Raw genomic sequence first — 57671 nt, 5'->3', positions numbered from 1 at the left:
CGCGCTAAGGGCTTCTTTTATCTCTGCCTTGGTTTGCCACTTTTTTTGACTGTCGGTCAGGTGAAGTGTCCCGGTGGGGTTAAGGTGTTGTAAGATTGCTTCTTTCATTGTTATTCTGATTTTGGTTGTTGGTTTTGCGGGGTAATTAAAGCGGCGTTATGGTTTTCCCATTCGGCAATACGCGTGCTTAATTCAAAGTGTATTGCCTTAGCCGCCTCAATAGAATGTATTTGAAGTTCAAACAGCCTGGTTTGTGCATTAAATGAACACGAGGGGGGTAGTAAGTTTAACCTTATGCCTATTGTGCCTTTACCGCTTTCAAAGTCTGAAGGAAAAAAGTATGATTTCTCTGTCATTTCTTTACGGTTTTAAGTTTTTCGTATTCGGTCAGGTAATGAATGATTGATTTGGCTTTGTTGCACTCTCGCTCCATCGCTTCGCGCTCTTCGCCTTCAAGGTGATACACGCCGACCGGTTGTCCCAAATCAGACACTTGCGGTATTCCGTGTTCTAAGTAGTGCTTTAAGAGGTCTGCCGCGTTGTGCGTTTCGTTGATAAGTACATCTAATGCTATCGGGGTAGTTAATTCTGCCATTCGCTTAAAGTTTTTTGTATATGGAAAGGGCTTTTGCAACTCGATAAATGAAGCCCGAAAGAATTAATAGTGAAGCCATAAGCCAAAATATTTCCCCCATTGCAGCGAAATAAAGAACAACCAAACCGCTGGCCAGCATTTGACAATAGCCTAAAATAGCTAACAGGTAAAGTTTTACAGTTGGATTCTTTGCCGCTTGGCCTGCCTTATAGACTCTTTTGGCTTCTTTGTACTCTTCAGTGATTAACCCATCTGGTATTTTTTCATACGAGATAGCCTGCATCGTTTTGCAGTTAGGGTCGTTAAAATCCGCTATTCTAACCTCCACTATCATTTGCGTATCGTAACAAATAACGGTGCCGTAATTCTCACCTGTTCTCATCATGTGTGAGGGCACTACTTCGTGTTGCGTATTACAGCACGGGCAATCAAGTGTATATTTTTTGTACGCCGGTATCATGCTACTAAGTCTTTAGCTGGTTCAAAAACTAAGTCCGCAATTCCGGTGTATTCCCTAATTGCCTTCTTTTCGAGTTCCGAAAACTCCACTTCGCCGCGCTTGCGCGCCATGAAACGCTGATAGTTGTTGTCAGTTTCCTCCCACAAAATCAATTCAAAGATTTCTTTTCGGGTTTTTGCGACTTTGTTGCGGGGCAAACTGTCCCACCAATCGCTAAAGGTTACTTTTTCCATAATTGCTAATTGTTGCTTTTCGTTTTGATATGTTGTTTTAAATAACATATCTTTGTTTTGAAATCAAAAACATAATTTCAAAACAAAAATCAAATTTGATATAAAAAACGAATTTCAACAACATTTTTTTTATACTATTATGCAATCATCTGATTATAAAATGATTAATTTGATTTTAGAGCAACTCAAATTAAACCAAACGGATTTGGCAAGGTTTTTAGGGCTTTCGCCAACTTATTTTACTGGAATCAAGAATGGCGCGACTTTGAGCAACAAAACAAAGGCTCTTATTGTCGAAAAGCTGAATGTTAGCCCGACTTGGTTAGAAACCGGTGAGGGTGAAATTTTTATTGGCGGGATAATGCCCAACGTTCAGCAACAAACTGCAACAAACAGCAACTTGGCTGCTGTTAAATCATTATCTGATGATGCGGGTTATTGGAAAAGGAGAGCGATGGAGCTTGAAAAGCAAGTTGCCGACCTCACGCAAGCTGTTTTAAACCTGTCGCAAGCCATACCGGGCGGTTTACGAAAGTTGACGGCTAATTGCTTTCCTTACGCTGTACTTAACCCAAATTGGGCACAAAAACGGGTACAGTTGCAATTAGCCGCCCGCTAACATAGCGGTTGAGTAAGACACTTGACAAGTGGTTCGAATCCCTTCGGTCCGCAAAAAATAAAAGCCGCAGTTCGCGGCTTTTTTGTTTTATACGCATTCTGCATCTACGCTCGCATTTCTGCAATTACTCATTCAAAAGCCTTGTTTAATCATTGGTGATTGCTCCGGTACCGAATGATTGTTTACTTGTGTCTACACATCTTTAAAATCTATCATTTATGAAAAAAAACCTTTTACTTTTTCTGCTAACGGTTGCCATGCAATGGACTGTGGTATGGGCACAGCCTGAGCAGCAACCTGTAACCCTATCGCCGGGGAAAACCTTTGAGAAGGTTTTTGACCGGTTTGGCAACAGCTATGAGTTGAACGATATCCGTATCAGAACTCAAGTGGTAGCACCTAACCAAAACGGCAACGAAACCAGACTTGAAAGCACAATTACCCCTGCTACCCTACTGTGTACGGCAGGGTATTTTGATTTGTATTTTGAGTTGGGCAGCGGTTTTGAGCAAAGCTCTTCTACTGATATTGCCCGCCGCAATGTGCTGTGCCAGTTGTTTACCGACTTATCAAATTTTATTACTCCTGTAAACCCAAGTACCAAGGTAAATATTTGGGTGAGGGACATTAACAACATTATACCCGGGGCATACTCCACTGGGGTGCTTGGGGTAGCCAGCTCATTTTATGTTCCGCCTTCTATTAGCCCGTCATCATCGGGTATTATTGATGGCGAAATATGGAAAACTATTAACACAGGGTACGATAGCTACACCAATGTAACCTCGCCTCTAATTTCACAAAGCTCGCAGCCTACCTCGACTGGCTCGGGGGTGTTTTATCATGGTTTACTGGGCTTTAACTTTAATAATTGGTCTATCAACTGGCATACCGACCTTAACAACCCTACCTCATCAGGTTTGTACGACCTTTATACCGTAGCATTGCACGAGGCCACGCACGCATTGGGTTTTGCCTCGCTGATTGATTACAACGGTGATTCTAAATTCGGTACTGCGTTTAACTATTACTCTCGCTATGATTTGTATTTGCAAGACCAATCAGCCAATCCCCTTGTTACCACCACTTCGGGTTGCAGCTTGTATGATTATAGCTTTAATCCCTCACTTACTGCAAGCACACTTCTTTCACCCAATCCTGCTACTTGCGGCAGCTCAATACCTTACAGCGGCAGTCTAGACAACACTACCTGCAGCACTGCGGTAGTTTTTGCGGGAGCTGTGAACCAAGCGGTATACACCCCCGATTGTTTTGAACCGCCATCAAGCCTAAGTCACTTAGAAGACCAATGCTGCTCTCCATCACCTCACCCTAATAATGAATACTACTGTATGTCGAACGCAACAGGCTCAGGGGTTACATTTATGAAACGCTACCTGAAGCCCGAAGAAAGGGGTGTTTTATGTGATATCGGCTACAAAGTAGGCACTTACTACGGTAATACTATGTACACTGCCAATAATTACAGCTATGGCGGTAGTGCTTGCGCAGGGCTAGATGTTGCCGGTGTAAATGACGGTATTACAACCGGTGGTACGTTTACCTTTTTTGTAGCTACCAGTGGTACAGTAAACATAAACGGTATTGATTTATTGGGAAATGATTACAATGCTGATGAATTTGAATGCCTTGAGGTAATGAACGGCTTGGGCACTGTGAGTCTTACCAACGGTAACAGCTCAGCAACTGTAACGTTTACCGCAGGCGGCTCAACAGGGATTGCGTTATTGCGTTACATCCCTGTAAATACCACTACCGGCAACAGGGGCAATATTACCTACGCATATGTTTATATACACAATGGTATCTGTATGGCAACCTCATGCAATATGGTAATGAACGGCGGCTTTGAAAGCGGCGTCAATTGTGGGCAACAATATTCGTGCTGTCCGAACGATTTTATAACACTTGATTGTTGGGACGGAATCGATTGGTCTCCTGATTATTTTGCAAGGGGGTGTGTACCACCATCAAATTTTCATATTACCGTTCCAACTGGAAGTATGTTTGGACCTATTCCAGCTGATACTTGGGACAATGGAACTCTAGGAAACCATAAATTTGTTGGAATGTGGGCAGGTGCTGGCTTTTCAGGATATGCGTTTGAGTCGCATCAAACTTTGCTTTCCACTCCTATTGTACCCAATACAACCTACACATTGAGTTTTTGGGCAAGAGCAGTGTCAAGCAACACAATAGTAACATGGGACGGAAATGCTACATTGATGTTCAGAGGCGATGTAGGGCCCGTTGTTGGAGTAGGTTTCTTGCCTTCATTCAACTACGGCGATTACCTTACAGAGGCACTTGTAATTGACGACGACCAATGGCATTTCTTTTCATTACAATTTACGTATACTGGCACCCAAACTCTACAGAGTCTTTTAGTTGCAAACGCTTCCCTTCACCCTTCAATTGATACGTATGTGTTTTTAGATGATGTAGTATTAACCCCAACAACTACAGCAGCCGTATTTCAACCACCATCGGGAGATTTGTGTAGCAAAATATCAAAAATTGATAACCTTGCTGATTATGTATTCCCCACGCCTCCTCCGGGTGCTACCTTCTCAGGTCCCGGTGTCAGCTTCAGCGGCGGTGTATATTCATTTACTGCTCCAAGCGATGGCTTATTTACCCTCCTTTACACGTATACCAACAGTTTAGGTTGTGTAATTACCATTCCGGCTCAAATTTATGCCTCTACCAACCCTCCCCCTGTAATTTCAATGTACTCTACCATTGCTTTGGGCGAGTTATTTACCTACGATTCTCGCATAGGCAACGGTATCGAAGGATACTACGGCGGTTCGGGGCATATTATGGCAGGTGTTAAATACAACACCCCGTCCAGCGGCATCACAGTTCCGTCTCCATTGGTTATTAAAGAACAATATAACGGTATGGGAGGCAGTCCTACTTCATTTAACCGGGCTTATCAATACATCGACCCTATAAGCGGCAATCCGTTAGAAATAAACGACAGCAGGATTGTAGAGATAAAAGACGGTTCAGGCTATGTGTGCGTATCATCATTTAAAGTTAGACGTACTACTGTGCCTTGGCTAAACAGCTTTGTATGTGGTGTTTTGTATATGGAGCTTGATAAATACGGTAACGTAGTATTTACCCAAAAATACACCATTGCACCTTTAGTGGGCGGCGTACCGTTGGGCGTAACTGATTTAACCGTTACGGCAGTAAAGCAATTAACAGCTACAAAACCGGCAATTGATGAGTTTGTAATAACAGGGCAAGTGAAAGAGGGCGAAGAAACCCAAATATTTGTATTGCCTGTAGACCGCATGGGTAATATGAAATGGGGAGGCGGTATGCTGTACGATATGCCCGGTACACCACCAAGTACCCAAGAAATGCCTACTGATATTATTGAAAATCCGTTTGGCATGGTAGGACCATTAACTAGGCTGCACATAGTGGGTCATGTTGAAATATTGGGAAGCGGAAGCAGCCGCGATGCTTTTGTGCTTACGGTTGACGAAGCTGCCGGAGGAACAATGAATTTTCAGGTGTATGATTTTAGCGGCAAGTTTGATGCCTTTACCAACATTATCCCGCTTGATTACCGTAACAAACCCGGGTTTGCAGTTAGCGGCTACTCGCATACTAACGCATTTAACATTGGTGAAATGCTGGCCATGAAGTTTGACGTGAACATGGTGCCCGAATGGAGCTATACCTACGACGATGCTGATGTGCCCGGTAATGTGCAAGAAGCCTATGGTATTACTGACATTATGGATTGCAAAACGGGCGATTACCGTTTGGCGATAGCCGGAAGCCGCAACGGCTTTGGTGTAAGGGATGCTGTTCAGTTATCTCTTGATAATGACGGTACACCTTTAAACGGTTTTAACATTTCTGACTTGGGTGGTGATGAATACGCTGTGAGCGTTGATAACATTCCTACAGGCCGTGTTACCTTGTTTAACCACCACGCAGATATTTTTCCTGTTGAGAATCATTACCTGTTATTCGGTTGCTTCTCCGCACATCACGAGGTGGTACAAAACCCTGCTCCTTATACCGTTTCTCATCCTGCTATAAACTTTACACCTCCGTTTGTGCAAGAGACCTCTTGGTTAACCAGTGTAAAAGACTTTACCCAAACCTTGCTTTGCTTGGCACTACCGGCAATTGGTAACAATAACAACAAGGGCAACGAAATAGAAGCCTTTAATTACCCTGCGTTTAAAGCAATGCCTGATATTGGCGGCAGCACAACAAAAACAGGCATTAGCGTATCGCCTAACCCTGTTAGCAAAACGCTGACTATACAAGTGGATAATATAGCCAATGCCACTGTTTTAATACGAAGTGTACAAGGCGTTTTGGTGGGCCGTGCTCAACCCATGGGCAACAACCAATTTACCTTTGATACTACCCCGCTTGCTTCGGGAATGTACTTTGTAGAAGTGGTGAATGAAAACACCCGAAAAACGGTGAAGTTTATCAAACAATAACCTTACGTGCTTACTAACAAAAAAGCCCGCTGATTAATTTCAGCGGGCTTTTTTTATGGTTATCTGTAAGATTTAATTTACTGCAAAACGAAGCAGTTTTTCATCCTTACCGGCTTTTACTTTCAGCAGGTACATACCTTTTGATAATTGCGATACATCCACAGGCAATACCTGGTTATTTCCAGCCATAACAGGGTTTAACTGCATAAACTCCCTGCCAGCAATATCCATTATGGTTAAACTGATTTCAGTAGCCTGTAAAAGATTCAAATCAATCGTTAACATACCATTTGTAGGGTTGGGATAAACAGACACCTTACCACCGTTGGCAAACTCTTCAACACCCACAAAAATAGTAAGCGGTGCCGCTGATGACATTGTGCTGCAACCGTTCAACTCAACCAAGCAACGGTATTGGTAACCGGTAAGCGTTGGTGTGGTGTTGGTAATGGTTAATGTGTTGGTTTGTACACCTGAATAAGGGGCTGTATTACTTAGTGCAGCAAATGAAGTTGTGCCTGCGTCACCCTCCCATTGGTAGCTTACGCCTGTTTCGGGCGATACAACGCTAAATACGGCATCCTTACCACTGTGTACACCCACTGCTAAAGGTTGTGTAGTAACAGTAGGTAATGGCTTCATAAGAATGCTTACGGGTGTAGAGGTTTCTTTACAATTATCGGTATTGGTTACAAGCACACGGTAGTTTCCGGTGTTTTTCACCACCAATTGGTTAGCTTGGGCACTTGTTAAAGCCACACTATCCTTATACCACAAGTAAGTTAGCCCCGTACCTGTATTAGCGGTAAGGGTAGCACTATCTCCGTTGCAAAAATCAGTTTTATTAGCGATGGCTGTAGCGGCAGGCTTAGTATTAATAACTATTGAAACCGAATCATCGGTAGACGTACAACTGCCTATTATCACAAAGGCTTTGTAAACACCTGCTTTTGCAGTTGTAATGCCTGAAAGTATAGGGTTTGTTGTTGATGATGTAAACCCGTCAGGGCCTTGCCATGCAAACACTGCACCGGCCACTGAATTACCGATTAGATACAGCGAATCGCCTTCACACAGCACATTACCTGCTGCTGAACTAACTGAAGGAGGGGTTGGCGGCGGGTAAATGTACAACTGCGCCGTATCATACCCCGATTTGCAAAAGGCATCCTCAACGTAAACTGTATAATTACCGCGGTAGTTAGTATCAAGGTTTGTGAGCTTAAACGATTTAGAATTTCTGCTAAATCCGTTTTCACCTGTCCACACATAAGAAATACCGGGCGAAGAAGAGTTTGCATCAAAGTCAACACTATCACCCACACATTTAGAGCTTACAGCGTCAGCAACCGGGGTTTCAGGTGTTTTATACACCTTAACTATAGTGTTTGATGCTGATGATACACAACCGCCAATTCCTGCGCTCACCATATACATACCGTTTATCAGGGTATCGGCATTGCTAAAAATAGTATCGGGTTTTGTAGCCAAATACCCGTTAGGGCCGGCCCAAAAATAGGTTTGTCCGGGTACGGTATCAATCCACATTCGTAGGGGATTTCCGCTACAAACAGGACCATCGTTATATACTTTGGGTGCATCGGGCACTGCATACAATTTTTTAGTAGTGCTGTGCGAGCAGCCTTTAGTCCAGCCGTAAATGGTGTCTTTCAAAGTCACATCATACGCAATACGATTGAAGTAGGAATGGTTACCGTTTACGCTATAAAACAATCCTGTGGTATCACCATAGTTCCACATAGAACAAAACTGCGGAATATTAAAGTACGCATAGCGGTTGTAAAACGGGCTTGCAAGCGCACCCGATGATGTATTTATAAAATCAATAGGGTTGCTGCCCCTGTTACACTCAGATATTGTGAAATCAGCCTTTAAGTTATAGCTCACATGGGGCTGCAAAATAAAATCAGCATCAAAAGCTATACCGCCCACGTTTATATTGTATGAACGCAGGTAATTAGCACCAATACGCACTGAACTTAACCATTCTTTACGTCCGTTCGGGGTTGTTGCCGCATAATCATTGGCCAACACCGAAACGTTGGTAGAACCTGTGTTTTCAACCGTTAGTACATAAGGTACAGTAATGGTAATGGGTGTAGCAAACGTAACTGTTTTTTTAAGTGCTGCTAACTGCCCGTTTCCAAAAGTTGAATCCACATTAATGGTAATGGTGCGCAGGGGTGCGCCTGTTGGTAACGAATCGGATGCTGATGCCCTGTAAATATTACAAGTAAGCGTAACTACCGCATTTGTTCCGGTACTTTGCCAAGCATAAAAATCAAACCCGGCAACGGTAATGGGTTGCGGTGCAGGATACCACTGTGCAAAGGCATTTCCGCTGTTTACAGAGTTTAGCGATACCGGTCTGAACTGAGTGGTTTTGTAATACGTATAGTTAATAGTATCAACCCCGCATGATGTTTGGGAGTATAAACGAGAACTAATACAAGTGAACAAAAACGTGAGTAAAAGTGATGCGCGTATAATTTTTTCCATAAGCCCTATTGTTATAATACCAAAACTACAATGTAAAGCCCATATTTACAATGCGTAAATAGTGCTTTCGTCTAAAAACCAATACAAAGCGCCTTCATTTACACAATTGCGCGTTTTTTTACATACCCGTTACCCACTTTAAACCCTTGCTGTATGTTTGCTTTTGGTTATCAACAGATTAATTTTCATTATTGGGTAAAATATTTTAAAAATTTTTACGTTTTTTAAACTTCGTTCTTATACATTTGTATACACATCAAACAAAAAACTACCTTGAAAAAGATTACCGGTACCCCATTTGAAAACGTCTTGCTTATAGACGATGAAGAGATTGATAACCTCATTAACGAACGCCTAATGCAGGTTGCCTACTTTGCTGAAAAAGTGCATGTTAGAACCAGTGTTCCTTCAGCATTAAACTTTCTTTACACCGTTTTGAACAAAGGAGAAGGAATACCTGAAGTAATTTTTCTGGATCTGCATTTACCCCAACACGATGGGTTTCACTTTTTGCTTGAGTTTAAACAAATGCTTTTGAAGTATGACGAGTTAAAAAACACTCGCATTGTGATTTTATCGGCATTTATTAATAAATACCCCGATCACTTGCTTGATGCTCATAACTTTATTATGGATAAAGTGAACAAACCCTTGCGCGAAGAGGTTCTTGAAGACCTTAAACGCAAGCACACCTTGCAAGCAATAGCCAGCTAATTCCGGTTTATCCGGACTTTTTTAAATTTAGATTTCTATAAGGGAGAGGCGGATAAAGTTCAGTAACTTTCCGTTGTTCTTCTCTTTAAACTTGCGCCAATACTTCACTACTTTGTCCTTTTCGTTGCCATCGTGAATATGCTTTATCAGCAGCGAAAGGGTTTTGCTGAATAGTTTCACAACAGGCTTCAATTCATCCTCGTCACTCACCTGTCTCTTCACGCTTGCCACCAAGCGTTCGGCCAGTTCGGCTTCATTTTCAAGGGCGTATTGAAACGCTTGAAAAAGTTTAATTTCAATCTCGGCAAATGAGAAATTCTTTAACGAGATTTCATTACGCAAATCGTTTATAATTTTCGCCCCGGTACTGTACTGTCCTTTGTAAAAGGCTACCATCGACCTAAACCTTGCATAACAAATGTAATGCGGAGCTTCTTCAGGGCTCGGAAAATAACACTGTTGCAGCTTTTCGTGCAGGTTGTAAATAATGTTTGTATCGCCCTCTGTTACAAATTTCGAAACAATTGAGTTAATCATCTGGGTGATGAAAAATGGCCACAACTGTCTGTGTGCCACTTTACTAATCACCATATTTATTTTAGTTAGGTAGTGATTTGCTTTTACACTATTGCCCACGCGTACGTAATACTCAAAAAACAAAAACGGAACAATGTATTGCAAGTTTTGGTAAAACGCATCCTGTCCGTATTTGGTAAATATTGCCGTAAACTGTTGCAGTGTTTCTTCGGTTTCAATCTCTTTAAGGGCAAGCTCCTCAGGCTTTAAAAAACTGCAATCGTGGTATATTTTGGCAATATTATAAATTACAAATAAGCGGTGCGATTTATACAGCTTTGCATAACTCTCAAGCTCCTGTAATTGTGCTGTAATATTCCGCTGGTCTTCGCTTAAATGATTAAGGTGATAGTGTGATAAATAGAAAATATAATCGTACAGTTGATCCTCGGCCTTGGTTACGGTAAGCGAAAAAGCCACGTACTTTTTATACTGCATTTCATAATGCTCAAACTCAGGATAAAAACGGTGCAACCTTGCCAAAAATTTGTAAATAATTGCCAACTCGCTTGATAAATCGTACTCAATCAACTTCTTCTCCAAATCTCGCAATATCCGTATCGATACTTCACGCTCGTTTTGCAAAGCAAGCTGGTTCATACGCGCCGTTTCTTCTTTCAGTTGGCTAATCGTATTCTCCTCAAGGTGACCCAATTGGGCACTCACCTTTTTAAGCAACCGCGATTTAAACGTGTTAAATGCCCCCTTGCTCATTTTCAGCTCGGCGGCAAGTGTTTCAGCAGCTTTTTGCCCCTTGCGCAAACCCTGCAAGGTGATATAGTTGTTGTGGTATTCATTCACTCCTACATTGTCAAGCAGCTTTTCATACTGCTCATCAGACAACGTTTGGATTATTTTAGTTAACAAATCCATTGCTACTTATTAAACTATTTGGCTTACAAAAGTGATTAAAAAATTTAAATTTTTTAAAACTTTTTGCATAAAATTTACAATCTAAAACAGGGTGAAAACACCCTTCCAAATAATCAAACAACTAAATATCAATTGATTGAATAGTGAAAAAAACATTAAACACTAAAAATCTGCGGCTGTTACTTACAGGTGAAAAGGTGCACGCATGATTGAAAATTCGCTATGGCAGGCCCCAAATACCTTTGTACCAGAAATTTTAATACACACAATACATATGAAAAAGGTACTACTCACTTTGGCAATTATTGCATCTGCAGTATTTTATGCAAACGCACAAAACGACACTGTTTGCGCCGGTGCTACCGGTATTAGCTATTGGCTGCCCGGAAACGCAGGCTCATCCTATGCTTGGACTGTTGGCGGGGGCACACAGGCTTCAGGCGGTTCTACAGACAGTATCACTATTGATTTTTTAACTACTACAGGTATTGACACACTAACTGTTATCGAAACCGATTCTAACGGTTGCGTTGGCGATCCTGTTAAGTTAGCTATTGTTCGTATGCCATTGCCGAATGCTTCAATTACGGGCACAACCGCACTGTGTTATCAAGACTCTACAAGTGTATCTATCACACTTACGGGTACATCACCTTGGGATTTGACGTATAACGACGGCTCAGGTAACACCACCGTTAACCTTACTTCATCTCCGTTTGTAATTAACACCAGTTCATTAACTGCTACAAAAACCTACACACTGGTACAAGTGGTTGACAGGTTAACCTGCTCTACTACACTTTCAGGCGCAGGTACATCAGCAGTGGTTACCGTGTATCCACAAGTGGTTACCCCATCCATTCAGCACAACTAAGCCTATCAGCATTTAGTTAGTTTACCTTCATATATATACGCACACATATCCAATGAAATCCATAGGTTTGTATTTCGGGGTGATGCTCTTGCTGGCAGTTTCTGCCGGCAAGGCATTTTCCCAGTATATAGACACGGCTTGCATTGGTGAAATACATGCGATGTACCGAACCGGCGAAAGAGTGGGTTCGGTATTTTTTTGGACCGTAGAAGGGGGCACTATCGACAGCACCTCTACCGATGGGTCTAAAATATGGGTAAACTGGGGCATGACAGGGGGAGTTAAAAAAATTACCGTAAGAGAACGTACAAAAGAAGGTTGCCCGGGCAGCCCCGTTGACGCACTTGTTTTATTATGGCCTACAGGACCGGTAAATATCTTTGGGCCTGAGCAAGTGTGCAAAGGAAATGATGTGATTTTGGAAGCTAAGGGCGACGCTGACATGTACGTTTGGAATACAGGTGATACAGGAGACCGGATAACGGTGAAGCCTGATTTTGACACCTCGTTTGTGGTAACAGGATTTTTTGGGGAGTGCGGACACAATTCTTCTCTTCACGATTTACGGGTGAAATACAGGCCACAGGCCGATTTTGCCTTCTCTCCCACACAGCCGGTTATTTATGAAGATGTAGACTTTACCTACACCGGAACCAACAACGTTGATTTTTGGGATTGGGAGTTTATGGAAAACGATAAAACTACCGGGTCTTCGCAATTAACAAACCCTACACACACATTTACGAAAGCAGGGGTTAAAGCTGTGCGGCTTACTGTTAAAAACAGCTTTGGCTGTACCGACAGTATTACCAAATACATTATTGTTGAATCAGGCATTAATGTGTTTATCCCAACCGGGTTTACCCCGAATGACGATGGGATGAACAACGTGTTTAAGCCTGTTTATGAAAATGTACTAAGAACTGAGTTTTCCGTTCTTGACCGCTGGGGCGAAGTAGTGTTTAAAACAACCTCACTGGACGAAGGATGGGACGGTAAGTACAAAGGGGCTCCCGTGCCCGACGGTATATTTGTTTACTTTGTACAAGTAACCGGAAAAGACAACAAAAATTATGTATTTAATGGTACGGTAACCGTACTGCGCTAATCATGAAAGCAGCTTCAAAAGCCATATTAATACTCTTTATCCTGCTGGCATTGCCTATGGGTAAAAAGCTATTGGCCCAAAGCTGCCAAGGCACAGTACCCCACTATACCATAAACATGACCGGAAAGGCTGATAGTGTTTGGTCTAGCACATCCGTTGCAAGAAACGGCCGCTGTTGCGGTCTTTCATCATCATACCGATGTATCCACTTCACTGTTACGCTTGATGCCAATGCAATGGGTATCAGCATTGTGGTTTCAGGTACATCAACAGGATACACCTTCGAGTCTAGTTGCGGTAGTTCAACAGCAGTGGGTGATACCTTATGTTTAACAGGTGGAGGCACGCACGAACTTACTATTTGTCGCTCAGGCACTTCATCCAACCAAACGTATACGGTTCGCTCTATCAAAAAACCAACAGTTTATGCAGGAGCAGATACTACTATTTGCTCGGCAGCCAACTCAGTACATCTTAACGGAACTGTAGCCAGCAATATTGAGAGCTATCAATGGACAGGTCAAGGAGGTTCGTTTATAGGTTCAACCACCAGCCTCAACCCTGTTTATATACCAACTCTTACTGAAATTGCCGCAGGCAGCACTTATTTAGTATTAAGCGGTACCGACTATACCGGCTGCACTACGGTGCGCGATACCATGAGGGTTACAATATACTCTGCTCCATTACCAATAATATCAGGACCCACCCAAGTGTGCGAATATGCCATTAACCAAGCCTACTCTGTAACAGCATCTACGGGGCATAGTTACGATTGGCATTTAGTGGGCGGAAGAATCACATCAGGGCAGGGTACAAATTCAGTAAATGTGACTTGGGACACAGCAGGCCCCGGCTATATTTATATGGTGCAAACCGATACCAACGGTTGCCAAGGGGTGGGCGCAATAAACACACTCTCAAGGTTTGATTTTAATGCCGGACCAATTACCACAGCCACCATCGGTCCCAACGCAATATCTTCTGATTCAGATGCCTATACCAACGGGTTTGGATTTGTAATTACCAATAATTGCGGAGGAAACAAGGGGATTGATTTGGTAGTACCCGGAAGCATTTTTAACATGGGCAAGCTATGTATGACGTATAGCTGGCAACGCGATGAAAACCAAGCTACCTTTTTTACTCGTGGAGGCCTCACCTTCCGCGTTGCGGGCGGTATGCTTGAAATTGGTATGCGTATTTCTGACGGAGCAGGCGGCTATACTGATGTTGGCCCCTTATCAACCGGCTATACCTTACCTGCCGATGATGTGCACAGGTATTTTACCTTCTGTTACGATTCCGCATCGGGCATGGCAAGAGTAATGGTGCACGACTCCTTAGTGTGGTCGTACAACGGTACTCCTGGCAGGGAACTGTATTGGACGGGTGCGGGCGATGCCACTATTGGTACTTTAATGGATGGCAGCTGTAGCGGAAACACGCTGATAGACTGGTCAAACATTTCAATACCAATATCGGTTGTTGCTAAACCCGATGCCTCAATCAGCGGACCTACGCCGGTATGCCAGCACAAACAAGCCACTTACACCACTGTAGGAAACTCTAAATACAGCTACAGTTGGAGTGCTAACGGCGGCACAATTGTAAGCGGGCAAGGAAACGATACTGTAACTGTTTTATGGACTACTTCAGGAAATAGAAATTTATACCTAACACAAACCGACACCGTTACCGGTTGTGATAGTACTGCAACCCTATCAGTTGTTGTTAATGCAGCTCCTAATGCTGCTATTACAGGCCCCGACACAATATGCTCGGGCGTTCAAAATTTGTTTACAGCTCCCAACTTAGGAGGAGTTACCTATTTATGGAGCAGTGCCACCGGAAGCTTTGCAGGCGGCACTGCTAACGATTCGGCGCAAATTACCTTTACCCAGTACGGCTTTCATACCGTTAGCCTAAAAATAACCAATAACACAACAGGCTGCGACTCTACGGTTACGCTTACGTTGTTTACAGATAGCATCCCTATGGCGGATATCAGCGGTGATAACCCTGTTTGTGAGGACAATGCTATTACAAGCTATCAAACAGTAAACAATGCTAAATATACCTACCTGTGGTCGGCTACAAACGGCACTATTGCCAGCGGGCAAGGTACAAATGCCATAACAGCCACATGGCCTACACCCGGTGCAGGCAGTGTAAGGGTGCAGGTTACCAAGCAACCGGGCAGCTGTGTCAATCAAGATACGATGGCCGTAACCATTTACGCCAAGCCCATCACGGGCGCCATTCAGCATTAAACTATAGTAACGCTTTACTCGGTTTTTGTGTATCTTACCAGTGTGCTATTTAACAACTAAAACTATGATATACTTTGATGCCGATTACATAACCTTTTTTAGCGGGTTAGAAGCCAACAATACCAAAGAGTGGTTTGATGCTAATAAGAAAACCTATGAAAACAAAGTAAAGAAGCCGTTTGCAGCATTTATTGAAGAGCTGATAGCCGCTTATAACTCCTTGGGGTATAACATCCCTATGACTGCCAAAGATGCCGTAATGCGCATTAACCGCGATGTGCGGTTTAGCAACGATAAATCGCCCTATAAAATGCACATGAGTGCTATGGTCACTCCACACGGAAAGAAAGACACCACAAAGCCGGGTATGTATATAGAGGCTAATCACAAGCACCTTCGATTATATACAGGTAGCCATACACTTGAAAAGCAAGACTTGTACAACGTTAGAAAGCATATTGCCGATAACATTGACGAGTTTAACAAACTGACAACAAACAAAGCTTTTAAAGAGGTTTTTGGCGAAATACTGGGCGAAAAAAACAAAGTAATAATGCCTGAGTTTAAAGACGCAGCTGATAAGCAACCCCTTATTTACAACAAAAGCTTTTATTACTTTGCCAATTTTGAACCAAAAACCTTATTGCAAGATGCTTTGGTTGATAAACTGATAACCGCCTTTAAAGTTGCCGCACCCGTAAATGCCTTTTTTGAAAAAGCGTTGGGCAACTAAGACAGCTTTAAAAGCATATCCATCAACGTTTCCTCATTTATAGGCTTCACAATATAATCCGTTACCTCACTGATGCGTTTAGCGCGGTCAATATCTGTTTGGTTGATAGAGGATGTCACCACATAAATAGTCACCTTTTTGGGTAGTTTAGGTTTCAGCATTATGAACTCATCTAAAAACTCCCAGCCGTCCATAATTGGCATATTTAAATCTAATAACACCAAATCGGGCAGTTCATCTGCATTATCAACCACCGTTTTAAAGAAATCAATAGCCAGTTCTCCATCAGAAAACATAAGGATTTTGCGGGCTAGCTTTCTACTTTCAAGTTGGCTTTTAATAACAAACTGGTAAATCTCGTCATCGTCCACCACACATATTGTAGGGTTTTTAATAGTTGTCATAGATGATAGTATTAGGGTTGAACTTCTCTCTCAAAATATATTGTAAACACTGTACCCTGGCCAAGCACACTATTCACCGTTATTGAGCCGCCCATGGCCTCAATCTGTGCTTTGGTAATAAACAACCCCACTCCTCTTGCATCGGTATTGCGGTGAAATGTTTTGTGCAAGCCAAACACTTTTTTGCCATGCCTTGCCATATCAATACCTAATCCGTTGTCGCTAATTGTAAGAACTTTCCCATCGCGTTTATTCTCATAAGTCTCTATGGTAATTACAGGACTCCTCTCTGGGTCACGGTATTTAATCGCGTTGGTAAACAAATTTAGCAAAATACTTTCAAGATAAATAGCCGGATAATGTATCGAGGGGCAAGTAAAATTACTTTGTATTACCGCCCTTGAATTGTCAATCTCAGTGCTTAGTACAACAATTGTTGCATCTAAAAAATCCTGAAACTTGAGAGTGCTTTTTTCAATGGATGTATCGGTCTTTATGCTTAGTGCTTTTGATAACTCGTTTAGTGTATTTGTAAGATGATGGGTCACCGTCCGTAGCTTCTCAACAATAGCACTTTTGTCTTCCATCTCTGCCTGTTGGTCATACATTAAAAACAGCGAAGCCAGATTACCCACCGGCGACCGCAGATTGTGCGAAGTGATGTATGCAAAATCTTCAAGTTGTTTATGATAGCGCAACTTCTCCTTCAGTTCTATCATTTCGTTGCTAAGGCTCTCTATCTTGTACCCATCAGCCTTTTGCTTACTAATATCCCTTACTATTTGTGATATCCCTATAATTTCTCCTTGCGAATCCCTTATTGGCGAACATGTAATTGAAGCATAGAACTCTTCACCGTTTTTCCTCAACATCTTAGTCTCTTTATGGCGTGTGTCTTCTCCCCGTAGCACCTGCTCCATTAGGACTTTTGTTTCTTGGCGTTTTTCTTCGGGTATCAACACATCCACATGCTCCCCCAATACTTCGCGTGCTGTGAAGCCAAATATCATCTCGGCACCTTTATTCCAGCTCACAATTATCCTGTCGTTGTTCTTGGCAATTATGGCATCGTGAGACGATTCTACAATCGATGCCAATTGAGCATTTTGTTTCTCAAGGCGTTTGCGGTCGCCAATATCCCTTATTGCAGCACACGCACTGGTTTTATTGCCTGTTTTTATATAGCTGAGGGCTACTTCAACCATAAATTCGGTCCCGTCCTTTCGCAAAGCAAAAAGTTCAATTCCGGTTCCCATTTCCCGTACCTCAGGGGCTGAAATAAAATCCATTTTGGCAGTTTTGTGCCGCTGTGTAAATCTTTGGGGTATCAGCTTCTCTACTTCACAACCAATAAGCTCAGTGCGCGAGTAGCCAAACATTTTCTCGGTTTGGGCATTCACCAATTCTATACGGCCTTCGCTATCTGCTATCACCATTGCATCGGGTGCCGATTCTAGCAAGGCTTTAAACTTATTTTCGGCAGCCTTTTTTTCGCTCATATCACGTATGGCAGCACAAGCACTTAGTTTACCGTTCGTTACTACGTAGCTGAGAGCAATTTCAACCAAAAATTCAGTGCCGTTTTTGTGCAAAGCATAAAGCTCCAGCCCGCTACCCATTTCTCGTACTTCGGGCGCTTTCAAAAAGCCTTTCTTTTTGGCTTTATGCCCCGCCCTGTAACGCTCAGGTATCAAAAACTCTACTTCTTTTCCAAGTAATTCATCTCGTTTATAGCCAAACATTGTTTCAGTTTGGGTATTTACAAGTTCAATTAATCCTGAATCATCGATTAATACCATTGCATCAGGAGCAGAGTTCAGTATCGCTCTGTATGAGTATTCCGTCTCGATAGTTAGCATAAATGGAATTGATTATTAATAGGTTCAGGTATACGTTACCGTAAATATAAAGCAGACAGATGCAATTTATCTACTGCTTGACTAAACAAACCCCGCCTATTGTGTATAGGGATAAACTACCGCACTGATAAACACGATATGTATAACAAAGCCTTTAACACATCGGGGTTAAAACAAACATAAGCATTTCCTAAATAAAGTTCAACAGCATTTATAACCTATAGTAAAAAGCGAAAGCACTTATCCAAAAAATCTTATCACTCTATCACAAAAGACTTTCATCCACTTTCATTATAAAAAAATCTTAAAAATTTAAGCATTTATTGTTATTATTTAAAGTTTAAAATAATTTTTAATAATCCATAATAAACAAAAAAGCAGCCTGTTGGCTGCTTTACGTATTATCTTAAATGTTATTTAGTAGCTAATTATAAAGTAGGGTTTTTGCTTACATAAAAACCGGTTCCATCGTATGGGCGTTTACGAGGATGCTCTTTACACTCATGGCTGCAAGCCCCTTGCATTTCCCATCCGCAGCTTTCGCAAATTGGCTTGTGCACGTTACACTCAGGGTTGGCACAGTTTACCATACGGCTGGTGGGTGTGTGGCATATATAACACTCTGAAATATTAGCAGGGTTAACCGAATTAACAGGAACAGTCACCCTACCATCAAACACGTAGCAAACACCATCAAAATCTTTACCTCCGGTTTCTTTGCTATAGTTTATAATACCGCCGTGTAATTGGTAAACATCTTTAAAACCTGCTTCTAATAGCAATGCACTGGCTTTTTCGCATTTTATACCACCGGTGCAATAGGTTATCACCTTTTTATCTTTAAGGTGTTCCAACTCCCCTATTTTATCAGGAAACTCACGAAAGTTATCTATATCAAGGGTTATCGCATTTTTAAACCGTCCTACATTGTGCTCATAGTTACTGCGCACATCCAACACCACCACATCTTCTTGCTCTTTTAACTCTTGAAACTCCTGCCCGTTAAGGTGCACACCGGTTTTCACAGTTGGGTCTACATCCCAGCCCTTATTGCGGCCAAGACCCAAGTGCACAATCTCAGGCTTATAGCGCACGTGTATTTTGTAAAACGCATGTACGTCGCTATCGTCAATCTTAAATTCAGTGTGGGCAAAGCGCGGGTCGGCTTTCACATAGTCCATATATTGACGGCATTGTTCAGGTGTACCGCTCACAGTACCGTTTAGTCCCTCGTCGGCCACAATTATCCGACCTAAAATGCCTATTTGTTTGCAAAACTTCAGGTGTTGCTCAGCATAAGCCTCAGCATCCGCTATTTTTGCATAACAGTAATACAGTAATATTTGAAAAGGTTTTGTTGCCATTATTTTGGGGTGCAAATATACAAAACCTTTATAAGCTAACTATGATTTTGGTCAGGTTGCCCCTACCAAAGCAATTGTGTTACCCTCTCAACGCATCCAATACTTCGTTGGCAGTTTTTGCATCCTTTTCTGCAATTCCTTTAAAAATCACTTCCAAGTCATCCATCACAAGCCCAATTTCATAAAGCATCTCAAGTCCGGTTTCAGTAATACGCAACTCTTGCATGCGTCGGTTATCTTTGTTTTCGCACCTGCTCACCAGCTTTTTTTGCTCAAGCTTATCTACCAATCGGGTAATGTTTGATGAAGGTTCAAGCATACGACTAAGCACAGAACCTACCGAAGTTGCTTGAGGATACTGTCCTCTAAGAATTCTTAATACATTGTACTGCTGATGACTAATCCCAAACTTTTTTAGCTTGCGGGTTTGGTGCATGTGCAGCCAATTGCCCGTGTACATGATATTTAAGGCTAGTTTCAGAAATTCGTTTTCAAAGCTCTTTTGTTGTATTGCATCTTCCAACCGCATAGTTAATCGGGTGTTTTTGTGTCAGTTCGCAAAATTGTGTTTTTTTTTGAATATTAATTTTCTAAATAGCAACAATGTCAAAATACTTTTTGGTACTAAGCATAATGCTTGCCTGTGTTTATACTGCTGTAGCCCAGCAACGACTGGTGTTTACCCTGCCCCATGCTAACAAAACCGTTGTGGTGAAACAAGGTGACATGATGCGGGTGTTGTATAGGGGTTATTTAGGTCAGGTGCAAGATTATTACGGACGGATAGAAAACATCAACGACTCTTTTGTGGGTTTTGAGAACAACTGGAAAGTGCGGGTAAGCGATATAATGGGCTTTAGAAAGTTTAATAAATACCGTGATATACTTAAAGGTGTTACCGAGGTAGTAACGCTCACCGCATCAATAATTGCGTACCCGCTTATTTTAACCAACAACCCGCAAATGAGTTTTGGGCAGCGGCTGGGTATTACGTTTGGCATAGGGCTGACGGGGTCGCTACTGAACCACTTACTGTTCCCATCACAAATAAAATACTTTATGAGTGCCGGCTGGCAGGTGAAGGTATCTAACTAACGTTTGAATTAATACAGTACAAGGTGCAGGATAGTAGCATCACGTTGAAAAATTTGTTTATTCCCACCTAATAATGCAATTTGCTAGCTGAGAGTTATGAAGATTGAGTTTTACGGAGCGGCGCAGGTTGTAACCGGCACCAAACACCTGATTACCACCAACAACGGAAAAAAAATTCTTCTTGATTGCGGCCTTTTTCAAGGCAGCGACCAAGACAGTAATTACATGAACCGCCATTTCGGGTTTAATCCCAAAGAGGTGGATTGTGTGATTCTTTCACACGCACACATCGACCACAGCGGATTATTACCCCGTCTTGTTTCTGAAGGCTTTAGCGGGCCTATATATGCCACTCCGGCCACTAAATCGCTATGCGAGATTATGCTGCTGGATAGCGCCCACATTCAGGAAATGGACGTGAAGTTTGTGAACCAACGCCGCAAAAAAAGAGGCGAAGAACAACTTGAGCCGTTGTATGATGAAACGGATGTTTACAAAACACTTGATTTGTTTGTAAACGTTCCGTACCGAACTGAATATACCATTGATGATGAAGTGAGCTTTCATTATACCGATGCAGGCCACATTATAGGCAGTGCCGCGGTGCATTTGAGTATTAAAGAAGAGCGCGAGATTAAACTAACGTTTACAGGCGATATAGGCCGCCCCGGCGACATGATTTTACGTTCTCCCGAAGCGTTTAGGCAAGCCGATTACATACTTTGTGAAAGCACGTATGGCGACCGTTTGCACGAACCTGCCACCGATACCCGCAATAACTTGTTGAGGGTGGTGCGTGAAACGTGCGTTGAAAGACGTGGAAAGCTGGTGATACCCGCTTTTAGTGTTGACCGTACCCAAGAGCTTATTTACCAACTTGACCAATTAAGCAGCGAGGGTTTACTCCCTTCAATAAAGGTATTTGTGGATAGTCCTTTATCAGTAAAGGCTACAATGGTAATGAAGGAGCACGAAGACTACTTTAACCCCGATATTTTAGAATACATTGAAAAAGACGGGGATGCTTTTAGCTTTCCTAATCTTCATTACATATCAAAGGTTGAAGAATCTAAAAAGATAAACGAGCTTCAGGAGCCTTGTATCATTATATCAGCATCAGGCATGGCCGAGGCAGGAAGGATAAAACACCACATTGCCAATACCATTACAGATAGCAAAAACACCATACTGATTGTGGGCTACAGCTCACCCAGCAGTTTGGGAGGTGCCATCCGCAGAGGTGAACAAATGGTGCGTATTTTTGGTGAAGAATACCAAGTAAACGCCCATGTTGAAGTGATGGACTCATTCAGTGCACACGCAGATTACAAAGAAATTTTAGAGTATTTGAGCAGCCAAAACCCCGCTATGGTACGTAAACTGTTTTTGGTTCACGGCGATTACGAAGCACAAACTGCATTAAAAGAACGTTTGGCGGCCAAAGGGTTTATGAACATCGAAATACCCGAAATGGGTGATGAGTTTGAGGTAAACTAATTATGTTTTGGGAAGAGAAAATTGAGTTTTTTATCAAGTCAAAAAAACTCACAACTAAAGACCTAAGTATTCCTTATACATTTTGGAGCGAGGTTTTTAAAGAAATTGAAAAGCACTTCTTAATCAAAACGGATGCAAAATACACTTACCAAAACTGGGAAAATCGTCTAAAGAATAAACATATCATTAATATGGAAGACTATAAACAGCGCATTAAAAATGATAAAAAATACTGGGTGATTTTAACAAATGGAACTCCATCGGGTATAAATCTTTTGTACGACTGCAATGGGTGTTTTATAGACGCAATTACCCAACTTCACGGTAATAATTACTTTGTTTGTGATAAAAAATACAACTGGCTGGTAACTTTCAATAAAAGTAAGAACAACTATTTTTTGTCGCAGTTAAATTAATGACAAATAGAGACTTAAATAATTGGTAATCAGTCGTTAAAATGAAGACATATCGTCAAAAGGGGTTGTAAACATTGAAATACCCGAAATGGGTGATGAGTTTGAAATAAATTAGTTTTTACACTAACTACATACTTCCAACCATACTGGGCACATAACTTGTTTTTTGCCCTTCTTTTGGTTTTGAGTTTCCGTTATCCTTTATCTCAAACTGCACCGAAATAAAGAAATAATCGTGGTCTTTTTTGCTGGTTAGCTTGTAATCAAACTGGTTAATATAGCCCACCTGCATAGTTACCATAGCATTTGGCCTATAGCTAAACCCTGTGAAGAAGCGGTTACGCTCAAAAAACGGCTCTTTATTAGTTAAGAAAAGTTCGCTGCTAACCCCCACCATAAAAGGCTGCACATTGTTTTTTGCCTTTCCGAAAGGATACATCACCCCGCCCCTAAACCTAAAGCGGTAACGCAAACCTGCATCACTCACCCTGCGCTCTGCACGGTAACGGTGTTCAATTCTAAACTTACCTACGGTTTGGGTAGCCACCACTTGCGGCCAAATGCGATATTCATCGTTGTTTTTAGGTACTACAAAGTTTCCGCCTTCTTTATACGTATCATAATCCCCCACGCCCAAAGAAACCATCAAACCCGGGTTCACATGGTAGTTTATCCCGCCTTTGTATTCGTAATAATTGTAATGGGTATAAAAACGTAACGACCGTATTTGGGCTTCGCCAAATACACTTATATTATTAGATAAGAAAAAACGGACGTGTGCCATGTTCCAACTTCCCACTTCCTTTGTTTGGGCAGTACCCGTAAAACAAAATAACAGGCTGCAAAGCACCGTCATTATTAGCCTCATGTAAGATTTCAAGCCGTTCTAATGTTAAGAATTTGCTCGCAAAATATTATCAAATTATTACCAAATTGTTAACACAGGTAATCTTCTTACATATTTTAGAATGGAGGCATATCGTCAAAATCGTCGTTGTTCATTTTTGATTGAAGGGTAATAGAACGCACACCGGGGTCTTCACTAAACCCGAAATCAGTACCACCCATTGGCATACTCATGGCATCAATATCCACAAAACGGGCAAACTCCCCTTGAAAACGAACCCTAAAATCACCAATGGCACCGTGCCTGTGCTTGGCAAGCATTACCTCGGCAAGCCCTTGGGTAGGCATACCGTCTTCAAATTCAGTTATCTGATAATATTCAGGGCGGTATAAAAACATTACCATATCCGCATCCTGCTCAATAGAACCCGATTCCCTCAAGTCACTAAGCATGGGCTTCTTATTTCCACCCCTGGTTTCCACCGCACGGCTCAATTGTGCAAGGGCTATTACAGGTACATGCAGCTCTTTAGCCAACCCTTTCAACGAACGCGAAATGTAACCAATCTCTTGTTCGCGGTTTCCTTGCCCTTTGCTATCCTCGCCCCTCATCAACTGCAAGTAATCTATAATAATCATATCAATGCCCTGCTGTGCTTTTAGTCGACGGCATTTTGCCTTCAATTCAAACACCGATATACCCGGGGTATCGTCAATAAATATCTTCGCATTGGCCAGCTTACCAATCTTGTTGTTTAGCCTGTCCCACTCTTGTGCAGTCAAATCACCGCTACGCATTTTCTGGCTAATGATTTCTGTTTCACCCGATATAAGACGAGTGACTAGCTGCTCACCGCTCATCTCTAATGAAAATACGGCTATCGATTTACCAAAATCTACGGCCGCATTACGTGCAGTAGAAAGGGCAAATGCCGTTTTACCCATACCGGGACGGGCTGCAAGGATAATCAAATCTGATTTTTGCCAACCGCTGGTTTCCCTATCCAACTCCACAAACCCTGAGGGAATACCTGTTAATGTATTTTCGTGGTCTTTTATACTTTCAAGGTTCTTAATGGCCTTTTTCAATAGGTCGTCTATCTTCTCTACATCACGGCTGATAGTGCCCTCGCTCACCTCAAAAATCTTTTGTTGGGCAGTATCCAGCAAGCCAAGTGCATCAGCACCTTCTTCAAAAGCCTCGTTAGTAATTTCGGTGCTTATACGTATCAGTTCACGTTGTATGTGCTTTTCTGAGATGATACGGGCGTGGTACTCAACGTTAGCCGCTGATGATACCCTGTTGGTAAGCTGTGTAATATAGTATGCCCCGCCTACGGCTTCCAATTCACCTGCTTTGCGCAGTTCAGCCGTAACGGTAAGAATATCAATAGGCTCCCCCCTTTCAAACAACCCTTTGCAAACATTGTAAATGGTTTGGTGTTTAGGCTCATAAAACGCTTCGGGTTTTAAGATTTCTAAAACGGCCGTGTAGGCGTTTTTTTCAAGCATCATCGCTCCCAGTACGGCTTCCTCCAAATCAGTTGCTTGGGGTGGAATTTTGCCGGCCGGCATAAAATCTTCGTTTCCTAAACGTTTGTTGGTCCTTCGGGTAGTTACTTGTTTTGCCATATGAACATCCCATTTTGAAAAACGGGGTACGAAGATAGTATGGGCAGATTAATGTAGCCGATTAAACTTGTTAATTTTCGCAGAACCCATTGAACAGAATAATGATAAAAATAAAGTGAATGTTGGGGGTTGTTTTTGCACCGTGCCCCAATATTTTGTGTATTAGTTGTTTATAACTACCCGGCAGGCAAGCCCTCACAAGTCGCACAACGTGCACAACCTAAAACAATTAAGGTTTAAACATCGGCTGTATGCTTTGCTATTGCTCAAAAAGAACAAAAGCAGCCGTATAGGCTGCTTTTGTTTGGCACGGTATAAACGCTGCCATTATTTCTTTTTCTTCATTTTATAGTTTTCTTCTTTATTGCTCTTCTGTATTCGTTTGCGTTCTTCTACCCCTTTATTCTCAATATCTTTAATACCGTTTGAGTAGCTCCTGTTCAACGAGTCGATTACAATTATTTCTTTGTTTACATTCACCACCCCCGACATTTTTTGCAAATACACGGTGTTTTCAATCATTAGTGAACGTGCATTTGTGTAGTTACCCAAATCCACCTCGCGCATGGCCATTTCCATACGGCGGTTGGCTTCAAACAGTACTATCTGCTGCAAAACCTGTTCGTTATTGTGTGTGCGGTATATACTGTAATCGCGGGTTGCCAAACGTGTATCGGTGTTTTTCAACTCTATCCTCGCTCCCGTTTGTGCATCGTCGTATTTTAGTTGTGTGCTGAACGTAAGGGGTAAATCCATCTTCCTTTTTATCGAGTATTTCACCAATACGCCTTTGGTTTCCTCAGAATAGATATCACGGAAGTTAACCAACACTTTATTGTCTTTGTATTCATATTTATAGCCAAAAACGTAGTCTAACATCACCCCTTCAGGCAGTTCAATTTCCATTACAGCATTTTGCGCTACTACATTCAACAAGCCCGAAAGCTCTTTTTGAAATATCTGCGGAATTTTATCAGGGGCATCAATAAAGTAATAATTACCGCTGCCGTACTCGGCCATGCCTGTCATCAAGTCTTCGTTATAATCGGTACCTACCCCAAAAGTGGATAGCGAAATACCATGCTCAAGGTTACGGTCGCGGGTAATTTTTTGCAGTTGTGCGGTATCGGTTATACCCACGTTTGCCAACCCGTCAGAAAGCAGTAACACACGATTCACACATTCTTTTCTAAAGGTTGATTTCACTTGTGCATACCCTTCTAATGCACCCCCGCTTAGGTTGGTACTACCGCCTGAATACACACGATCGATTTTTGCCTTAATAGCTGATTTATCAGTGACTTTAGACGAAGAATGCACTATTGTGACTTCATCGTCATACACTACCACAGATAGGTAATCCTCACTGCTTAGATTATCCACTACAAACTTTGCCGCTTGCAGCACATAGGCCATCTTATCACCACTCATCGAGCCGCTGTGGTCAAGCACCAATGATATGTTTAGCGGTAATCGGGTATTGTTCTCGGGGACAAATTTCGCAGCCTTGGCTTCAAGGTATAGATACCCAGAGTTAGAACTGTCGGTCATGTAATAGCTGTTATCAACCCCTGTAGTAAAGGTAATAAGCCCGTGGCTCTTAACGGTTGATTTGCTTAAAAACACATTAGTATCGGGTGGAATAAAATGCGTACCCGCATTTGTTTGTGATTGGCCGGGCTTTGGAGCGCTGTAATTAAAACTTAAGGCGCATACTGCAAGCCCTATGATGGCAATAATGCCCGATAACGGGGTAAGTTTTAGTGTTTTCATACGATCAAACAACAAGTAGGTTTACTGTTTTTGAAAACGACGTTGAAACTAAAAAAGTATTGCGCAGAGGTTTTACTCGTCGAAAAAGGAGAAAGACACTTAATTGAAAACCACCATTTTGGCAGTAGGGTTGCGGCGCAGGTATGAGTTGACAATCAACTCTGAATCGATGGTGGCTTTGCAGGGTTTTATAAAGTCTTCCAACTCATCGGGTGTGGTTAATGCAGCATCTTTGGTGATAAAACCATACCCCCTAAAGGTGCCTTTATTTACATATACCACTGCATACTCGTTGGTGCGTCTGCCTTTGCCCAACAAAGCAAAGCTGGGCTTGTATTCGTCCAGTTGGTCTATAAACTCCTGTACGCGGCTGTTGTATTCTTCAACACTTTGGGTTTTGCGGCAATTGCCCGTACAATGTTTGGTAATAATAGGGTTGCAGCTTTCATTTTCTGACGTGTCAATAGCGCACAACTTCGGACACAAGCGGTATTCGTCGGTTTTGGTGAGCAGAAAATGGCGGGCTTCGGCCTGTGTGGCAAAGCGCATCAGCGGTTTCCCGCCTCGTCTTATATAATCAATACCCAAACGGATATGGCCTTTGCGGTCGGTGTAATCAAACAAGCCCCACGCAAACTTTATTTTCTTTTGGGCACGGTTATACTTAGGCCAGTGTTTTTTTATCTCCTGTTCTTCCAGCAACAGAGCCACCAATTCGTTTCCGCACTCTTCGTAGCTTATGTGGGCTATCTCTTTCAAAAAACCTTGGCGGGTTTCTTGGGTTATTTTGCCCGAAAAGTGCTGCCCTACTCTTTTTTTAATGTTATTGGCCTTGCCCACATATATCACCTCACTTTTTTCATTCATCAGGTAATACACTCCCGTAGTCATGGGCAGGGCATCAAATTCTTCGCGGTTCAGGTGGGCAGGTAATCTAAACTCGCCTGCATTGCCTTTCAGCGATTTTTGTATCACCCCGTCTTTATCGTTTTGCAACAGTTGCTTAAACACCTCAACCGTAGCCATGGTATCTGCTCCGGCACGGTGTTTCACGGTTTGCACCACGCCCAACTCGTTGCACAACGATGAAAGGCTGTACGATTGAAAACCGGGGAATATTTTGCGTGAAAGACGTACGGTACAAAGTTTTTTGGCATCCCAGTTATAGCCTTCATCGGCCAACTGGCTACGCACAAACGAGTAATCAAAGTTTACGTTGTGAGCCACAAACATACAGGGTTTTAGCATTTCGTACACCTTTTCGGCAATCTCTGCAAATGCGGGAGCATCCTCTACCATTTCATTACTAATCCCCGTAAGGGCAGTAATGTGCAAGGGAATAGAGATACCGGGGTTTACAAGGCTTTCAAACCAATCCACTACCTCATTGCCATCAAACACAGCAATGGCTATTTCGGTAATGCAATGGTTTTGGGCAAAACCTCCCGTGGTTTCTATATCAACTACTGCGTACACGTTGGTTGCCATCGTTTTTTGATACTACGTACTAAACACCAAACACTAACAACTGTTTTTAATCCCATGCAATATCGGCAAAGCTCATGTTCATCACATACCGCCATACCTCTTTCACATCGCCTACTTCTACTTCAAACGGTTTGTACAATGGGTTCAGTGAGCATAGCAACAGTTTACCGTCGTTTTTAATACGGTTATAGGCGGTTTTAAACACTACCCCTTCGTTTTCGGTAAGTATAATATAAGATAGGCCGTCCTTCACCCGTGTCCAATCGTCCACATACTCTCCTACCACCCAGCTCTTATCCTTTATGGGCAACATACTGTCTCCGTCTACCTGAAATACTCGATATTTCTTATCCCTATCCAAAAAAGGCAGGTTGGCAAGCGGTAATTCGCCTACAAACTCAGGGTCGGCGTAGCCGGCCAAATAGCTGGCTTTGGCACGTTGGTGCACTACCTCAATATTATCACGGTTCTCGTTATTTACTGTAGTAGCCAATATCCGCAGCTTATTACCCTGCACATAATAATCCATGCCTCGGTCAAGCTCGCTCAATTGTTTTTCAGATAAACGCTCCAATTCTACCTTTACCATCGTGTCTATGGTAACATTGTAGTATTCTGATAAGCGAATGAGCACTTCAAGGTCGGGTTGTATTTGCAGCTCATACCCTGCCAAACTTGAGCGGTTTAGCTTCACGGCATCCGCAACCTCTTGCTGGGTGCGGCCTTTGCGTTTTCTTAGCAGTTTTAGATTTTGGTGGATATACATTTGTACACTTGTTGATAACTTGGTTGTGTGTACAAATTTCTTAATGTTTTTTAAATAAACAAAATAATGTTTAAAAAATAAACCGTCAAAGAAATATCAATCCCTACAGAAGACCAATATTAACGATAATTTAACGTTTAGCCATCAAAAAAGTGAAAAGTTAATACCCCTAGCCTCAATCTTAACAATTTTTTTAATAAAACTATTGCGTGAGACTAAAAGCCGTGGTATTTTTGTACCAGCTTTTCCAATCCGTCGGGAGACGGGACATAAGCAATGCAATTGATAGGGCTGCACTTGTTAACTCAAGTGCGGCCATTTTTTTTACATATACATCTCATTTACAAGCCTTTCACCCATCATCGCTCACACTTAGGTTTGGTTGTTATTTGTAAACTGCACCCTCTCCCAATGTAAAATCATTATTACCTAATCAGTATTTTCACCCCGCGTAGCCGCAAAATCAGTATATTTGCTAAAATCACCTCTCACGCCATGAACATTGCCGTAATCATTTTATTAATCCTGCTGGGCATTGCATTACTGGTATTAGAGCTTTTGGTAGTACCGGGCGGCATATTGGGTATATTGGCCTTTGGCATGATGGGCTTTGGCGTGTTTGAAGTTTACAAGCTATACGGCACCACCGCAGGTCATATCAGTGCAGCGGCCACACTTATAAGTACAGCAGTCATTATTTACTATAGTTTAAAATCAGGGGCATGGAAACGTTTGGCCTTGAAAGATGAGCTGGACGGAAAAATGAATACCATTGACGAGGATTTGGTGAAGGTGGGTACAGGCGGCATTACCATATCAGAGTTGAGACCGATGGGCAACGCCCTGTTTGGTGATGAAAAATACGAGGTGAGCAGCGAGGGCGGTATTATTGCAGCCCACACCCCTATTGAAGTTTATAAGATTGAAGATAACAAGATATACGTTCGTAAAACAGAAAATTAAAACACCGATACTATGGATATTATGATGATTTTTATTGCCGTTGCGGCAATCGTTGGCCTGATAGTTTTTTCATACTTCATTCCCATTCGTTTGTGGTTTACTGCCATTATATCAAACGTACGGGTTAGTTTACTGCAATTAGTGCTGATGCGTTTCCGTAAAGTTCCGCCATCATTAATTGTAAACGCTTTGATTACCTCAACCAAAGCCGGTTTGAAAATTACTCCCAACGAAATGGAAACCCACTTTTTGGCGGGCGGTAATGTAAACAACGTGATCAAAGCCCTTATATCGGCTGATAAAGCTAATATCCCTCTTGATTTTAAAATGGCTACTGCTATTGACCTTGCAGGTCGTGATGTGTTTGATGCGGTAAAACGCTCAGTTGACCCTCGCGTTATCAATACACCTCCTGTAGCTGCGGTAGCTAAAGACGGTATCCAGCTGATTGCCAAAGCCCGTGTAACAGTGCGTACCAACATACGCCAATTGGTGGGTGGTGCCGGCGAAGAAACCGTACTTGCCCGTGTGGGTGAAGGTATTGTAACTACCATTGGTTCTGCATTGAACCACAAAGAAGTGATGGAAAACCCCGATCGTATATCAAAAGTGGTATTGGATAAAGGGCTGGATGCAGGTACTGCGTTTGAAATACTTTCTATTGATATTGCAGATATTGATATCGGTAGCAACGTGGGTGCAAAACTACAAACCGACCAAGCGGATGCTGATTTGAAAGTGGCCAACGCCCGCGCTGAAGAACGCCGTGCAATGGCGGTAGCTGCCGAGCAAGAATTTAAAGCTAAAATACAAGAAGCACGCGCCAAAGTAATTGAGGCCGAGGCACAAGTACCTTTGGCAATGGCCGAGGCATTTAGAAGCGGTAATTTGGGCATTATGGATTATTACAAAATGCAAAACCTGAAAGCCGATACGGATATGCGCGAAAGCATTGCCCGCCCCGATGCTCAAAAGAAAGACAAGTAATTTGAAATTTTCTTAATTTGAAAAATATACAGACCCCGCCAAAAGCGGGGTTTTGTTTTAAAAATTGTTTTGATGAGCCAAACCCGTTTAGTAACGCTCTTAACTTTTTCAACCGCATTTGAAGCTTCCTATACAGTGGGTCTGCTTGAAAGTAATGGTATTACCTGCTTTCTAAAAGACAGTCTTGCTATTCAAATATCAAAGCACTCAAGAGCAATTGGCGGAGTTAAGCTGCAAATTTTTGAAGCCGACACCCAAAAAGCATTGGCTGTGTTAAAAGAGAACGGGTACTTAACTCCACGGGTAGAACAAGAACCCACAGCACTGCAAAAAGCTTTTGATAAAGGCACCTCAAACATACCCTTACTAAAAAAGCTATCCGTTGAGCACCGTTTATACGTATTGCTTGCCATTACAGTAGTTACTATCACCTCTACTATCCTGTATTTATTAATCCCGTTAACCTACGACAGGTTAGTGGCTAATTCGTGGTGTGTTTCTCATATAGAGTATGAGGGTAAATCATATACTCCACACACAACAGGAATTGCTCTTGTAATACCGGGAATTTGTACCGAGTCTCTTTCTTTTGATGAAAGTTCAACCGTACAATTACCCGGCATCAATACCCCCGTTGCACAAGGTACTTGGCACATTACTGAAAACAATCTCGTTTGTATACAGGCAGATACATTATCATACGTATATAATAAATGTTACAAGGCAACATTTTCGGGCAGTGGCGGCTCTTTGATGTTAACGAGCAATACAACAGTAATACACTGTTATGTAAAACGGTATTAAAATCTTGCTTTCCTTTTACTTTCGGATGATTTAATACCCATTACAAATAGTATTTTTGTATTGATTGATAATACCCGCACTTTTTATGACGATAACACCTCCGGCTGCACACGAAACCTTTGGCTTTTACGATTACTACATTAAGAAATTTGCTGCCGACACCGATTTAGTTACTGCTTTAACAACCATACACAACGATACCCTTGCACTTCTAAACCCTTTGAGCAACGAAGCTTTGAATTACCGATATGCAGAAGGTAAATGGAGCATCAAAGAAGTTTTGCAACACCTTATAGATTCTGAACGCAGCTTTTGTTTCAGGGCTATGCGCTTTTCAAGAAACGAGCTAAGCGTAATACCCGGTTATGATGTACATACCTTTGTTACATCATCACTGGCAGATACACGTACCAAAGAAGATTTACTACAAGAGTGGGAGTTATTAAGAAATGCTACGTTACTGCAATTTAAAACCCTGCACCCATCGGTATTAGAGCTTAGTGGCCCTGCGCGCGACACTCAATTATCGGTAAGGTCGATAGGTTTTTTAATAGCAGGACACGAAATGCATCATATTAACGTTATTAAAGAAAAGTACTTAGTACAAACGGCTTAATTTAAATTGAGTAACTTTGTGTAAACGGGATTATCTCCCACACATTGTTTAAACAATACCAAACAGTACTGCGTTCATTGTCATTAAAAAAACATATAATTTTTACGTTCAACACGCAATAAAAAAAGCAACACATCGTTGCCTTTTAATATCAACCTTGTTTGATATATTGCATAATAATTCCTTAACATGAAGTGTCCACACTGCCAATTAGAGGTTAACGCAACATTCAAAGAGATTAATATTGGTTACGAAACTGATGTGTACTGGCAAGCATTTGTAATGCACTGCCCTAATCCTGATTGTAAACGCATTATTATTGACCTCGGTAAAGGCGAACTGGTTAAAGACAGCAACGGAAACTCGTTGCGTAAAGGTATTATTTCACGTACTACCGTAATGCCGTTCACATCGGGCAGGCCACCGGCCCCCGAAGAGGTTGACGAGTTATATGCACGTGATTACGAAGAAGCTTGCCTTACCTTAGCACAAAGCCCTAAAGCCAGTGCCGCTCTTAGCCGCAGATGCCTTCAGAATATTTTACGTGAGAAAGCAGGAGTGAAAAAATCTAACCTTGCTAAAGAAATTGACGAGGTAATTGATAACCGTACCCTTACCCCTGCCCTTGCTGAAAGTTTGTTGGAGATAAAAAGTATTGCCAACTTTAATATTTACCCCACTAAAAGTACTGCCGCAGGAGAAATTGTGGACGCTGAGCCCGAAGAAGCCGAGTGGATGCTGGATGTATTAGAGTTAATGTTTGATTTATACTTTGTACAACCTGCCAAACTAAAAGCAAAACGCGAAGCCCTGAACAAAAAACTTACCGATAGCGGTAAAAGCCCTTTAGGGGTTGCTGCTAAATAGGTTATATCACATTAATAAAAAAGCCCGATTATTATGTAATCGGGCTTTTTTATTAATGTCCAGAGTCTAAAAACTGATTGATTTATAGACACTGTTTAAATCTTATATTTTTTTCAAACTCCCAAAAGCAAGATGTACGCTATACTCCTATCTTTGCGGCTGAATTAAACAACCTATGGAAGAAATCTTCACCTCGGCGGGCATAATGGCCCTGCTCACACTTACGTTTCTTGAGGTAGTATTGGGTATTGATAACATTATCTTTATCTCAATAGTAACCAACAAATTACCAAAAGAACAACAACCCCGGGCCCGTATGATTGGGCTTTCACTGGCGCTTATATTCCGTATCGCTATGCTACTGGGTCTTACTTGGATTATGAAGTTTGACACACCCTTATTCATTATCAAAGATTTTCACTTTTTGGCTCTTGATATTACTGAGTTTGGCTTTAGCGGACGCGATGCAATTTTATTGGCGGGTGGTATTTTCTTATTAGCTAAAAGTACCAGCGAAATTTATGGAAAGGTGGAAGGCAAAGAGCATGAAGTTTCCGTTAAAGGCAAAGGCGTAAGTTTTAGCAGCATTATTGTGCAAATTGTAATGCTTGACATTGTTTTCTCATTCGACTCTATTTTGACTGCAATCGGTATGACTGATAAAGTAATATTAATGATTATAGCCGTTATCATCTCAATCATTATTATGATGATGTTCAGCGGTGCCATCAGTAAGTTTATCAATGCTCACCCTTCGTTGCAAATATTGGCCTTATCATTCCTTATTATGATTGGTGTTATGTTGATTGCGGATGCGTTCCACAACCACGTACCCAAAGGATATATTTACGCTGCTATTGTATTCTCACTGATTGTTGAAATACTGAATATGCGCATGAGAAAAAAGACCAACGGAACTGAATCGCACTAACAATACGTTTTTGTATAACTGCAAACGGCGCAAAGAACATTTAAGTTCTTTGCGCCGTTTCATTTTAAGGCTGTTTATCTGCTTAAAAGTTAACTCTGTAACCCACATACGGGAATATTCCTATCTGATAAATTACTTTCACTTTCTTCTTATCATTATCCCACTCACGCATTAGTTCATTCTGGGTATTAAATACATTATCAGCAGCTATAAAAAACTGATGGGTTGCCTTTTTCAGGTTACTGTTATAGGCAAGTTTTATATCGCATCGGAAATAATCGGCTGCTTTTTCTTCAAACGCCCTTTTAAAGTCTTTGCGTTCCTCGTTGTGCAAAATACTTTGTTCCACATCTACGGGTATTATTCTGCGGCCCCCCATGTGGGTTAGTTTTATATCTGCTGAAAAAGATTTGCGGTTATCCTTGCCTATTTTAAACTCTTTACCCGCCAATACATTAAACACATGGCCTAAGTCAAAGGCAGTATTGCGCCAAACACCATCACCTCCTTGAAACTTAGAGTCGAAAAGCGATAAGGTGGTTAAAAAGTAGTACGAGTTATTAAAAAAGCGTTCAAACGTAAGCTCCACGCCATAGTTCTCACCCTTACCCCTATTTACAGTGCTGTCTTCCGTTTCAAATGAAAAATCGCCGCCAATATTTACTGTTGAGTAATGCCCCAAACGCGATACCGCTGACACCGGAACATCGTACAGGTATTGGTAATAGGCTTCTACTTTAAAACGCATGGTAGTTTTAATCATCTGTTGGTATCCTGCTACAAAATGCGCACTGCGGGTTAAATCAAGGTTTCGGTTGGTTTGGCGATATCCTCCTGATGTATCTCTAAACTTGTAGGCATAGTACAACAAGGGTAGTGTTTGACTGTGCAATCCTGCTCCAAAGCTTAGTTTTTTATCGCTGCTCATGTGATACAACAAGCCCAAGCGAGGCTCAACCGCATAGGTATTATTAAACGTAAACAATTGATAATACACCCCTGTATTTACATCCAGTTTTGAGCTTGGACGGTATTGCCAATGCACATAACTCTGCACTAACGACGAGCTGTTCTTTTCATCCAAACCTATTCGGTACGATGAATCTCTTGTTTCATATTGTTTTTGGTAGATATTATTGCTTATCAACCTACCTGTAACCCCCACTTTTAACAAATGGCGGGGATTGAATTTATGGGTAAGTGTGTACTGCAGCAATTGCTGGTGCTCAGACGAACGGAACTCCTCATCCAGTTGGTGAGTTTGATTTTTATAATACTCCTCGTTGTACACCTTGCTTCCGCTCCCGGTGGCCGAAAAGATAAGTTTGCCTACTGTTTTGGGTGACAGTTTGGTGGTAAGTGTAATGCCCGATGCATACATACTGCTTCTGAAATCGTTATCCGTTACACTATTACCACCCCATTCGGCAGTATCTTCTTCACTTTCTTTTACTGTAATGCTGCTGGTACCGCCAATGGCCCATATTGACAGGGTATTACGAGACGATACGGGTAAGTTGATTTTGAACGATAAATCCTGAAACTGAGGAATACCATTAAGCCCTACACTTATACCCAAGGCCCTAATTGCCCTAAACGACAAGAAACGGTAGCTTACCAGATACGAGCCTCCTTTTTCTTTCATCAACGGGCCTTCAGTCGTAAACTCCATTCCGTTTAGCCCCGCCTGCAAAGTATGTTCGCGTTTTTCATTGTTACCGCTGCGCATCCTTACATCAAATACAGCAGCTGTTTTATTACCATACTCCGCCGGAAATGCGCCCGTAAAAAAATCGGTGTTTGCCAGCAGGTTGTTGTTTAGTATGCTAAATGCCCCACCTGTAGTTCCTGTTACAGCAAAGTGGTTAGGATTGGGTATTTCTATCCCCTCCAATCGCCATAAAATCCCCATAGGAGTGTTTCCACGCACAATAATATCGTTGCGCAAATCGCCGCCACCCGCTACGCCGGCCACATTGGCGGCCACACGTGCAGGGTCTTGCCGCGAGCCTGCATATCGGTTGGTTTCATTTACCCGCAACGTAGTGGCACTTACCACCGCTAAATCGTTTATTGGTTTCAATTTGTCTTTATCGGCCGTTACCACAACTTCTGTTTGTTGCACCACGTTTTCTTCCAACACAATTTGCAACACAACCTCTTTGCCTGAGTTAACCACAATATCGGTTAGTACTTCCTCCTTATATCCTAAATAGCTGGCTTTAATATCTACACGCCCAATGGGCACTTTTTCTAACTTAAAATTACCATTTTCGTCAGTCACAGCCCCCATCAACGGGTTACTGCTCATTATTAGCACATTAGCACCTATTAGCGGGGTAAGGAGGTTTTTATCCAGCACCGTGCCCCGTATGGTTTGGGTTAGCTGCGCATCTACCTTCGAAACGATTAATAATAAGATAATTACAGTAAGTTTTTTCATAGTTTCCATCCGCCGCAAAAGTAATTTTACCGCTTGCATTTTTTTTATCCATTTTTGCTAAAATTTGAAACTGTGAAAACTGCTGATGCTGAAAAATATATTCCGGCTATTGAAAGGGCACATCATTTTATTGAGAGTAACCTGCAACGCAATTTTAGTCTTAAAGAATTAGCAGACGCAGCTCATTTATCGTACCACCGTTTTGCCCATGTGTTTAGCGAGAATACAAACCAACCGCTTTGGAACTATGTGAAGCAATACCGTTTAAAGTATGCAGCAGGTTTGTTACGACACTCGGCATACAGTATTTCTGATATTGCTGAACTGACAGGCTATGGCGGGGTGCAATCGCTTACCAAAGCTTTTAGCGACCAATTTTCACAATCACCCAAACGCTTTTCAAATTCGCTGATAATTCCAAACAACCACATATTAAGATTTATCCCTAACGACGCTGCTGCAATAGCTACCATGGAAACTGCCTGCTATATTACTGAGCCTGAAACGGAGTATTGGTATTGCAGGGCTACAGAAGAAACCGTACAGGAAAAAATGGTTCAACTGTTTGAAAACGCAGCAATAAATGGTGCTGACATGGGAAGTTTGCGGGTAGCTGCATCATCGCCTGATGTTTATATGCTTACCGCCCCAAATAAAATACGGATTGATGTAGGGTATTGGGTAAAGCCGAATGAACTCTCGCCGTTAATCACAGCAGGGTTGTATAAGAAAACAATTAGCGCGGGTAGATTTTTACACAAAGCATCGAAATTGCCTCCTCCCATGGCCGGGTTGTTTGTTTTTGAGCTGATTGAAAGTGCCAGCAGGTATTCGCTTTCATCCATACGTAATCACCATTCAATGGTGCGGATTAATATTGCAACAGGGGTTCCAACTACTGAGTTTTATATTCCTGTTTTATAAACTCATCGCGGGTAATTTTATACCATGCGTGCTGAGTGTCTTCGTAATCAAACATTTCTATAAACTGTAACCCTGCTTTTTGCAATACCCTGCGCGATGCCGTATTACCTTCATCAGCCATTGCATAAATTGCATCGGCTTGTAATACATCAAACCCATATTGCAACGAGGGTGCAGCTGTTTCGGTAGCATACCCCTTGCCCCAACTGCTTTTAACAAATCGGTAACCAAAATCGTAATAATTGGTGTGGTTGTTCACCGTTTCACGCATCAACTTCAGTCCCGTCCAGCCTATAAATTCTCCGCTTTCCTTTTCAATCACCGCCCACCTGCCGATACTATTATCTACGTATTGCTGCCTGATAAAACGGATTACATTACGTATCTGCTCAATATCCTTCACAGGGTCATTTCCTAAGTACCTATGCACCGCGGGGTCACTATCCATTTTAAACATACCCGTTGCATCCTCGGGCAGCAACTCACGAATAATGAGGCGTTCAGTTTCAGCAATTATTTGCATCGAACAAAAAATTAATCAAAGCGTATGGCTTTTACAGGAGTAATGCGGGAAACCATTAAACTGGGCAACAACATCGCAATAATGCACACCACAAATGCACCCACATTAATAATTATGATGGGGAGTAGCTCAATATTTACAGGCACAAAATTCAAGTAGTACGATTCAGGGTCAAGCCTTATAAAACTTGTTTTCTGCTGATAGTAACAAAAGCCCAAGCCCATTGCATTACCAATCAACAAACCCTGCCCTATAAGATAAGCAGCCTTGTAAAGAAAAATACGTTGTATGCCCCAATCACTGCTACCCAATGCTTTTAAAATACCAATCATATTTGTACGCTCAATAATAAGCACCAGCAAGGCAGTTATCATGTTTATACAGGCCACCAAAATCATCAGCACCATAATTATTACCACGTTGGTATCCAGCAGTGCCAACCAGTCAAAAATTTGTGGTTTAAGTTCACGGGCATTGTATGCTTTTATATTGGGAGGCAACTCTCCGTTCAAGTTATAGGTGGTTTCATCAAGACGCTCAAAATCGGTCAGCATCACCTCAAAACCTTGCACCATACTATCGCCCCAACCGTTCAGTTTTTGTATGTGGCGCAAATCAACCAAGGCAAAGGTTTTATCATAATCCTCGAGACCGGTTTCATACACACCAGATACTGTTAAACCCCTTGCCCGTACAGGCTCTTGTATTAAATACAACGGCACATTATCGCCCACTTTCAAGCGCAGCTTATCGGCCAGTATTTTTGATATTAGTATCTCCTGCCCCGTTATAGAGTCTTTAAAATCAGGCAACTTACCTTCAGTAAGACAGCCTTGCATAAACGTCCAGTCAAACTCCTTATCTACGCCCTTCAACACAATTCCCTCAACATCGGTATCGGTTTTTATTATAGCCGCTTTATGGGCATATACCTGCACATGGGTAACAGGTTCAGTTTGTTTAACTGTTTTTAAAAACGGTTGGTTGCGGTTGATGGGAGTAGCTTCAAACGATTCATTCAGTTCAAGGGCTTTTACCTGTATATGTGCCCCAAAGCCTACTACTTTATCAGTAATTTGGTTTTTAAACCCCGTAAGAATTGCCACAGAGCCTATCATCACCCCTATACTGATAGCGATACCTGCTATACCAATACGGATAATGAGTCTTGAAAACGACTTGGAGCTTTTGCCCGTGAGACGGCGACCTATGTAGTAACTGTAATTCAACCTTTCGCAAAGAAACTACTTTTACCCATGATTTGACAATGATTTTAGGGGCATTTTAAGTCTATTCACCTTTTGTTGATAATACCGTTTTGATTACCCTTTTTTAAAAGCTGAACTTTGCATTGAATTTAAGATTTGCCATGAACCAATACGAAACCTTTTTACGCTTTGTGTATGAAAACGGGGCTACTAAAACCGACCGCACCGGCACGGGAACCCGCAGTGTGTTTGGCTACCAAATGCGTTTTGATTTGAACGAGGGTTTTCCGTTGGTTACTACCAAAAAAGTGCATCTTAAATCCATCATCCATGAGTTGTTGTGGTTTCTAAAAGGCGATACTAACACTAAATACCTGAAAGATAACGGGGTGAGTATTTGGGACGAATGGGCCGATGCTGAAGGTAATCTTGGTCCTGTGTACGGATACCAATGGCGTAATTGGCCGAAAGCCGATGGCGGGCACATTGACCAAATGCAACAGGTATTGGATATGCTGAAAAAAAGCCCCGATAGTCGCCGTATAATGGTAAGTGCCTGGAACGTTGCCGACCTTGAAAAAATGGCGTTAATGCCTTGCCATGCTTTGTTTCAGTTTTATGTGGCTGATAATAAACTAAGCTGCCAGCTATACCAACGCAGTGCCGATATATTTTTAGGTGTACCGTTTAATATTGCCAGCTACGCGTTGCTTACCATGATGATAGCCCAAGAATGCGGGCTTGAATTGGGTGATTTTGTACACACGTTCGGCGATGCCCATATATACAGTAACCACTTTGAACAAGTGGAGCTACAACTAAGCCGCGAACCACGCCCCTATCCCGTAATGAAATTAAACCCCGATGTGAAATCGGTATTTGATTTTACGTTTGATGATTTTAAGCTAGAAAACTACGACCCGCACCCCGCCATCAAAGCCCCTGTAGCGGTATAGTTATCTGTTAATTATACCATCAAAAAAACTTAAACTATAAACAAAAAACTGAACGCTATCTTTGCACTATGTTCAGTTTTGATGAAATCCTTACCGTTTCTTTTACCCTTTTTGCGGTAATAGATGTAATCGGGTCAGTGCCTGTAATCATCTCGTTGCGCAGTAAAATAGGCCATATACAAAGCGAAAAAGTTACGCTGGCTGCTGGAGCATTAATGATTCTTTTCCTATTTATCGGTAAAGAGTTTTTAGGGTTGATGGGAGTTGATTTAAGCTCGTTTGCAGTAGCGGGTTCTATCGTAATCTTTATTCTTGGCCTTGAAATGATTTTGGGTATTGATATTTTCAAAGCCGACCCCGACCCTTCGTCAGGAAGTATTGTCCCCGTGGCCTTCCCTATTATAGCCGGTTCAGGTACGTTAACTACCGTTATCTCTCTTCGTGCTGATTACGGATTGTACAACATATTAGTAGGCATACTCCTTAACCTTATTTTAATTTACGTAGTACTAAAATCTACCAACTTTATCGAGCGTAAACTGGGTAAAGGCGGTTTGCTGGTAATCCGTAAATTCTTTGGGCTTATCCTGCTTGCCATTGCCGTAAAAATATTCAAAGGCAATTTGATGGCGTAGGTCTTAATCCAGTTTTATGGTCACTATTTTACAAACTCCATCTTTGTAACCGAACCAGATATACTCATTCACTCCAACTCTTTGAATACCACCACCTAACAAATCAACTCCATATTCATTTCTTACAGAGTTAATCAATACTTTTCGAGTTTCGTTCCCTTCGCTATCAACTTTTACTACAGCTAAACACGTTTTATCATCCGATTGATCTTCTTTGCTTTTTGAATTATACACACCATTAGTGTAATTCCCAATATTATCAGAAAAAACTATATATATATTATTGGAATCTGTAAATGCTAAGTAATTATCCAATTCAGTGTACATATAAGCGATTTCTTTTTCAGCATACCTAGAAATTACGCTTTGGCTTTTTAAAATTCCTTTATTATCAAAATTGAAAAAAACAATGTTCCCGGAAATTACCTTTGCAATTTTTATATCCCAAGTAAAATTCTCAGACGGTAAACTGGATGTTTTTGCATCACAATCAACTACAAAAAATCCCTCATCTGATTTTTTAATAATATTAAATCTCTCGTCATTAAAGTAGTTCTTATTCTCTTTTTTTATTTTAGAATCTGCATAAGCCTTCCTAAAGTTCTCTGTCGTGTTTGAAAAAGTTGAACAAATTAAACTATCACCCTTTACACTATGCTTTAAGAAAAATATTCCTGCTGGTTTATCTTTCTTTCTATTAAAATTATTATAAAATCCTAAAGCAATTATTTCGTCAGCAACAGAATCATAATGGCATGAAACATATCTGCTATACAAGTTTTCATCGAGAGTGATGATTTTTCCTTCTCCATATTTTATATATTCTGTCTGACTTTCTAAAGAGTAATAGATAGACTGGCTTGATGGTTTGTGGTCGAATTCTTTATTCTTACTAGCGATAGTAACCGTTAACATTTTATCTCCTTTATAATCGTAGTTACTAAAAACTGACTTCTCTAGCTTACTTTCAAAGTCAATTGAATCGCTTTTATCTCTCACAATTTCAACCGCATTAAAATCTAGGTCAAACATTGCTCTTGAAGGATAATAGCTATCTGAAATCATAAAAACAGAGTCAATTGCATTATACCAAACAAATTGATACTCCCAATAACTTATATCATTCTTATTTTCAGGTAATTTAACCTCAAACAACTCTGTAGTTTCAGTCTTAACATCTAAGTTCAATCCGTACGATATTCCATAATACTTTTTCTCAGTATTATCCTTAATAAAATATAAAACATACACACTATTGCCAATATTCTTAATAAGTACAATCTCAGGTGTACCTCCATCCGTCTCCCCCATAAATTCAGTTTTAGCACTTTTAATAAGACTGAACTTACTCTTCTTATCAAAAGCATGGAATCTATATCTATCTGCCCTATACCCCTTTTGATATTCAAGCATTATCAACGTGTCATTAATAAAGCCTAAAACATTAAAGGCTGAGTTATTTTTTCCAATTTTTATTTCATCGCCTGCAGTAATGTTAAAATTTTGTCCAAAAGAACACGTCGATACTATTGAAAACACCAATACTACTATGAATAATAAAGCCTTGTTCATACATTAAATTTTATTCAGCAAAATATACATTACTCTGTATTTGTAAAAATTTACTGTGAGTTTTCGATAAAAAAAGCCGCACAAGGCGGCTTTTTAAAATCAAATCAATTTCTTATTAATTGTTTCCTACATTAAACCTACCCAGTTTAACGGTTTTCTTATAATACCCCAACATAATCAAGCCGTTTTTGGTACGTATGGCATTTCGAGGCAATATTTCCAGCTTAATATCTTTATGCCTTATCATAACTTCTTTAACCATCTCACCATTAGCGTTTATAGTTGCCATAGCCAACACCCTCTTTTTGTACCCCGGCAAATTGCGAACTTTTGTATCACCCGGACGGTAGCTTTTGTAATGGTCGTTGTAGAAAATATACATGTTTTCCTCAGTAGGAATTATTGTATATGAGATCGCGTTATCATATGGATTTCTTGAGTTTCCGGCCTTCTTTATAACCTGTGAATATTTAACACTTCCATCGGGGTTTATACGCATAATTATTACCTCGTTTTTATGGTATGTATAATAACACGATTGCGTAGAAAGTGTAATACCGGGAGCTACACCAACACCACTGCTTTGACTGCAATGCTCAACTTCAAAACTATTCTCAGCCAAAAGGCTTACTCCACCATCTTTGTGCATGAAAAAGTGACGCATAGCAAACGATAGTGGAATTCCGGTTTTTCCTTTTCGTATTTGTCTTTCAGAGGCAAAGTTTGTTAAAAACTCTTTTTCAAAGGGATTGCTGGTTTTTATTACAGGAACAAATGATTTAGGGTTTAATTTAATGAAATAAGTACCTGCTAAATCGTCTGCCCGCCTTGATTCTTCATCTTTATCCTCATAAAAACCTGCAACCAATATATTCCCTTCTTCATCAAAGCTAAAGGCGGCATTGTGAATCCTTACATCTTTACTGATAGTTATTTCATAATCTCTCATTTTTGCACTATCTGCCTCTGGTGAACCAAAGCTAAAGGAATATAGTGTACATCCTGTTGTTGTGTTTCCAATGAAATACACATTGTTATCTTTTATTTTATGGCTGCTCAACGAAGCCTCATCTTCTAAAAGCCTGAATTTTACATTTTCCTTTTCATATACTTTGTTTAGGTCACCATCGTATATAGAAAAATTAAAAGAAAATGGCTCCTTATCTTTTACAGGGTTAGACTGCTCAATTAGAAAGTGCTTTTTATCTTCTGATGCTTTAATTGTAAAATCACCTTTGCTCCCTCTTCTTTTGCCTTGTATGGTTTCAATTTTGTCCCATTTAGTTTCCGGTTTTCCATCAAGACCATATTTACGAGCTAACAGATTAAATTGCTTTTGCTTTTTATCGTACGAAGTTCCAAAAACTATAATTGCGTCGCTTAGCAAAAAGATACTTTCTAATTCTATCCTATCTTTTTTGCTTTCACTGCCTTTCTTTTTGCTAAATTCAATCTCTCTGGTAAAGTCATGTTCCAAGCTTTCTAAATCATACCTCTCAATATATTTTTTCTTCTTCTTATCTTGTTTAATTACAAAGATTCCGCCTTGTGTCTCACCCAAAATATTAAAATCAGTACCCTTTTTCTCAAGTCGGGCTACTTTTCCCCAAGTAACATCAACCCCTTGCGAATACGATAAAATTGAAACCGTCGAAAAAATGAATGCTAAAATAATTTTCTGTAATGTTATTTTCATGCTTATTTATTTGCCGCGAAAGTAATCCAGCAGGGACGTTTATCAAAGCGTGAACTCCCAAATTCGATAAAAAAAGCCGCTCAGGGCGGCTTTTTCAAGATTATTAGTATTTACAGTTACTTCTTTAGTTAACCGGTTCGGCGATACCCATCATTTCTTTTACTTTCTCTACCACAAAATCAACTTCTTCTTTGGTGTTTTGTTTGCCGAATGAGAAACGAACATTAGCTCTTGAGGGATCAACCTTTAGTGTATTAAGCACGTGTGATCCTACATCACTGCCTGATGAACAAGCACTGCCGCCGCTGGCCGAGATGCCTTCCATATCCAAGCGGAATAACATCATTTCTGATACCCGGCTGGGGGGGAATGATACATTTAGTACAGTATACAAGCTTTGGCCATTAACATCGCCATTAAACTTCACATCGGGTATTTCTTCAATAAGACGTTGCATCATATAGCTGCGCAACTCTGTAATATGTTCAATTTCTTTGTCCATATCACGCACGGCAATTTCGAGTGCTTTAGCAAGCCCTACAATGCCATACACGTTTTCAGTACCGCCGCGCATGTTGCGTTCTTGTGCACCACCGGTTATAAAAGGCTTAATTTTTAAACTATTGTTTATATAAATAAACCCTACTCCTTTGGGTCCGTTAAACTTATGTGCAGCACATGCAATAAAGTGGATAGTTGTTTTTTGTAAGTCAATAGGATAATGACCTACTGCTTGTACGGTATCACAGTGGAAATAACAGGAATATTGCTTGCACAACGCTGATACAAGCTCCACATTTAATAAGTTACCAATTTCATTGTTTGCATACATCAGAGATACCAATGCACCGGGGTATGCCGCCATTAATTGCTCAAGATGAGCATAATCAATGTGTCCGTCGGGCATAATATTCACAAGGTGCATTTCAATCTTGCCTTTGTGAGCCAGTTCTTCTACTGTATGCAATACCGCATGGTGCTCAATTGGCGAGGTGATAATATGCGTTATTCCCAAATCAACGGCTGCACAGCGCAGGGCCATATTATCAGCCTCAGTACCACCTGAGGTAAAAAATATTTCTGAAGGGGTTACGTTTACAATTTTTGCTACTCGCTTGCGGGCATCCTCAATCAACGTACGTACAGAACGTCCGTGCGCATGGGTTGATGAAGGATTTCCAAACTCGTTGCGCAATACAGGTATCATTGCATCAAGCACTTCTGCATCAAGTGGCGTAGTTGCCGCATTATCAAAATATACTTTCACAGCTAAGCTTTTAAATTAGTAATGGTTAAACTTATTTTTTACGGGTAGTTGATTTTTTTGCTGGAGCAGCAGCGGTTTTTGCTTTTGCTTTGGGTTTTAGGGTAATATAGCCCATCAACCTGTATGCAAGTTTTGCAAGGGTATATTCACTTAAAATAGTCCCCTTCATAGGGGCACACTCAACTATATCAAAACCTACTACGTTTTTCTCCATAATGGTGCGACGCAACAGCTCTAACGATTCGTTCCAAAACAATCCGTTTGGCTCAGCTGTTCCTACGGCTGGCATTATGCTTGGGTCAAACCCGTCAGCATCAATGGTAATGTAAACATTATCAGTCATTGCTGCTAATGCCTCATCAATCCATGTACTTTCGTTCTTACGGATATAATGCGCATAAAACGTATGAATGTTTTTTGATTTTTTAATCAATTCGGCCTCTTCAATACATTGTGCACGAATACCTGCTTGCACAAGATTTACTCCCATATCGTGTACACGCTTCATAACACTGGCGTGTGAGTATGGATTATCGTGATAAGCCTCACGCAAATCGCTGTGTGCATCCAACTGCAATACGGTTAAGTTTTTATGTTTTGCAGCATGGGCCTTTACCAAACCATAACTTACTGTATGCTCAGCTCCCAGTGATACCACAAACTTTTTATCTGCCAATAGTTGTGCAGTACTTTCTTCAATAAGTTTTACGGCTTCAGCATCTACCGCTTTACCAAATTTAAGAGGCTTAAGGGTGCAAATGCCTGCTTTTTTATACGGCTCAGCATCTAACTCCTCATCGTATAACTCAACAAATTGTGATGCCTTAATAATGGCTTTAGGCCCTTTGGCCGACCCCATAAGGTATGACGAGGTGTATTCGTAGGGTAGTGATTGTATTACAAAAGTGGCGTTGTTGTATGAGTAGTTATCCTCGCCTTCAATGCCTAAAAAGTTTTCTTCGGTATGCAGGTATTTCATTAAATATGTTATGAAAATGCAAATATAAGGCTGTTATGCAATTATGTTCTTTTTTGTAAACATCAAAATACGCTAACTTTACATATTGGCAGCAATGGCGGTTATTGTTACCTTCGTGCCCCTGCCATAAAATTATTAAGTTTATGAAAAACGTTGGTTTGTTTTTTATGTGCATTCTGGCCTTTGCAAAAGGATTGAGTGCCCAAACCGAGCCTACTACTGATGGTACCGCTGCACAAATTACAGTAGGTACTCAACTTGTGTACGAGGTAACTACTGCCTCTGCCAAGTACCAGTTTATTGTTACGGTGAAAAAGCTGGATGACGGGATAACGTTTGACTGGAAAATGACGGCTCCGATTAATAAGAAGGGGACTGTAGTGATGGCAGAAGAAGCTGTTGAAAACGCTGCCGGCTTATTTAACTATTTTGCAACGGATACAGCCCGTTTAAATGATCAAACAAGTGTATGGATTAGCCGGACAATGTGGCGGGAAATGCACAACGAAGACGAAATGGTACTGATTTCTTTAGACAATGGTGAGGCAACCGGCTTCTTTAGAGAAGACGGAGAAGCACATAAAATAAGCTACAAAGGCAAACCTTTAGACATGAAAGTAAGTAATCTTAAATCGCTTACCGATACCCAAACGATAACTGTATGGGAAAATGAAAAGTTTCCAATCATACTTAAAATGGACTTGGGCTGGACGATAGAGCTAAAGGAGATTAAGTAAGCTTCTGCACCCCTACTCAAACACTTTCTACACACATTTTATACAATTCTATCAAACGTTTATACCCTTGTTTTCGTCATTCACGCAAAGCAAACCAAAAACCTGTACCTACAAGCCTTAAACTATCTACCCCATAGCTTAAATCACTTAAAATAAGTTAATTATAAACCATTTAAAAACAACACAATTGCTACAAAAATTTCTTTGTTACGGGTTGCTAATTACGGTTTTATTGATAGCTTTGTTAATGAATTCTTAACACCAGAACCAATTCGGATTATGAAAAAAAATGTACTTATTGTATTATTAATGTTCGTAGCGGGCGTAGCACAAGCCCAGTACTACTACATTGCCAAGAAAGGCGTTGAAGCTGCTTTTGACCCCTTTACATCAACCGGAGCAACTACTGTGCTTAACAAGCCTAGCAACGATGTGCTATCGGCAGACCAAACTATCCCTTTTGCATGGAGCTTTTATGGCAACCCTGTTACAACTTACAAGGTAAGCGATAATGGTTACATTACTTTTGATGCCGCTGCTTCTACCAGCGTTGGCACCAACACTACCTTGCCCGATGTTTCAGGCCCAAACAATGCCATCTATGCTTTTTGGGATGATTTGGAACTAAAAACATTTACTCCAAACGCTAACGCAGTAATCGCTGTTAAAAGCTGGACGTATGGTACTGCCCCAAAACGTATCCACGTAATTCAGTGGATGGGTGCATCACCTTTTGGCCAAGCATCTGCAAGCAACATTGTTTATGCTACTGTTCGTTTGTACGAAGGTGGCAACTTTGATGTTGTTAACAGCTACGGCTTTGGAACTTTCACAGGTTCTATAGGTTGCGAAAACGGCGACGGTTCCATGGGTACTACCGTTAGCGGAAGCCCTAACCGTAACTTCGGTGGCAACAACGGTTCATACGATGCTACAAAATCAGATGTGTTTGAATTTATCATGGGTACACAAGCTACACGCGACATAGCCATGGTTTCATTAAGCACTCCTGCCATTGTTAGCATTTCTGCCGGTGCTACCATCAGCGGTACACTTTCTAACTACGGTAGCGCAGCTATTAACTCTATAATGCTTAACTATAGCGTTGATAACGGTGCCCCTGTTAGCCAAAAAATAACTTCATTAAACATTGCACCAAACGGTGGTACTTATAACTTCTCACACCCAACCAAAGCTATGCTGCCTGCAGCAGGTCAAACATATTCTATTAAAGTATGGGTGAGCGAGATTAACGACAATGCTGATGAAAACAACGCAAACGATGAAATCACAACTTCAGTGTTTGTAAACAACGGCATTTCAGGAACTAAAAATGTATTGGTTGAAGAAGGAACAGGCGCTTGGTGCGGATACTGCCCCGATGGTCACCTTCGTATGAAAGATATCAAAACCCAAACTCCTTCAGTTGTTGCAGTAATGCACCACAACGGCGACGGTATGACTAACACTAACAGTAACACTGTAAACAGTGCTTATGCTACCGGTTATCCTTACGGTATGATTGACCGTACTTTGTTTGCCGGTGAAGCTACCGTTGGACAAAACCGCGGTTTGTGGGCCAGCAGGGTTGCTACTCAAGCAAACGTACCTGCTCCGCTTGAAATCAAAATCACTTCAAAAACTTTTGACCCTGCTACCCGTAAAATTGATTTTACTGTTGAAGTTAAATCAGTTGACTATGTAAAAGGTGATATCCGTATCCACGCTATGGTGGTTGAAAACGGTATAGTAGGTGCAAGCAACAGCAACTTTAACCAACGCAACTATTACAGCAGTGCAGGTGCAGCAGCAGGTGGCGCAGGTCACGCTCTATACAACCAGCCTGATCCTATTATCGGATACAGCCACGAGCACGTAGTACGCAGCATTATTTCAGGTGCTTGGGGAACATCAGGTGTTGTTCCTTCATTGGTTGCTCCTAACGCTACTTATACTCAAACTTACTCATACACTCTTCCTGCTGAAACCAGCGTTACTCTACCTAACGAAACTACAGCCAGAAGGAGCATGAACAAAGCAGACTTTATTGATTTGGTTGCTTTTGTATCATACTATGATGATAACGCAGTAAAACGCCAAGTAATCAACGCAACTGAAGTTGGTTTGTTCGGTGGTTACAACAGCGTTGAAAACGTAAGCAAAAACTCTGTAGCTACTAACGTTTATCCTAACCCTGCTTCAGGTTTAACAACTGTTGACTTTACTTTTGACAATGCTGCTGAAGCAAGCATCGAAGTATATGATATGTTGGGCGTAAAAGTACTAACCGTGAAAGAAGGAAGCTTCACTTCAGGTCAACACTTCGCATCGTTTGACGCATCTAGTCTTAAAAACGGTTTGTACCTTGTACAAATTAAAGTTGATAACCAAGTTGCCGGTGTAAGCAAGTTTGTAGTTAACAACTAAAATATTTTTTTAATAAATAAGCCCCTGCCCTGTGAGGGTAGGGGCTTATTTTTTTGTATTTGATAGCAAACTAAAGCAGCGTTTCCAAAACTCAGTATGTCAAATACACAAATACAAAAACCACCAAAGGTGATTACACAGCAGGAAGACCAACTGATAAAAGACTGTTTGGCAGGCAAAAGAGCTGCCCAAAACAGGCTTTTTGATAAATACGCGCCTAAAATGTTGGGTGTGTGCTTCCGCTATACACAAACTGCTCACGAAGCAGAAGATGTGATGCAGGATGGTTTTGTAAAAGTGTTTAACAATTTAGGAAGTTTTAGACGCGAAAGTTCTTTAGAAGCATGGATAAAACGCATAATGGTGAATACCGCCCTTAATCACCTTAAAAGTACTCGCAGGCTACGCATGGAAGAAGATATATCAGTAGCAGAAAATGCGCTGGATGTATCAGTAATTCAGCTTCACGATATAGATGCCGAGATACTGATGGGATGCATACAGCAACTGCCCGCAGGATATAGAGTAGTGCTGAATATGTTTGCCATTGAGGGGTATGCGCATAAAGAAATTGCTGAACAGTTGGGGATTACAGAAAGTACCTCACGCTCACAATTTGCCCGTGCAAAAGAATTTTTACGTAAGAAACTTGATTCGCTAAAAAAAACTGAACAGCATTATGAAAGAAGAAGAGTTCAATGAGTTTTTGCGCCAAAAGGCCGAAGGCTTTGAAATTACCCCCTCATCGGGGTCGTTTGCTTCGGTAATGCGTAAAATGGAGAACAAACGCAAAAAACGCGGCCTTATCATTTGGTTACCCTTGCTGGCAGCTGTATCGGCAGGTATATTAGCTATTGCTATACAAAGCAACAATACCCCATTGGCCCCCGCAACTGATAATACCGCAGTGGCTACTCCGCAACAGCCCGTTACCGCTGATAAAAAACAAAACAGCACTACCACTGCTGAAAACACCACCGGCAACCAACAGGCTATTACTAGCAGCACCACTTCAACTGATAAGAGCTTTGCGGGTTCACAACAGGTTACTCCTAAAAACACCCGTAACACTACTATTAAGACGCCTGACATAACTGAAACCCCTGCTAACAATAAGAAGGACGAAGTTTCAGCCATTTATACTGAAGTAGTGGAAGATACAAAGCAAACACCTGTTATAGTTGTTGACAGCAGCAAAACTGTGATTGCTCAAAGCGATGTAATCCCTCCTACTGAGATTGTTGAGAACGAGAAAACTAATGAGCTTGCTGAAATGCCCGACCCTAAAACTCAAACCATAAAACCTGAAAAGAAAGGTAAAGGATGTAATTGCGGCGAAAAATGGGCGATAAGTGCATACTACAACCCCTTTGCAGCTGATTATTACAGAACAATTTCAAAAACAGAGCCCACAAGCAGCAACACTACCACCCCATCAAACAGCATCAGCACATCAAACTACCAGAGGTATAGCTATGAGCACGATTATTCGTACGCTAACGGATTTGATGTAGGAACTAGGGCAAACTATAAGTTTACAAGCCATTTTGGAGTAAGTGCGGGCATCTCGTACAGTAAACGTGACATAACCGGTTACTCTAAAATAACTGCTATTGAGAACGACTCCGTTGAAGACATTTACTACGACCCTACAACCAATCAACCATACACCCTGTACAGAAATGTGTATGAAGGCGAAAAGATTGTAGACGAAGCCTATACAACTACATTACAAAGCATTAAAATACCTGTTGCCTTTACCTATTCGGCACAAAAAAACAAATGGGGCTTTGATGCCGAAATCGGCGGTTCGTTAGATTATTTGTTCTCAGCAAAAACAGAAACCAAAGACTACATTAAACCTGCACAGTTTAACTTAACTACTTCTGCTGAAAACGAAAACGTATCTACAGCGCCTTCAAGCAATTACCGTAAGTGGAATATTATGGCATCAGTAGCCGGGTTTGTTACATATAAACCGGGTAAGTGCTGGGGTATTTATTTAGGTCCGCGTGCTACAGCAGCACTACGCCCTATTAATAACAACAGCAGCAACGGGGTGCAAAAAGAATTGCCTTTGTTTATAGGATTTGAAACCGGATTGAAAATTAATTTATAACCGGTGCAGCGTACTAAAAACAGTTACTGTCATACTAATACAAACTATAATAAAACTATGAATATATTATCTGCATTAAACCCAAAAAAAGCCATAACCGTAATTGCAATTATGGCTGCTATTTTAGTAACTGCATGCAAAAGCGAGCCACCCGCTCCTCCTGTAACTCAATGCGAACTAACAGGAACTTTTGAACGTGCTGAAGGTTTCAATACCTTTTACGGTGAGTATTTTATACGTGTTGAAGACGGCAGCCTTATCTACCCTTGCGTTGTTGAAGGTAACACCATTAATCAACGTGATGTTTACGATGGTATGCCAATAACCCTTACGTATAAACTAATTTCAACCGAAGAAGGTGCTTGCCAAGTTAATAGCAGCATTTTGCCCGGCGGTTGTGTAGTACCTCCCCAAGCCCGTATCACTTGTATATCTGAGCAAGTAGTAAGGTGCGGCACCGGCGGATGGTGTGGTACAAGGTAAAAATATTAAAAATACAAACTTTTGATTATCTGCTTGGCCCCGAAAGGGGCTTTTTTATTTTGTAAACAATTGAAAATAAACAAAATAAATTAATAAATCGTGCAGCATTATTATTACAAATACTGTCAAATAAATATCAACTATAACAAATTAAAACATGAAAACAATTATTCATCAAACAACAAAACTGGCAGTAATCTGCGCCATGTTTACAATGACCGTATTTTCATCGTGCAAGCAAGACCCTGTTCCCCCACCGGATAACGGCAACGGTAAAGGCGACTGCAAACAAAGCGGACGATTGGCTTATGCGACCTGCACTGCAAGTATTTTTAACGACCTATGCATTGTGCCAGATAACGAGGATGTGTACTTGGTACCTTGCGAAAGCACAGCGGGCAGCCCACAGTTTATGAACGAAAACGAACCTATTAACTTTTCGTATGAAGAAATACCCGCTGAGGAATGTTCATGCAGAGAGCGCATCGTTTGTACTGCTGTACCCGATAAACCGGTGAAATATGTTCGCATTACTTGTATTGAGCAAACACCTGTTACCATCCAGCATTAATTATAGGCTGGATGCAGCTTATTGAATCTTACCAGTGTCATATTATTAACCAAACTAGAATTATGAAAAACAACATCTTACACTTAATTGTGATGGTTTGTATTGTTGCCTTTTCGGCTTGTACAAAACCACCGGTTGACCCTCCAAACGACCGCGATTGCAGATACAAAGGAAAGTTTGAAACAGCTGTATGCGGTTGGGGCCTTTATGGCAGCTACTGGATACGCTTAGAAGACGGAACCTTGTTGCAACCCTGCGAAAGCGACATTAACATTGATGCAAGCCTTATTTATGAAGGCCGCGAGGTTGAAGTGGATTATTATGCTGTGAAACCCAACACTGTTGATTGCAACAGCTTGTTGAATTGCTTGGCTTGGCCCGGTGAGCATACTAATGCCCACATTACTTGCATGAAACTATTGGGCGAAAATCCTAAAGAGGAGCCCAGCGGTGATTGCAAAGAGCAAGGTATTTTGCATGACTGGACAGGTAAACTTGACGGCTGCGGCTGGATGGTTGAACTAAACAACGGTGAAATGCTTGAGTTGAATGAGGGTGCTATTGATGAAACTAAGTTTTCTGACGGTACTCCTGTATTAATTGGTTACAAAACTGTTTACAGGGCTAGCAATTGTATGGCCGGCACTCCTGTAGAGGTTACTTGTATCCGCGTTGCAAACACAACACAAAACTAATAACATTTTTCATGTAGCTGGTAATGAAAAACCCTGCCCCCGAAAGGGGAGCAGGGTTTTTTCTTATACTTTTTACAGTAGTATTAGTCTTCGCGGCTGGCGCCCATGTACATCATTACATAATACATCAAAGTACCTAATGACGATAACGCAGCTACTACGTAGGTTGATGCCGCCCAATTTAAAGCCTTGCGAGATTTCTCTAACTCGTCTTGGTAAATAAGACCTGAGCTTGTAAGCCATGCCAATGCACGTTTGCTTGCATCAAACTCTACAGGTAAGGTAATAAAAGTAAACAGTGTTGTTAATGCAAACAACACCACACCTATGCCTAACAAAGTGGGTCCCATGTTAAACATCAGAGCGATAATACCACCCAAAATTATAAATTGCATATAGCGCGACGCGATGCTTACCGGGCCTGCCAATAAACTACGAAACTCAAGCCAGCTGTACGCTTTAGCGTGTTGTATTGCGTGACCGCACTCGTGGGCAGCAACAGCAGCAGCCAATACACTGCGTCCGTGATAAACTTCAGTGCTTAGGTTTACTGTTTTATTACGTGGATCGTAGTGGTCAGTTAGCTGACCTTCCACCGAAATTATTTTCACATCGTGCAAGCCGTTGTCGCGTAATAAACGCTCAGCAATCTCACGTCCGCTAAGACCGTTTCTTAATCCCTCTTCACTCATTTTTCGTGCTACCGACCTAAACCTCATGCTCACAATAAGGCTGGCTATAAAGGGTATCAGTACTAAAACTAAATATGCCATTTTTCGTATTTAAATTATTGTATAACCTATTATTCAAAACTAATACCACACTTTAGCCGCGTGTGGCAAAGCGCACTATAAGTACAATAAGTGCTACCAGAAACATAAGGATTGAGACACGGTTTATACCGTGCATCACCCGCAGGTTAAAGTTCTCGGTTTTGTTTTGGTCTTTGCGCCAAAAAGTAATGTAAGACAAGAATTTACGCCACATAATCACCAATTACCCGCCAACCTTGGCGATTGTTTTTTGTAGTACGAAGATAACCATTTATCTAAATCTGTTTATTTGATTACCCCATGTAATACATTTGTTTAAAATTAAACCATAAACCCGCAAGCATGAAAAAAATATCATTGTATTTGTTTTCGGCTGCCATTGCGTCAGTTATTATTGCACCCGCGTGCAAAACAACCGACAGTAAAGAAGCTAAAATGGCATATCCCGAATCAAAGAAAACCGAAACAAGTTTTGATTATAGCGGCACTAAAGTAGCCGACCCTTATAACTGGCTGGAAGCTGACGGCTCTGCCGATGTGAAAAGCTGGATTGACTCACAAAACGTATTTACCAAAAACTTCATCGAAGCAATCCCTTTTAGAAATAATATCCGCAAGCGCTTAGAAGAGATTTGGAACTACCCCAAATACTCAGCACCCAGCAAAAAAGGCGATTACTATTTCTTCTCTAAAAACGACGGGCTGCAAAACCAATCGGTAGTGTACCGTCAAAAAGGATTAGAAGGAACTCCCGAAGTTTTTATTGACCCTAATACCTTATCGGCTGACGGTACTGTAGCGTTGGGCGGCATGGTGTTTAGTAACGACAATAAAAAGGTAGCTATCTCTACTTCAAAATCAGGTTCTGACTGGCAAACCGTTACGGTGTATGACGTTGAAACCAAACAACCATCAGGAAGTGATGAGCTAAACTGGGTAAAATTCAGTTCTCCGGCTTGGAAGGGCGACGGTTTTTATTATACCCGTTACCCTGCTCCAAAAAAGGGAGAGGAATACTCAGCAGCCAGTATCAACCCAAGTATCTGTTTTCACAAATTGGGTACTCCGCAAAGCAGTGATGCGGTAATTTATACCGACCCAAAAAACCCGTACCGCTATTACGGTGCTCAGGTAACCGATGACGAGCGTTTCTTGTTTATTTACATTTCGGCAGGTACGCACGGTACCGCTGTTATGTACCAAGACCTTAAAGACCCTAAAAGCAAACTAACCATGCTTTTTGACGGGTTTGATAACAACTACGGCATTATTGAAAACGTAGGCGATAAATTATTGGTACACACCGATAAAAACGCACCCAAATACCGTTTAGCCCTTGTTGACCCTAAAAACCCTGCGGTTGAAAACTGGAAGAATGTATTACCCGAGGGCGAAGACTTGCTTGAGGGAGTTAGCACAGCAGGCGGCAAATTGTTTGCTGCATACTTACACAAGGCTGCTACCAAAATGGTACAATACACCTACGAAGGCGTAAAAGAACGCGATATACAAATGCCTTCAATCGGTTCGGCGGGTGGATTTAGCGGTAAAAAAGAAGATACCGAGGTGTTTTATACCTTCACTTCATTTGTTTATCCTCCAACTATATACAGATTCAATATTGCGACAGGTGCATCTGAGGTTTACAAAAAGTCAGAAGTAAAATTCAATTTTGATGAATATGAAACCAAACAAGTAACCTACAAAAGCAAAGACGGTACCGAAGTGCCTATGTTTATCGTTCACAAAAAAGGCTTGAAGCTTGACGGCAGCAACCCTTGTTTGCTGTACGGTTACGGTGGGTTTAACATCAGCCTTACTCCTTCTTTCTCAATATCACGTATGGCATTGCTTGAAAAAGGCTTTGTATACGCAATGCCCAGCTTACGCGGTGGCGGTGAGTTTGGTGAAGACTGGCACAAAGCGGGTATGCTTGAGAAGAAACAAAATGTGTTTGATGACTTTATTGCCGCTGCCGAATATTTGGTAAAAGAAAAGTATACGGGCAATGATAAACTTGCCATTGAAGGCCGCAGCAACGGCGGTTTATTGGTAGGTGCTTGTATGACCCAACGCCCTGATTTGTTTAAAGTGTGTTTGCCGGGTGTAGGCGTATTGGATATGCTTCGCTACCACAAAAGCACCGCAGGCTGGGGATGGGTGGTTGAATACGGTTGTGCCGACAGTGCAAAAGATTTCAGCTATTTGCACAAATACTCTCCGCTACACAACATAAAAGACGGGACTAAATATCCTGCTACTCTTGTAATGACAGGCGACCACGACGACCGTGTAGTGCCTTGGCACTCGTTTAAATTTGCAGCCCGTTTGCAGGCAGCACAAGCAGGCAACAACCCTGTAATGATTCGCATTACTACAAAAGCAGGGCACGGCGCCGGCAAGCCCACCAGTTTGGTAATTGAAGAAATTGCCGACGTGTATGCCTTTATGTTTAAAAACATGGGCTTGCAATACTAATTATCCTTAGAAACTTAAGTTTTTAGTACATATCCTAATACTACTTTTCATTTGAGTTTAGAGCGGGGGCGAAAGCCCCTGTTTTTTTTTATTTTATGTATAAGGCAACCTCAATCACTAACTTCGTGTCTATTACATAAAATAGATGCGTACATTACTGCTTATTTTGTGTTGTGTGTGTTGTGTAAGAGCCTTTGCTACCCACATTGTTGGTGGCGAGGTACTTTACAAACACATTGGCAATAACAGGTATGTGGTTACGCTTAATTTATTTGTTGATTGTGTAAATGGTAACCCCGGTGCCATACAACAAGACACCACTGCCAACATTACCTTCTTTAGCGGTGCCGACAGTACTTTACTTTCATCATTATGCCGTTCAGTACCGCGTACACCACCCCAACGCATTACTAAACTTAATTACAACTGCATTGATTTACCGCCCAATGCTTGCGTAAACAAATACGAGTACATTGATACGTTTGATTTACCCCCCATACCGGGCGGGTACATTATTGCTTTCCAGCGTTGCTGCCGTAACAACACCATCAATAACCTGATTACACCCGGTGCTACCGGAGCAACTTATTGGACTCACATACAAGACACCGCTGGCGGTGGGTATAACAACAGTGCTGATTTTAAAGAACTTCCTCCCAATTTTTTGTGTACCAATGCTCCGCTGATTTTTGACCATTCAGCTACTGATATTGATGGAGACTCATTGGTGTATCAATTGTACCACCCCTTTCACGGAGCCAGCGATATGAACCCCCGCCCCAACTTTACAGCGG

52 protein-coding genes (1 of these 52 running past the window's edge) are annotated in these 57671 nt (G+C 41.4%); 28 read left to right on the top strand and 24 right to left on the bottom strand.

Annotated features, from left to right (window positions below; all coding sequences use genetic code 11):
- The 5 genes from F9K23_17370 to F9K23_17350 all read right to left on the bottom strand — a co-directional run.
- Window positions 1-108 carry the 5' end (the start) of a hypothetical protein gene (locus F9K23_17370; GenBank protein KAB2913430.1) on the bottom strand. 132 nt of this gene lie to the left of the window's left edge, so 108 of the gene's 240 nt are visible here — the first part of the coding sequence; the start codon lies at window positions 106-108; its stop codon lies beyond the left edge, outside the window.
- Window positions 109-110: 2 nt separating this feature from the next.
- Window positions 111-356: a hypothetical protein gene (locus tag F9K23_17365; GenBank protein ID KAB2913429.1), complete on the bottom strand. Its 246-nt coding sequence runs from the start codon at window positions 354-356 to the stop codon at window positions 111-113.
- The gene (locus F9K23_17360) at window positions 353-595 is read right to left on the bottom strand and encodes a hypothetical protein (protein KAB2913428.1); all 243 of its coding nucleotides are present in this window, start codon (window positions 593-595) and stop codon (window positions 353-355) included. The genes F9K23_17365 and F9K23_17360 overlap by 4 nt, the downstream gene beginning before the upstream one ends.
- Before the next feature lie 4 nt (window positions 596-599).
- Window positions 600-980 (bottom strand): hypothetical protein, encoded by a 381-nt coding sequence (locus tag F9K23_17355; GenBank protein KAB2913427.1) that lies wholly within the window; start codon window positions 978-980, stop codon window positions 600-602.
- Window positions 981-1051: 71 nt separating this feature from the next.
- A complete protein-coding gene (locus F9K23_17350; protein KAB2913426.1) occupies window positions 1052-1288 on the bottom strand; it encodes a hypothetical protein in 237 nt (78 codons plus the stop codon).
- A gap of 139 nt (window positions 1289-1427) precedes the next feature.
- Here F9K23_17350 and F9K23_17345 point away from each other — a divergent pair, with 139 nt between their 5' ends.
- Window positions 1428-1907 (top strand): helix-turn-helix transcriptional regulator, encoded by a 480-nt coding sequence (locus tag F9K23_17345; GenBank protein KAB2913425.1) that lies wholly within the window; start codon window positions 1428-1430, stop codon window positions 1905-1907.
- A gap of 218 nt (window positions 1908-2125) precedes the next feature.
- Complete coding sequence (locus tag F9K23_17340) at window positions 2126-6412, top strand: T9SS type A sorting domain-containing protein (GenBank protein ID KAB2913424.1); 4287 nt, start codon at window positions 2126-2128, stop codon at window positions 6410-6412.
- 72 nt (window positions 6413-6484) lie between these two features.
- On the opposite strand, the gene F9K23_17335 is transcribed toward F9K23_17340, so the two are convergent.
- Entirely contained in the window at window positions 6485-8932 is a 2448-nt protein-coding gene (locus F9K23_17335) for a T9SS type A sorting domain-containing protein (GenBank protein ID KAB2913423.1), read from the bottom strand.
- A gap of 243 nt (window positions 8933-9175) precedes the next feature.
- Here F9K23_17335 and F9K23_17330 point away from each other — a divergent pair, with 243 nt between their 5' ends.
- Entirely contained in the window at window positions 9176-9646 is a 471-nt protein-coding gene (locus F9K23_17330; GenBank protein ID KAB2913422.1) for a response regulator, read from the top strand.
- 27 nt (window positions 9647-9673) lie between these two features.
- Here F9K23_17330 and F9K23_17325 read toward each other — a convergent pair whose 3' ends face one another.
- Window positions 9674-11095: a hypothetical protein gene (locus tag F9K23_17325; GenBank protein KAB2913421.1), complete on the bottom strand. Its 1422-nt coding sequence runs from the start codon at window positions 11093-11095 to the stop codon at window positions 9674-9676.
- A gap of 274 nt (window positions 11096-11369) precedes the next feature.
- Here F9K23_17325 and F9K23_17320 point away from each other — a divergent pair, with 274 nt between their 5' ends.
- The 4 genes from F9K23_17320 to F9K23_17305 all read left to right on the top strand — a co-directional run bounded on the left by F9K23_17320 (window position 11370) and on the right by F9K23_17305 (window position 16083).
- A complete protein-coding gene (locus F9K23_17320) occupies window positions 11370-11969 on the top strand; it encodes a hypothetical protein (GenBank protein ID KAB2913420.1) in 600 nt (199 codons plus the stop codon).
- Between the two features lie 52 nt (window positions 11970-12021).
- Complete coding sequence (locus F9K23_17315) at window positions 12022-13077, top strand: T9SS type B sorting domain-containing protein (GenBank protein KAB2913419.1); 1056 nt, start codon at window positions 12022-12024, stop codon at window positions 13075-13077.
- Between the two features lie 2 nt (window positions 13078-13079).
- Entirely contained in the window at window positions 13080-15350 is a 2271-nt protein-coding gene (locus F9K23_17310) for a hypothetical protein (GenBank protein KAB2913418.1), read from the top strand.
- A 64-nt stretch (window positions 15351-15414) separates the two neighbouring features.
- The gene (locus F9K23_17305) at window positions 15415-16083 is read left to right on the top strand and encodes a DUF2461 domain-containing protein (GenBank protein KAB2913417.1); all 669 of its coding nucleotides are present in this window, start codon (window positions 15415-15417) and stop codon (window positions 16081-16083) included.
- Here the strand turns inward: F9K23_17305 and F9K23_17300 are convergent.
- The 4 genes from F9K23_17300 to F9K23_17285 form a co-directional block, all read right to left on the bottom strand.
- Entirely contained in the window at window positions 16080-16487 is a 408-nt protein-coding gene (locus F9K23_17300) for a response regulator (protein KAB2913416.1), read from the bottom strand. The genes F9K23_17305 and F9K23_17300 overlap by 4 nt on opposite strands.
- A gap of 11 nt (window positions 16488-16498) precedes the next feature.
- Window positions 16499-18346, bottom strand: coding sequence for a PAS domain S-box protein (locus F9K23_17295; protein ID KAB2913415.1), 1848 nt, complete (start codon window positions 18344-18346; stop codon window positions 16499-16501).
- 428 nt (window positions 18347-18774) lie between these two features.
- A complete protein-coding gene (locus tag F9K23_17290; protein KAB2913414.1) occupies window positions 18775-19710 on the bottom strand; it encodes a rhodanese-related sulfurtransferase in 936 nt (311 codons plus the stop codon).
- Between the two features lie 79 nt (window positions 19711-19789).
- On the bottom strand, window positions 19790-20239 hold the full coding sequence (locus F9K23_17285) for a MarR family transcriptional regulator (GenBank protein ID KAB2913413.1): 450 nt from the start codon (window positions 20237-20239) through the stop codon (window positions 19790-19792).
- A 74-nt stretch (window positions 20240-20313) separates the two neighbouring features.
- Here F9K23_17285 and F9K23_17280 point away from each other — a divergent pair, with 74 nt between their 5' ends.
- From F9K23_17280 to F9K23_17270, 3 genes are all read left to right on the top strand, one after another.
- Window positions 20314-20805, top strand: coding sequence for a hypothetical protein (locus tag F9K23_17280; GenBank protein ID KAB2913412.1), 492 nt, complete (start codon window positions 20314-20316; stop codon window positions 20803-20805).
- A 96-nt stretch (window positions 20806-20901) separates the two neighbouring features.
- On the top strand, window positions 20902-22302 hold the full coding sequence (locus F9K23_17275) for an MBL fold metallo-hydrolase (GenBank protein KAB2913411.1): 1401 nt from the start codon (window positions 20902-20904) through the stop codon (window positions 22300-22302).
- Window positions 22303-22304: 2 nt separating this feature from the next.
- A complete protein-coding gene (locus F9K23_17270) occupies window positions 22305-22718 on the top strand; it encodes a hypothetical protein (protein KAB2913410.1) in 414 nt (137 codons plus the stop codon).
- 127 nt (window positions 22719-22845) lie between these two features.
- Here F9K23_17270 and F9K23_17265 read toward each other — a convergent pair whose 3' ends face one another.
- From F9K23_17265 to F9K23_17245, 5 genes are all read right to left on the bottom strand, one after another.
- The gene (locus F9K23_17265; protein ID KAB2913409.1) at window positions 22846-23586 is read right to left on the bottom strand and encodes a DUF2490 domain-containing protein; all 741 of its coding nucleotides are present in this window, start codon (window positions 23584-23586) and stop codon (window positions 22846-22848) included.
- 95 nt (window positions 23587-23681) lie between these two features.
- Window positions 23682-25196, bottom strand: a complete 1515-nt coding sequence (gene dnaB, locus F9K23_17260) for a replicative DNA helicase (protein ID KAB2913408.1) — start codon at window positions 25194-25196, stop codon at window positions 23682-23684.
- A 327-nt stretch (window positions 25197-25523) separates the two neighbouring features.
- Window positions 25524-26969: a VWA domain-containing protein gene (locus tag F9K23_17255; GenBank protein ID KAB2913407.1), complete on the bottom strand. Its 1446-nt coding sequence runs from the start codon at window positions 26967-26969 to the stop codon at window positions 25524-25526.
- A gap of 99 nt (window positions 26970-27068) precedes the next feature.
- Window positions 27069-28457: a DNA polymerase III subunit epsilon gene (locus F9K23_17250; protein ID KAB2913406.1), complete on the bottom strand. Its 1389-nt coding sequence runs from the start codon at window positions 28455-28457 to the stop codon at window positions 27069-27071.
- A 46-nt stretch (window positions 28458-28503) separates the two neighbouring features.
- Window positions 28504-29223, bottom strand: coding sequence for a LexA family transcriptional regulator (locus F9K23_17245; GenBank protein ID KAB2913405.1), 720 nt, complete (start codon window positions 29221-29223; stop codon window positions 28504-28506).
- A 495-nt stretch (window positions 29224-29718) separates the two neighbouring features.
- Here F9K23_17245 and F9K23_17240 point away from each other — a divergent pair, with 495 nt between their 5' ends.
- The 6 genes from F9K23_17240 to F9K23_17215 all read left to right on the top strand — a co-directional run bounded on the left by F9K23_17240 (window position 29719) and on the right by F9K23_17215 (window position 34391).
- Complete coding sequence (locus F9K23_17240; GenBank protein ID KAB2913404.1) at window positions 29719-30186, top strand: hypothetical protein; 468 nt, start codon at window positions 29719-29721, stop codon at window positions 30184-30186.
- Between the two features lie 12 nt (window positions 30187-30198).
- A complete protein-coding gene (floA, locus tag F9K23_17235) occupies window positions 30199-31173 on the top strand; it encodes a flotillin-like protein FloA (GenBank protein KAB2913403.1) in 975 nt (324 codons plus the stop codon).
- A 72-nt stretch (window positions 31174-31245) separates the two neighbouring features.
- The gene (locus tag F9K23_17230; protein ID KAB2913402.1) at window positions 31246-31977 is read left to right on the top strand and encodes a DUF2007 domain-containing protein; all 732 of its coding nucleotides are present in this window, start codon (window positions 31246-31248) and stop codon (window positions 31975-31977) included.
- Between the two features lie 85 nt (window positions 31978-32062).
- The gene (locus F9K23_17225) at window positions 32063-32593 is read left to right on the top strand and encodes a DinB family protein (GenBank protein KAB2913401.1); all 531 of its coding nucleotides are present in this window, start codon (window positions 32063-32065) and stop codon (window positions 32591-32593) included.
- Window positions 32594-32992: 399 nt separating this feature from the next.
- Window positions 32993-33460: a DUF4145 domain-containing protein gene (locus F9K23_17220; GenBank protein KAB2913431.1), complete on the top strand. Its 468-nt coding sequence runs from the start codon at window positions 32993-32995 to the stop codon at window positions 33458-33460.
- A 175-nt stretch (window positions 33461-33635) separates the two neighbouring features.
- Complete coding sequence (locus F9K23_17215; protein KAB2913400.1) at window positions 33636-34391, top strand: TerC family protein; 756 nt, start codon at window positions 33636-33638, stop codon at window positions 34389-34391.
- 82 nt (window positions 34392-34473) lie between these two features.
- Here the strand turns inward: F9K23_17215 and F9K23_17210 are convergent, their stop codons facing one another.
- Complete coding sequence (locus tag F9K23_17210) at window positions 34474-36873, bottom strand: TonB-dependent receptor (protein ID KAB2913399.1); 2400 nt, start codon at window positions 36871-36873, stop codon at window positions 34474-34476.
- On the opposite strand from F9K23_17210, the gene F9K23_17205 reads away from it, so the two are divergent.
- A complete protein-coding gene (locus F9K23_17205) occupies window positions 36868-37758 on the top strand; it encodes a helix-turn-helix transcriptional regulator (GenBank protein ID KAB2913398.1) in 891 nt (296 codons plus the stop codon). The two genes, F9K23_17210 and F9K23_17205, sit on opposite strands and share 6 nt — an antisense overlap.
- Here F9K23_17205 and F9K23_17200 read toward each other — a convergent pair.
- Both F9K23_17200 and F9K23_17195 read right to left on the bottom strand, forming a co-directional pair.
- Complete coding sequence (locus F9K23_17200; protein KAB2913397.1) at window positions 37730-38281, bottom strand: GNAT family N-acetyltransferase; 552 nt, start codon at window positions 38279-38281, stop codon at window positions 37730-37732. The two genes, F9K23_17205 and F9K23_17200, sit on opposite strands and share 29 nt — an antisense overlap.
- An 11-nt stretch (window positions 38282-38292) precedes the next feature.
- A complete protein-coding gene (locus F9K23_17195; protein ID KAB2913396.1) occupies window positions 38293-39510 on the bottom strand; it encodes an ABC transporter permease in 1218 nt (405 codons plus the stop codon).
- A gap of 140 nt (window positions 39511-39650) precedes the next feature.
- Between F9K23_17195 and F9K23_17190 the strand changes: the two genes are divergently transcribed.
- Window positions 39651-40445 carry a thymidylate synthase gene (locus F9K23_17190; GenBank protein KAB2913395.1) on the top strand — a complete coding sequence of 265 codons (795 nt, stop codon included), beginning with the start codon at window positions 39651-39653 and terminating at the stop codon, window positions 40443-40445.
- A gap of 68 nt (window positions 40446-40513) precedes the next feature.
- Window positions 40514-41080: a MarC family protein gene (locus tag F9K23_17185; GenBank protein ID KAB2913394.1), complete on the top strand. Its 567-nt coding sequence runs from the start codon at window positions 40514-40516 to the stop codon at window positions 41078-41080.
- A 3-nt stretch (window positions 41081-41083) separates the two neighbouring features.
- On the opposite strand, the gene F9K23_17180 is transcribed toward F9K23_17185, so the two are convergent.
- The 4 genes from F9K23_17180 to speB form a co-directional block, all read right to left on the bottom strand.
- Window positions 41084-42652, bottom strand: coding sequence for a hypothetical protein (locus F9K23_17180; GenBank protein KAB2913393.1), 1569 nt, complete (start codon window positions 42650-42652; stop codon window positions 41084-41086).
- A 115-nt stretch (window positions 42653-42767) separates the two neighbouring features.
- Window positions 42768-44348, bottom strand: a complete 1581-nt coding sequence (locus F9K23_17175) for a hypothetical protein (protein ID KAB2913392.1) — start codon at window positions 44346-44348, stop codon at window positions 42768-42770.
- Between the two features lie 124 nt (window positions 44349-44472).
- Entirely contained in the window at window positions 44473-45615 is a 1143-nt protein-coding gene (locus F9K23_17170; GenBank protein KAB2913391.1) for a cysteine desulfurase, read from the bottom strand.
- A gap of 31 nt (window positions 45616-45646) precedes the next feature.
- The gene (gene speB / locus F9K23_17165; GenBank protein ID KAB2913390.1) at window positions 45647-46594 is read right to left on the bottom strand and encodes an agmatinase; all 948 of its coding nucleotides are present in this window, start codon (window positions 46592-46594) and stop codon (window positions 45647-45649) included.
- Between the two features lie 143 nt (window positions 46595-46737).
- Between speB and F9K23_17160 the strand changes: the two genes are divergently transcribed.
- From F9K23_17160 to F9K23_17130, 7 genes are all read left to right on the top strand, one after another.
- Window positions 46738-47331, top strand: coding sequence for a hypothetical protein (locus F9K23_17160; GenBank protein KAB2913389.1), 594 nt, complete (start codon window positions 46738-46740; stop codon window positions 47329-47331).
- 279 nt (window positions 47332-47610) lie between these two features.
- Entirely contained in the window at window positions 47611-49758 is a 2148-nt protein-coding gene (locus tag F9K23_17155) for an Omp28-related outer membrane protein (protein KAB2913388.1), read from the top strand.
- A 96-nt stretch (window positions 49759-49854) separates the two neighbouring features.
- The gene (locus F9K23_17150; GenBank protein KAB2913387.1) at window positions 49855-50460 is read left to right on the top strand and encodes a sigma-70 family RNA polymerase sigma factor; all 606 of its coding nucleotides are present in this window, start codon (window positions 49855-49857) and stop codon (window positions 50458-50460) included.
- Complete coding sequence (locus F9K23_17145; protein KAB2913386.1) at window positions 50438-51877, top strand: PorT family protein; 1440 nt, start codon at window positions 50438-50440, stop codon at window positions 51875-51877. Before F9K23_17150 ends, F9K23_17145 begins: the two co-directional genes overlap by 23 nt.
- 57 nt (window positions 51878-51934) lie before the next feature.
- Window positions 51935-52360, top strand: coding sequence for a hypothetical protein (locus F9K23_17140; GenBank protein KAB2913385.1), 426 nt, complete (start codon window positions 51935-51937; stop codon window positions 52358-52360).
- Between the two features lie 157 nt (window positions 52361-52517).
- Window positions 52518-52931: a hypothetical protein gene (locus F9K23_17135; protein ID KAB2913384.1), complete on the top strand. Its 414-nt coding sequence runs from the start codon at window positions 52518-52520 to the stop codon at window positions 52929-52931.
- A 62-nt stretch (window positions 52932-52993) separates the two neighbouring features.
- Window positions 52994-53626, top strand: coding sequence for a hypothetical protein (locus F9K23_17130; GenBank protein KAB2913383.1), 633 nt, complete (start codon window positions 52994-52996; stop codon window positions 53624-53626).
- Between the two features lie 83 nt (window positions 53627-53709).
- Here the strand turns inward: F9K23_17130 and F9K23_17125 are convergent, their stop codons facing one another.
- Complete coding sequence (locus F9K23_17125) at window positions 53710-54399, bottom strand: zinc metallopeptidase (GenBank protein ID KAB2913382.1); 690 nt, start codon at window positions 54397-54399, stop codon at window positions 53710-53712.
- A gap of 342 nt (window positions 54400-54741) precedes the next feature.
- On the opposite strand from F9K23_17125, the gene F9K23_17120 reads away from it, so the two are divergent.
- Window positions 54742-56877, top strand: coding sequence for a S9 family peptidase (locus tag F9K23_17120; GenBank protein ID KAB2913381.1), 2136 nt, complete (start codon window positions 54742-54744; stop codon window positions 56875-56877).
- A gap of 145 nt (window positions 56878-57022) precedes the next feature.
- On the top strand, window positions 57023-57671 hold a 649-nt coding region (locus tag F9K23_17115; protein ID KAB2913380.1), incomplete at its 3' end, for a hypothetical protein.

The organism is Bacteroidota bacterium, assembly GCA_008933805.1.
GTDB lineage: Bacteria > Bacteroidota > Bacteroidia > UBA8524 > UBA8524 > SB11.
The sequence above is the reverse complement of the archived record's forward strand: the minus strand, read 5'-3'. Positions and strand labels throughout refer to the sequence as shown.

What these genes read in the sequence shown, in the direction of transcription:
- F9K23_17280 (KAB2913412.1), top strand. Translation starts at nt 20,314, where the DNA reads ATGTCAAAATACTTTTTGGTACTAAGCATAATGCTTGCCTGTGTTTAT.
- F9K23_17315 (KAB2913419.1), top strand. Translation starts at nt 12,022, where the DNA reads ATGAAATCCATAGGTTTGTATTTCGGGGTGATGCTCTTGCTGGCAGTT.
- F9K23_17130 (KAB2913383.1), top strand. Translation starts at nt 52,994, where the DNA reads ATGAAAAACAACATCTTACACTTAATTGTGATGGTTTGTATTGTTGCC.
- F9K23_17355 (KAB2913427.1), bottom strand. Translation starts at nt 980, where the DNA reads ATGATGAGAACAGGTGAGAATTACGGCACCGTTATTTGTTACGATACG.
- F9K23_17185 (KAB2913394.1), top strand. Translation starts at nt 40,514, where the DNA reads ATGTTCAGTTTTGATGAAATCCTTACCGTTTCTTTTACCCTTTTTGCG.
- F9K23_17325 (KAB2913421.1), bottom strand. Translation starts at nt 11,095, where the DNA reads ATGGATTTGTTAACTAAAATAATCCAAACGTTGTCTGATGAGCAGTAT.
- F9K23_17265 (KAB2913409.1), bottom strand. Translation starts at nt 23,586, where the DNA reads ATGAGGCTAATAATGACGGTGCTTTGCAGCCTGTTATTTTGTTTTACG.
- F9K23_17245 (KAB2913405.1), bottom strand. Translation starts at nt 29,223, where the DNA reads ATGTATATCCACCAAAATCTAAAACTGCTAAGAAAACGCAAAGGCCGC.
- F9K23_17120 (KAB2913381.1), top strand. Translation starts at nt 54,742, where the DNA reads ATGAAAAAAATATCATTGTATTTGTTTTCGGCTGCCATTGCGTCAGTT.
- F9K23_17125 (KAB2913382.1), bottom strand. Translation starts at nt 54,399, where the DNA reads ATGGCATATTTAGTTTTAGTACTGATACCCTTTATAGCCAGCCTTATT.
- F9K23_17200 (KAB2913397.1), bottom strand. Translation starts at nt 38,281, where the DNA reads ATGCAAATAATTGCTGAAACTGAACGCCTCATTATTCGTGAGTTGCTG.
- F9K23_17155 (KAB2913388.1), top strand. Translation starts at nt 47,611, where the DNA reads ATGAAAAAAAATGTACTTATTGTATTATTAATGTTCGTAGCGGGCGTA.
- F9K23_17135 (KAB2913384.1), top strand. Translation starts at nt 52,518, where the DNA reads ATGAAAACAATTATTCATCAAACAACAAAACTGGCAGTAATCTGCGCC.
- F9K23_17310 (KAB2913418.1), top strand. Translation starts at nt 13,080, where the DNA reads ATGAAAGCAGCTTCAAAAGCCATATTAATACTCTTTATCCTGCTGGCA.
- F9K23_17160 (KAB2913389.1), top strand. Translation starts at nt 46,738, where the DNA reads ATGAAAAACGTTGGTTTGTTTTTTATGTGCATTCTGGCCTTTGCAAAA.
- floA (KAB2913403.1), top strand. Translation starts at nt 30,199, where the DNA reads ATGGATATTATGATGATTTTTATTGCCGTTGCGGCAATCGTTGGCCTG.
- F9K23_17240 (KAB2913404.1), top strand. Translation starts at nt 29,719, where the DNA reads ATGAACATTGCCGTAATCATTTTATTAATCCTGCTGGGCATTGCATTA.
- F9K23_17275 (KAB2913411.1), top strand. Translation starts at nt 20,902, where the DNA reads ATGAAGATTGAGTTTTACGGAGCGGCGCAGGTTGTAACCGGCACCAAA.
- F9K23_17305 (KAB2913417.1), top strand. Translation starts at nt 15,415, where the DNA reads ATGATATACTTTGATGCCGATTACATAACCTTTTTTAGCGGGTTAGAA.
- F9K23_17320 (KAB2913420.1), top strand. Translation starts at nt 11,370, where the DNA reads ATGAAAAAGGTACTACTCACTTTGGCAATTATTGCATCTGCAGTATTT.
- F9K23_17345 (KAB2913425.1), top strand. Translation starts at nt 1,428, where the DNA reads ATGCAATCATCTGATTATAAAATGATTAATTTGATTTTAGAGCAACTC.
- F9K23_17190 (KAB2913395.1), top strand. Translation starts at nt 39,651, where the DNA reads ATGAACCAATACGAAACCTTTTTACGCTTTGTGTATGAAAACGGGGCT.
- F9K23_17220 (KAB2913431.1), top strand. Translation starts at nt 32,993, where the DNA reads ATGCCGTTCACATCGGGCAGGCCACCGGCCCCCGAAGAGGTTGACGAG.
- F9K23_17365 (KAB2913429.1), bottom strand. Translation starts at nt 356, where the DNA reads ATGACAGAGAAATCATACTTTTTTCCTTCAGACTTTGAAAGCGGTAAA.
- F9K23_17335 (KAB2913423.1), bottom strand. Translation starts at nt 8,932, where the DNA reads ATGGAAAAAATTATACGCGCATCACTTTTACTCACGTTTTTGTTCACT.
- F9K23_17140 (KAB2913385.1), top strand. Translation starts at nt 51,935, where the DNA reads ATGAATATATTATCTGCATTAAACCCAAAAAAAGCCATAACCGTAATT.
- F9K23_17250 (KAB2913406.1), bottom strand. Translation starts at nt 28,457, where the DNA reads ATGGCAACCAACGTGTACGCAGTAGTTGATATAGAAACCACGGGAGGT.
- F9K23_17175 (KAB2913392.1), bottom strand. Translation starts at nt 44,348, where the DNA reads ATGAAAATAACATTACAGAAAATTATTTTAGCATTCATTTTTTCGACG.
- F9K23_17300 (KAB2913416.1), bottom strand. Translation starts at nt 16,487, where the DNA reads ATGACAACTATTAAAAACCCTACAATATGTGTGGTGGACGATGACGAG.
- F9K23_17350 (KAB2913426.1), bottom strand. Translation starts at nt 1,288, where the DNA reads ATGGAAAAAGTAACCTTTAGCGATTGGTGGGACAGTTTGCCCCGCAAC.
- F9K23_17255 (KAB2913407.1), bottom strand. Translation starts at nt 26,969, where the DNA reads ATGAAAACACTAAAACTTACCCCGTTATCGGGCATTATTGCCATCATA.
- F9K23_17210 (KAB2913399.1), bottom strand. Translation starts at nt 36,873, where the DNA reads ATGCAAGCGGTAAAATTACTTTTGCGGCGGATGGAAACTATGAAAAAA.
- F9K23_17340 (KAB2913424.1), top strand. Translation starts at nt 2,126, where the DNA reads ATGAAAAAAAACCTTTTACTTTTTCTGCTAACGGTTGCCATGCAATGG.
- F9K23_17360 (KAB2913428.1), bottom strand. Translation starts at nt 595, where the DNA reads ATGGCAGAATTAACTACCCCGATAGCATTAGATGTACTTATCAACGAA.
- F9K23_17145 (KAB2913386.1), top strand. Translation starts at nt 50,438, where the DNA reads ATGAAAGAAGAAGAGTTCAATGAGTTTTTGCGCCAAAAGGCCGAAGGC.
- F9K23_17180 (KAB2913393.1), bottom strand. Translation starts at nt 42,652, where the DNA reads ATGAACAAGGCTTTATTATTCATAGTAGTATTGGTGTTTTCAATAGTA.
- F9K23_17295 (KAB2913415.1), bottom strand. Translation starts at nt 18,346, where the DNA reads ATGCTAACTATCGAGACGGAATACTCATACAGAGCGATACTGAACTCT.
- speB (KAB2913390.1), bottom strand. Translation starts at nt 46,594, where the DNA reads ATGAAATACCTGCATACCGAAGAAAACTTTTTAGGCATTGAAGGCGAG.
- F9K23_17230 (KAB2913402.1), top strand. Translation starts at nt 31,246, where the DNA reads ATGAGCCAAACCCGTTTAGTAACGCTCTTAACTTTTTCAACCGCATTT.
- F9K23_17290 (KAB2913414.1), bottom strand. Translation starts at nt 19,710, where the DNA reads ATGGCAACAAAACCTTTTCAAATATTACTGTATTACTGTTATGCAAAA.
- F9K23_17150 (KAB2913387.1), top strand. Translation starts at nt 49,855, where the DNA reads ATGTCAAATACACAAATACAAAAACCACCAAAGGTGATTACACAGCAG.
- F9K23_17215 (KAB2913400.1), top strand. Translation starts at nt 33,636, where the DNA reads ATGGAAGAAATCTTCACCTCGGCGGGCATAATGGCCCTGCTCACACTT.
- F9K23_17225 (KAB2913401.1), top strand. Translation starts at nt 32,063, where the DNA reads ATGACGATAACACCTCCGGCTGCACACGAAACCTTTGGCTTTTACGAT.
- F9K23_17285 (KAB2913413.1), bottom strand. Translation starts at nt 20,239, where the DNA reads ATGCGGTTGGAAGATGCAATACAACAAAAGAGCTTTGAAAACGAATTT.
- dnaB (KAB2913408.1), bottom strand. Translation starts at nt 25,196, where the DNA reads ATGGCAAAACAAGTAACTACCCGAAGGACCAACAAACGTTTAGGAAAC.
- F9K23_17270 (KAB2913410.1), top strand. Translation starts at nt 22,305, where the DNA reads ATGTTTTGGGAAGAGAAAATTGAGTTTTTTATCAAGTCAAAAAAACTC.